The following is a 55,691-nucleotide window of genomic DNA, read 5'->3' as shown; positions in this document are numbered from 1 at the left end:
CAGCAGCCCGTGGTTGCGCAGGATCATCGCCTGGCGGTCGCCGAGGTCGTGCACCAGCCGCTCGCGCTCGTCGAGATCGAGGGCGATGCCCTCATAGCCGTGATAGGCGAGGCGGCCGTAGAACTTCAGCGCGTGCTGGCTGATCGGCAGCAGCCCGTGCTTCTGCGCCGAGACGGCGATGCCGGCGGCGGTGTGGGTGTGGACGACGCAGGTCAGGTCGTGACGGGCGGCGTGGATCGCCGAATGGATGGTGAAGCCTGCGGCGTTCACCTCCTGGTCCATTGCCGCGCCGACGCCGCCGACCACCCGGCCATCGAGGTCGATCTTGACCAGGTCGCTGGCGCGCATGCAGTCGAACAGCACGCCGTAGCGGTTGATCAGGAAATGGTCCTCCGGCCCCGGCACCCGCGCGCTGATATGGGTGTAGATCAGGTCCGTCATCCGGAAATGCGCGACCAGCCGGTACAGCGCCGCGAGATCGCAGCGCGTCTTCCACTCCGCCTCGCTCATGCCGGCCGGCACCGTGCCCATGCGTCCGTCCATCCGGGCCTCCTCTCAATAGCCTCGTTCGCGTTCGACCAGCCCGATCAGCGGCTGCTGACCGATGGCGCGGCGCCAGTTCTCCGCCGCCTGGCGGGCGATGTCGCACCGGCCGGTGCGCGACGCCATGTGCGGCGTCACCACCACCGCCGGATGCCGCCAGGCGGGATGGTCCGGCGGCAGCGGCTCGATCTCGAAGACATCGAGCACGGCGCCGCGCAGATGCCCCTCGTCGAGCAGGCCGAGCAGGTCGTCCAGCACCAGCTGCTCGCCACGGCCGACATTGACGAAGGCGGCGCCGGGCTTCATCCGAGCCAGCACTCTGCGGTCGAACAGGCGCCGCGTCTCCGCCGTCAGCGGCAGGATCGACACCACCACGTCGCAGGCCTCGATGCAGGGCACCAGCCCGTCCGGGCCGGCGAAGCACTCCACGCCCTCGACCTGCTTCGGGCCGCGCGACCAGCCGCGCACGCGGTAGCCGAGATCGCGCAGCGCCGCGGCGACGCCGAGGCCGATGGCGCCGAGCCCGAGCACCCCAACGGTCCAGTCGCCGGCCGGGATCGGCGCCCGCGCCTCCCACAACCGCTGCTCGCGCTGGCGGGCGGCGAAGTCGAAGTCGCGATGGAAATACAGCACCGACCACAGGACGTATTCGCGGATCCCGGCGGCCATGGCGCCATCGATCATCCGGCACAGCGGCCGGTCGGGCAGGTCCGGGTCGGCGGTGATGTGGTCGACCCCGGCGCCGATCGAATGGATCAGCCTGAGGCGCGGCATGCCGGCCAGCACGCCGGCCGGCGGCCGCCAGCAGATCGCCATCTCCACCGCCTGCGGATCGACATCCGGCCACAGCCGGACATCGGCGCCCGGCAGGGCGGCCTGCATCGGCTCGACCAGATAGCCGAGGTCGAGGGTGGTGGAGAGCAAGAGGACCGTGGGCGCGCTCATGCCGCCGGCTCCATCGCCAAAGCCGGCGGCGTCCAGTGCCGGCCCGGGATGCTGTCCAGCAGCTCGCGCGTGTAGTCATGGGCCGGGGCGGCGAAGACCGCGGCGGTTTCGCCCTGCTCCACGATCTCGCCGCGGCGCATCACCGCGATTTGGTCGCAGATCTGCGCCGCGACCCGCAGGTCGTGGGTGATGAACAGCATCGACAGGCCGAGGCGCCGGCGCAGGTCGCGCAGCAGATCCAGCACCTGCGCCTGGACCGAGACGTCGAGGGCCGAGACCGGCTCGTCCGCGATCAGCAGCTCCGGCTTCATCGCCAGCGCCCGGGCGATGCCGATGCGCTGGCGCTGGCCACCCGAGAATTCGTGCGGATAGCGGCCGGCAGCGGCGCGATCCAGCCGCACGAGGTCGAGCAGCTCCAGCGCCTCCGCCTCGGCCTGGGCCCGCGGGACGCCATGGGCGATCGGCCCCTCGGTGATGATCTCACCCACCCGTCGCCGCGGGTTGAGCGAGGCGAAGGGGTCCTGGAACACCATCTGGATGCGCTTGCGGTAGGGCCGCCAGCCGGACCGCGACAGGGGCCGCAGGTTGGCGCCGTCGAAGACGATGCTGCCGTCGTCCGGGCGCACCAGGCGGACCAACGTCCGGGCCAGGGTCGACTTGCCCGACCCGCTCTCGCCGACCAGCCCCAGCGTTTCGCCGCGCCGGATCTCGATCGTGGCGCTGTCGATCGCCGTCGTCGCCGGCCGCCGGAACAGGCCGTGCGAGCGGTAGGTCTTGCGGATGTCCCGCGCCGCGACCAGCACCTGCCGCCCGTCGGCCATCCCGTCGCCCTGCGCCCTTCCCTCGAAGCGGGGCACGGCGCGGATCAGGGCGCGGGTGTAGGGGTGGGCGGGTGCGTTCAGCACCTCCTGCGCCGGCCCGGTCTCGACGATGCGGCCGTGCTGCATCACCGCGACGCGATCGGCGATCTCGGCGACCACGCCGAAATCATGGGTGATGAAGATCACCCCCATGCCGCGCCGGCGCTGGATCGACCGGATCAGGCGCAGGATCTGCATCTGGGTGGTGACGTCAAGCGCCGTCGTCGGCTCGTCCGCGATCAGCATCGCCGGCTCCAGCGCCAGGGCCATGGCGATCATCACGCGCTGGCGCTGCCCGCCGGACAGCTGGTGCGGGTAGGACCGGGCGATCCGCGCCGGGTCGGGCAGCCCCACCGCCTCGATCAGCTCGGCCACCCGATTGCCGGGGCGCACGCCATGGACCTGCATCACCTCGGCGATCTGGTCGGCGACCCGCATCAGCGGGTTCAGCGCGGTCATCGGCTCCTGGAAGATCATGCCGATGCGGGCGCCGCGCAGGGCGCGCAGCTGCTCCGGTTTCATCGCCAGCAGGTCGCGGCCCTCGAACAGGATGCGGCCGGACCGGACCGGCAGCTGCTTCGGCAGCAGGCCGGTAACCGCGGCGGTGGCGACCGACTTGCCCGACCCGCTCTCGCCGACGATGCACAGGATCTCGCCGGCCTCCAAAGTCAGCGACACGTCGGAGACGGCGTTCGGCCGGTCGCCGCCGGGCGGCAGGGCGACGGTGAGGCCGGAGATCTCGAGCAGGCTCATCGCTGGGTCCTCGCCAGGCGCGGGTTCAGGGCGTCGCTGAGCCCCTCGCCAACCAGGTTGAGCGACAGCACCGTCAGGAAGATCGCGACGCCGGGGAAGACGCTCATCCACCAGGCCAGGCGGATGACGCTGCGGCCGCTGCCGATCATGAAGCCCCAGGACATCAGGTTCGGGTCGCCGAGGCCGAGAAAGGACAGCGAGGATTCGAGCAGGATCGCGGTCGCCACCATCAGGCTGGCCAGCACCACCACCGAGGAGGCGACGTTGGGCAGGATCTCGCGCAGGATGATGGCGGCGTGCGACCGGCCCAGCACCTCCGCCGCCTGGACGAATTCGCGGCTGCGCAGCGACAGGCATTCGGCCCTGACGACGCGCGCCACCGGCGGCCAGGAGACGATGGCGATCGCGGCCACGATCGACCCCAGGCTGGGCGTCAGGATCGCGACCACCACGACGGCCAGGACGAAGCCGGGCACGGTCTGGAAGATCTCGGTGAAGCGCATGATCAGGTCGTCGACCCGCCCGCCGGCATAGCCGGCCAGCGCGCCGAGCAGCACGCCGATGCCGACCGCGGCCAGGGTCGAGACCACGCCGATCAGCATCGAGACCGAGGCGCCGTAGGCGATGCCGGCGGCGACGTCGCGCCCGAGCGAGTCGGTGCCGAGCAGGAACTGCTCCTCGCCCGGCGGGGTGAAGGGCGCACCCTGCATGTCCCAGGGCGAGAACGGGAACAGCACCGGCGCCAGCGCGGCGAGGAGGCCGAGCGCGAGGAGGAAGAGGAGGCCGATGACGGCGCCCTTGTTGCGCAGGAAGGCCCGGGCGAACGCCATCACACCGCCTCCACCCGCGGATCGATCACGAGGTACAAGAGGTCGGTCACGAGGTTGAACAGCACCACCAGCACCGAGGTGCAGAGAAAGACACCGAGCAGCAGCTGGTAGTCGCGCGCCATCAGCGCGTCGAAGGCCAAGCGGCCGATGCCGGGCCAGGCGAAGACGGTCTCGACCAGCACGGCGCCGCCGACCAGCTGCCCGGCCTGGATGCCGGCCAGGGTGACGATCGGCAGCAGCGCGTTGCGCAGCACGTGCCGACGCAAGATCCGCCCTTCCGGCACGCCTTTGGCCCGGGCGGTGCGGATATGGTCCTGGTCCGCCACCTCCAGCATCGAGGCGCGGGTCATGCGGGCATAGACCGCCATGTAGAACAGGCCGAGCGTCACCGCCGGCAGGGTCAGATACCACAGCGTGTCGAGCACCGCGGCGAGGCCGGTGAGGTCGGCGCCGACGGTGGAGCTGCCGAAGCTGGGCAGCCAGTTCAGCCAGACGCTGAACACCAGCACCAGCATCAGCCCGACCCAGAAGATCGGGGTGGCGTAGAAGCACAGGGCGACGACCGTGACCACGCTGTCGAGCCAGCGCCCGGCATGCCGCGCCGCGACCACGCCCGCGATCACCCCGGCCAGCAGCGCCAGGAGGAAGGCGGTGCCGGTCAGCAGCAGGGTCGCCGGCAGCCGCTCCAGGATCAGCGAGGCGACGCTGCGCTGCTGCGGATAGGAAAAGCCGAGGTCGAACTGCGCCACATGGCCGAGATAGATGCCGAGCTGGGTGATCAGCGGCTTGTCGAGGCCGAATTGCTGCCGCAACTGGTCGACCAGCTGCTGGTCCGCCGCTCCGGACTGGCCGGCGATGACGCTGGCCGGGTCGCCGGGGGCGGCATGGATCAGGAGGAAGCTGACGATCGCGACCGCCAGCACGACCAGCACCATCTTGACGAGGCGCCGGCCGAGCAGGATCAGGATCCGCGCCATGCTCAGGCGATGAACACGTCGTCGAAACAGGCGTGGACGCCGGTTCCGGTGGTGATCAGGTTGGTCACCCGGCGGTCATGGATGGTCGGAAAACTCATCTCCATCAGCCAGACGACCGGCACCTCCTCGGTCAGGATCTTCTGCACCTCGTAGCAGGCCTTCTTCCGCTTCTCGGGGTCGCCGGACAGGCGGGCGGTCTCGAACAGCTTGTCGACCGCCGGGTTGGAGTAGCCTTCGGTGTTGGCGAAGGTCACCTTCTTGATGTTGCTGCTGACATAGGTGCGCTCGACCCCCAGCGTCGGGTCGCCGTATTGGTAGACGAAGTTGATCGCGGTCTCATAGTCCCAGTCGCCGACCCGCTTGGCCCAGCTGCCGGCGTCGGTCGTCTCCAGCACCACCTGGATGCCGACCTTGCCGAGCGAGGCGCGGATGTATTCCGACAGGCGCGACCAGATCTCGCCATAGGGAATGGCGAGATGCTTGATGGTGAAGCGGACGCCGTTGGCGTCGGGCTTCAGCCCGGCGTCGTCGAGCAGCTTCGCCGCCGCCTCGAGATCGTAAGCCTGCAGCTTCGCGTCCGGGTCATGGTAGCGAGTGGCCGAGGCGACCGGGCTGGTCGCCGGCTTGCCGACGCCGAACCACAGCCGCTTGACGATGAAGTCGCGATCGATCGCATGGCTGATCGCCTGGCGCACGCGGACATCATCGAGCGGCTTCACCCGGTTGTTGAGCTCGAGCCACATCAGCGGCGCGAAGTATTCCCAGCCCTTGGTCTCGACCATGACGTTGGGGTTCTGCTGGAACCGCGGCACGTCGAACGGCTCGATGTCGTTGAACTGGGTCATCTGGACCTGGCCGGTTTCCAGCGCCAGCGCCCGGCTCTGGCTGTCCGGCACGATCCGGTAGATCAGTTGGTCGAGATAGGGCTGCCCGGATTTCCAGTAATCGGCGAACTTCTTCAGCCGGATGAAGCTGCCGCGCTGCCAGGCGTCGAAGGCGAAGGGCCCGGTGCCGACCGGTTTCTGGTTCGCCGGGTTGTTGCGGTAATCCGTGCCGTCATAGAGGTGCTTCGGCACGATCGCGCAGGTGGTCACGTCGAACATCAGGAGGAACGGCTCGAAGGGCGAGTCGAGCGTCAGCTTCACGGTGTTCGGGTCCGGCGCCTCCGCCGCCTTGATCTTCGAGAACACGCCGCGGGCGCGCGGCGCCAGCTCCATGTGGAACTTCATGATCGAGAAGATCACGTCGTCGGCCGTCATCGGCTTGCCGTCGTGGAACTTCACGTTCGGCTGCAGGTGGAAGGTGTAGGTCAGCTTGTCGTCCGACAGCTCCCAGCTCTTCGCCAGGGCCGGCTGGGGAGTCAGGTCGGGGGCGTAGCCGATCAGCCCCTGATAGATCTTGCTGGTGACGATCAGGGTCGGCCCCTGATTGTTCACGCCCGGAATCAGGATCGGCGGCTCCGGCGTGATCACGGTCGTGAGCGTGCCGCCGGATTTCGGCGCCACGCCCTGGGCCCGGGCCTCGGCGAGGCTCAGGAGCGAGAACGCCCCGGCGGTGGCGAGCAGATCCCGCCGCGTCAGGCCATGGATGTCCATTCTTCGATCGCCTCCCCTGCTGCTGGCTGGCCGGCCGGTCAGTCTCCGCCGTCCCGATCCGGCTTCTGCAAAACCCGTGCCATTTGGCGCATCATGTTTGATGCATCATAATTGGACGGTCAAGGGCCGTGGAGGGCGGATGCGGACCGGGGCCGGCTGGATCGATCCGGGGCGGTCTGCCCAGGATTTGATCAGGCCGGCCCCGGCCGGGACTGCGTGCGCGCTACTCCAGATCCACCGCGTAGCGCCGATGGAACAGCCCGGTGAGGAAGGCGAAGGCGGCGACCGCAGCGAGGTACAGCCCGGGCGACGCCGGGTCGCCGGTGGCCGACAGGAGCCAGGTGGTGATCAGCGCGGACAGGCCGGCGAAGACCGCGGCGGCGATGTTGTAGGCCAGGGCGACGCCGCTGAACCGGACCTCGGTCGGGAACAGATCGGTCAGCAGGGCGCCGAAGGTGCCGTTGGCGAAGGCGCCGGCCAGCCCGACCGCGGCCAGCAGCAGGACGATATCGACGCTGTGCCCGATCATCGCCTGATAGGCCGGATAGGCGCCCAGCATGATGGCGGCGGCGCCGATGCGGTGGAGATAGCGCCGGGGCATCGTATCGCCGGCGAAGCCGATGACCGGGATGGCGAGGGATAGCAGGCCCACCGCGACATTCACCGCCAGCGAGGCGGTCGCCGGATCGTAGCCCGCGACCTTGGACAGATACGGCGCCAGCGCCACCATCACCAGGCCGTTATAGGCCTGGACCAGCGCGGCGATGCCGACGCCGACGACAAGCGGCCCGGGGAAGCGGCGGAAGATCTCCAGCGCCGGCAGCCGGGCCGGCCTCTGGCGCATGCTGCGAAAGGCCGGGGTCTCCTCCAGCGCCCGGCGCAGCAGGACGCTGATCGCGCCGAGCAGGCCGCCGATGCCGAAGGCGATGCGCCAGCCGTAGTCCTCCATCGCGGCTGGCGTCAGCATCCCGTGCAGCGCCGCGCTGATCGAGGTGCCGAGAAAGACGCCGGTGTTGGCGCAGAAGATGACGATGCCGCAGGCCAGGCCGGCCCGGCGCGGCGCCGTCTCGACGACATAGGTCAGGGCGCCGGGCAGCTCGCCGCCGACGCACAGCCCCTGGACGAAGCGCAGGGCGGTGAAGAGCAGCGGCGCCGCGAGGCCGATCGCGGCGTAGCCGGGCACCATCGCCATGGCGAGCGTGACGCCGGTCATGATCAGGAGCGACGCCATGAACGACCGGCGCCGGCCGGTGCGGTCGCCGACATGGCTGAACACCAGACCGCCCAGCGGGCGCGACAGGTAGCCGATGGCGAAGACGGCGAAGGCGCTGATCAGCGACACCAGCGGGTCGTGCGACGGGAAGAAGGTCGCGGCGATGTACTGGGCGAAGATGCCGTAGATGATGAAGTCGTAGAATTCGAGCCCGGCACCCAGGCTGGCCAGGACCACCACTCGCCAGTTGATCGCGCCCGCCTGCGGCGGCGCGACGGCTCGTCCCTGCACGTCCGATTGCAGCGTCATCTGCCCCTCCCTGGTGTCGTTGGTTGCCGCGCCTGCGGATCAGGCCGGCGGCCTGCGGGCGCGTTCGATGGCGGCGATCACCGCATCCGGGTCGCCGGCCAGATTGGCCAGGATCAGCACCAGCCGGGCGTTCAGCGCCGCGCTCTCGGCGAAGCCCAGCCTCTCATGCGCCCGCATCAGCGCGGCGTAGATGTCGTCGCCGCGCCCCGCCAGGCGGTCACGGCCGGGATCCTGCGTGGTCATGGCGTCTCTCCTTTGGCCCGGGCCAGCGCCGCCTGCACCTCCCCTGCTGAGGCGCCGGTCAGCCGGGCCGCGACATGCTGGTCCGGCCGGATCAGATACAGGCCCTCGCCGTAGCGCGCGGCGGCGAAGCCGTGCGGATCGCGGTCGGCGCCGACCCGCAGCATCGGCAGGCCGGTGCCCTCCGGCACCGCCGCCCCGCCCACCGCCAGCAGGCCGAAGCCTCCGCCCAGCCGGTTCAGCAGAAAATCGCCGCCATCCAGCAGGGCATCCGGGCACACCGCGCCCGGCGCCAGCAGACCCTCGGCGGCCTCCGCCGGCGTCTGCAGCGAGAGCCCGTCCAGCGCGCAGGGCAGCGACAGCCGCCCGGAATTGACCAGCCGGCGGGCGAAGTCGTGCTCCACGGCCAGGTCCAGCACCGCGGCGCGGAACACGCGCTCCATCTCGCTCTTCGGCGTCATGAAACGGGTCGCGCGCGCCGAATGCAGGATGTTCTCGTCCGCCGCCCGGATCCGCTCCTCGTCATAGGTGGCGAGCAGAGTGGCTGACGCCCCGCCCTGCAGCACCAGCGCCAGCTTCCAGGCCAGGTTGTCGGCATCCTGGATGCCCCCATTGCCGCCACGGGCGCCGAAGGGCGAGACCACGTGCGCGGCGTCGCCCAGGAAGATCACGCGGCCGTGTACGAAGCTTTCCAGCCGCCGGCACTGGAAGCTGTAGACCGACACCCAGTCGAGCTCGAAGGGCCGGTCGCCGACCATCGCCCGGATGCGCGGGATCACCCGTTCGGGCCTGCGCTCCTCCTCCGGGTCCGCCTCGGGGCCGAGCTGCAGGTCGATGCGATAGGTGTCGTCCGGCTGCTTGTGCAGCAGCGCCGACTGGCCTGGATGAAAGGGCGGCTCGAACCAGAACCAGCGTTCGGACGGGAACTCCGCCTTCATCTCGACATCGGCGATCAGGAAGCGCTCCTCGAAGGCCTGGCCGAGGAAGTCGAGCCCCAATTCGCGGCGCACGGTCGAGCGCGCCCCGTCGCAGGCCAGCAGGTAGTCTGCATCGATCGAATAGCCGCCGTCCGGCGCCTCCACCCGGACCCGGATGTGGTCGCCGCCCGGCTCGACAGCGGTGACGCGGTTCTTCCAGCGCAGGTCGATCAGCTTCGGGAATTCGGCGCAGCGCTCCACCAGATACTGCTCGACATAGTACTGCTGCAGGTTGATGAAGGCCGGCATCTTGTGCCCGGGCTCCGGCAGCAGGTCGAAGGCGTAGACCTCCCGGTCGCGGTGGAACAGCCGGCCGACCTTCCAGGTCACGCCCTTGGCGAGCATGCGGTCGCCGACGCCCAGCCGGTCGAAGATCTCCAGCGTGCGCTTGGACCAGCAGATGGCGCGGGAGCCGACGGAGACGACGTCGTTGTCGTCCAGCACCACGCTCGGCACGCCGTGCAGCGCCAGGTCGATCGCCGCCGCCAGCCCGACCGGGCCGGCACCGACGATGGCGACGGGGTAGCGCCCTGGGCCGCCGCCGGACAGCTCCGGCGGGGTGCGCGTCGCGAAGCGCTGAGTGGCGTATCGGGCCATAAGCCCCTCCCCTGCTCCGGCTCTCCTCGGCCGTTCGCCCAGGATGGTCCGGAGATCGAACCCCGTCTGTCCTCAGATCTGAGGACAGCGGAGACGGCGCCGCCGGCCTATGCTGACCGGAACAACGCGGGAGGACCGCCCATGACCAAGACCTTCGCCTCGGCCGGCGACCTCGCCGAGAAGTCGATCTCCTTCACCCAGCTCGGCGACGGGCTCTACGCCTTCACCGCCGAGGGCGATCCGAACACCGGCGTGATCATCGGCGACGACAGCGTCATGGTGGTCGACGCCCAGGCGACGCCGGTGATGGCGCGGAAGGTGATCGAGCGGATCCGCGGCGTCACCGACAAACCGATCAAATACGTCGTGCTGAGCCACTACCACGCGGTGCGGGTGCTCGGCGCCTCGGCCTACGGCGCCAGCGAGATCGTCGCCTCGGAGACCTGCCGGGCGATGATCCATGAGCGCGGCCAGGAGGACTGGGACTCCGAGTTCGGCCGCTTCCCGCGCCTGTTCCAGGCGGCGGAGTCGATCCCCGGCCTGACCTGGCCGACGGTGACCTTCAAGGACCGCATGACCATTCATCTCGGCCGCCGCCGGGTCGACCTGCTGCATCTCGGCCGCGCCCACACCGCCGGCGACATCGTCGCCTGGGTGCCGGATGCCGGGGTGATGTTCTCCGGCGACATCGTCGAATACCGCTCCGCCTGCTATTGCGGCGACGCCCACTTCAACGACTGGCCTGGGACGCTGGACGCCATCGCGGCCCTCGGGCCTGAGGCGCTGTCGCCCGGCCGCGGCGACGCCCTGGTCGGCACTGCCAAGGTGGCCGAGGCGCTGGAGCTGACCCGCGACTTCATCCTCAGCACCTACCGTCCCGTGGCCCGGGTGGCGGCACGCGGCGGCTCGCTGAAGGAGGCGTGGGAGGCCTGCCGGGCCGCCTGCGACCCGAAATTCGCCAGCTATGCCATCTACGAGCACTGCCTGCCCTTCAACGTCGCCCGCGCCTATGACGAGGCGCTGGGCATCGACACGCCGCGGATCTGGACCGCCGCGCGCGACCGGGAGATGTGGGCCGCCCTGCAGGGCTAGGCGCGATGTGCTAGGCTCCCACCCGGGATCGGGTGAAGTCACCCGCGAGGGAGGAGAGATGCAGCGGATCGAGGCCGAAGCGCCCGACGGGCTGTGGGATGTCGAACTCTACGCCGGCATCGTCGACGCTCTGGGCACGCCGGATTTCGGGCCGGTCGTGCTGGACGCCCTCGGTGCCGTGGCGGGGGTGGAGGAGATCTTCGCCTTCCATCGGGCGGAGGGCGGCGCGATGCCCTCGGTCATCCTCTCCGCCGGGGCCGAGCGCCAGGCCGGCGGACGGGCCGAAGCCTATCGCCGCCACTATTTCCGCTTGGATCCGCTGAACAGCGTGTTCCGGGCCGGCGGCGAGCGCGGCGGGCTGTGCCTGCGGGTGCGGCCGGACGACATCGCCGACCGCGACTACCGGCGCGACTGCTACGCCCGGCCCGGCTTCGCCGAGAAGCTGTCGATCCTGCGTCCCGGCCGCGGCGGCTGGATCACGCTCAGCCTGTTCCGCCATGGCGGAACAGGCGCCTTTTCCGACGGCGAGGCGCAGCATCTCCGCGCCCTCGGGCGGGTCCTGCTGCCGCTGATCGAGGCCCATGGCCGGACCTTGGGCGCCGACCGGCCGGGGCCGGGCTCAGCTGCCGCGGTCGAGGCACGGCTGCGCAGCCTCTGCCCGGCCCTGACCGAGCGCGAGCGCGCGGTCTGCGCCCGCACGGTGATCGGCATGACCGCCGAGGGCATCGGCCTCGACCTCGGCATCCGGCCGACCAGCGTGCTGACCTATCGCCGCCGGGCCTATGAACGCCTGGGCATCAGCACCGCCCTGCAGCTCGCCGCCCGGCTGTTCCACTGAGGCGTCCAGGCAGGGCGGCTACAGCACGAAATCCGCCGCGGTGAGGGCGTGGTCGGAGATGACGTTGATGGCAAAGTCCGGGACCTTGTCGCCGTTGACGTCGGCATAGACCACCTGCACTGATCCGGCGGTGACGATGCGGATCTCGCCGGCCTGGCGGGTGAAGTCGCCGGTGCCGAAGGTGAAGGCGGTGTCGCCATTGGCAGCGTTGCCGTCAGCGTCGATCGCCGACAGATCGATCCTGTCGCCAGCCGTGAAGTCGGCGATCGTGTCCTTGCCGAGGCCGGAGATCGCGCTGTCGGATACCGCCGCGTAGACGAAGCGGTCGCTGCCGGCGCCGCCCTTCAGCGCGTCGCCGCCGCCACCGCCGGTGAGCACGTCGTCGCCGGCCATGCCCCACAGGGTATTGGCGTTGGCATCGCCGGTCAGTGTGTCGGCGAAGCCCGAGCCCATGACTTGCTCGATGCCGCTGAACGTATCGCCCTGGGCGTCCCCGCCTGCGAGCGCTCCGGCCGCCAGGTTGACCGTCACCCCGGCGGCCGAGCTGGCATAGCTCGCCGTGTCGATCCCAGCCCCGCCGGCCAGCGCGTCGGCCCCGCCATTTCCTTCGAGCGTGTCGTTGCCGTCGCCGCCGTCGATCTCGTCGTCGCCGACGCCGCCATAAACGGCATCATGGCCGGTCCCGCCGAAGACCTGGTCGTTCTCGCTGCCGGCGTCGACCGAGTCGTTGCCGGTGCCACCATGGATGGTGTCGACCCCGGCGCCGCCGACGAGGCGATCGGCACCGTCACCACCATCGAGGCTGTCGTTGCCGCCCTCGCCTGACAGGGAATCATCGCCGCCGTTGCCCGCGATGCTGTCGTTGCCGTTCCCGCCGCCGATGATGTTGCGGACGTCGCTGCCGGTGAGCTGATCGTCGAGGCTCGACCCATACAGGTTCTCGATGCCGGTCAGGGTGTCGCCCTGGGCGTCGCCGCCGGAGGCGGTGCCGGCCAGCAAGTTGACCGTGACCGCCGCGACCGAACCCCGGTAGCTGGCGAAGTCCGACCCGGCCCCGCCGTCGAGAGCGTCGGCCCCGGCACCGCCATGCAGGGAGTCATCGCCCGCCGCGCCACTCAGCGCATTGGCGCCGCCATTGCCGAACAGCCGGTCGGCCAAGGCCGACCCGACGAGGTTCTCGATGCCGGACAGCGTGTCGCCCTCGGCGTCTCCGCCGGAGGCGGTGTTGGCGGCTAGGTCGATCGTGACGCCGACGGCCGAGGCATCGTAATAGACCGTGTCGACGCCCGCGCCGCCGTTGATGGCGTCGGCGCCGCTATAGGCGTTGATCAGGTCGTTGCCGTTGCCACCGCTGACGACGTCGTTCCCCGCGCCGGAACGGAGCGTGTCGTCGCCGTCGCCGCCGGTGAGCGAATTGGCGCCGTCGTCGCCGATGAGCATGTCGTTGAAGGCCGAGCCGACGAGGTTCTCGATGCCCGACAGCGTGTCGCCCTGGGCGTCACCGCCCGCGCCGGTGCCGCTGGCCAGATTGACGGTCACCCCGACGGTCGAGTTGTTGTACCAGGCCGTGTCGATGCCGGCGCCGCCGATCAGGGCGTCCGCACCGGCTTCCCCGGCCATAGCATCATTGCCGGCGCCGCCGTCGATCCTGTTGGCGCCGGCATTGCCGATCAGGTTGTCGGCAAGGCCGGAGCCGACGACGTTCTCGATCCCGCTCAGCGTGTCGCCCTGGGCGTCGCCGCCCGCGCCGGTGCCGCTCCGGAGGTCGATCGAGACGGCGACAGTCGAGTTGTTGTACCAGGCCGTGTCGACGCCGTCGCCGCCGATCAGGGCATCAGCACCGGCCTCTCCGGCCATGGCGTCGTTCCCGGCGCCGCCCTCGATTCGGTTCTTGTCGGCATTGCCGATCAGGTTGTCGGCGAGGTCGGAGCCGATGACATTCTCGATGCTGGTCAGCGTGTCGCCCTGGGCGTCGCCGCCGGAGGCGCCGCCATTGCGCAGGTCGATCGAGACGGCGGCGGCGGACCCGGCATAGCTCGCTGTGTCATTGCCGGCGCCGCCGTTGAGGGCGTCGGCCCCGGCGCCACCGCGGAGCGTGTCGTCGCCACCGCCGCCGGCAAGCGAATTGGCGCCGCCGTCCCCGATCAGGGTGTCGTTGAAGGCCGAGCCGATGAGGTTCTCGACGCCCGACAGCGTGTCGCCCTGGGCATCGCCGCCCGCGCCGGTGCCGGTGGCCAGGTTGATGAGCACCCCGACGGTCGAGCTGTCGTAATAGACCGTATCGATGCCCGCGCCGCCGTTGATGGCGTCGGTGCCGCTATAAGCGTTGATCGCGTCGTTGCCATTGCCGCCGCTGATGACGTCGTTCCCCGCGCCGGAGCGGATCGTGTCGTTACCGTCGCCGCCGCTGAGCGAGTTGGCGCCGGCGTCACCGATCAGGGTATCGTTGAAGGCCGAGCCGACGACGTTCTCGATGTTCTGGAAGGTGTCGCCCTGGGCGTCGCCGCCGAAGCCCTGGCCGGTGGCCAGGTCAACGGTCACCGCCGCGGTGTCGTAATAGACCGTATCGATGCCCGCGCCGCCATTGATGACATCGGCACCGCCATAGCTGGCGATCTGGTCGTCGCCGGCGCCGCCGTCGATGGCGTTGGCCCCGGCATCGCCGCGGAGGGTGTCGGCGAAGGCCGAGCCGATCAGGTTCTCGATGCCGGTCAGCGTATCGCCCTGGGCGTCGCCACCCGAATTCCCGCCGAAGGTGAGGTCGGCGGTGATCCCGGCGTTCGACTGGGCATAGCTCGCCGTGTCGGTGCCGGCGCCGCCGTTCAGCGTGTCTGCCCCGGCGCCGCCATCGAGCAGATCGTTGCCGTTGCCGCCGTCCAGCACGTTGACCACGCCGTTGCCGAACAGGATGTCGTTGAAGGCCGAGCCGGTGGCGTTCTCGATATTGGTCAGCGTGTCGCCCTGGGCGATGTTGCCCAGGCCGCTGCCGAGGGCCAGGTTGACGGCGACCCCGCCGGTCGCCTGGGCATAGGTCACTTGGTCGGTGCCGTTGCCGCCGTCCAGGCTATCGGCCCCGGCGCCGCCGTCGAGCAGGTCGTTGCCCTCATAGCCGAAGAGGCTGTTGACCACGGCGCTGCCGGTCAGAACGTCGGCGAAGCCCGAGCCGTTGACGTTCTCGATGTCGATCAGCGTGTCGCCCTGGGCCTCGCCGCCGGATGCGGCCCCGGTGGCCAGGTTGATGGCCACTGCGGCGCCGGAACCGTAGTAGTTGATGCTGTCGACCCCGGCACCGCCGTTCAGCACATCGCCGAACTGGCCGCCTTCGAGAACGTCGCTGCCGGCCCCGCCGTTCAGCGTGTCGGCGCCGCCGGTGACGACCATGCCGGCGAAGTTGTCGCCGTACAGGGCATCGTCGCCATTGGCGCCGTTGAGCGTGTCGGCGCCGTCGAACCCAGCCAGGCCGGTGCCGATGTTCAGGTTGGCGGTCTGGATGTCGTTGAAGCCGGTGCCCAGGACCAGCTCGAAGCCGGAGAAGGTGCAGCCCGCGGTCCCGCCCTGCCCGACCCCGGTGGTCAGGTTGACGTCGATAGCCGCACCGTAGACGCGGCCATCGAGGATGTCGTAGCCGTCGCCGGCGATCATCGTGTCGGCACCGCCGCTGAGCTGGATGTAGTCGTTGCCGCCGGCGGTATCGATCACGTTGTTTCCGCCGTCGCCGGCGATCTGGTCGCCGAAGGCGGTGCCGATCACATTCTCGAAGCCGCTCATGATGTCGCCCACGGCTTCGCCCGCGGCGCCGAAGGCGTTCAAGGCCAGCCCGACGCCCGCGGTGGCATTGGCGAAGCTGAGCGTGTCGATGCCGTCGCCGCCATTCATGGTGTCGGCGCCCAGGCCGCCCTGGATGGTGTCGTTGCCGCCGAGGCCGTTCAGCGTGTCATCGCCGGCGCTGCCATTGATGATGTCGATGCCGTCCGGGTTGGCCGCATTGCCCGGGTCGGTCCCGGTGAGGGTGTCGTTGCCGGGGGTGCCGTTGAGGGTCTGGGTCACGGAACGTCCTCCACTGTCGGGTCGGAGCCGCCCTTCTTGCGGGAGCGGCCGAGCGTCGAATGCGCCCCTCGGGACCGGGGCAGATCGCAGTGGACGGGATTTATCAGACGTTGCGCATACCTGGTTAGGTCCAGATCGGGCAAACCGATGGGGCCAGATGCGGCGGCGATGGGTCCAGATGCCCTCTATCGATGAGTCCAGATTGCACCAGGGGGCGAAATACGATCTTATTCAGGACCACGGATGATGCTGTGGGGGACGCGTGGCGGCCGACGATATCCTGTGGCGGCAGTTGCTGACGCTGTCGCGCCGGCCGGACCTGACCTTGCAGGCGCAGCTGCGCGGTGCCATCGCCCAGGCGGTGCTGGACCGGCGGCTGCCGCCGGGCACCGAGCTGCCGTCGTCGCGCCGGCTGTCCGAGATCCTGGACATCAGCCGCAACACGGTGATCCTGGCCTATGACCAGCTGACCCAGGAAGGCTTCATCACCGCGCACAGCCGGTCGCGGCACATGGTCCATCCGGCGGCGCTGGACAATGCGGCGCGGGCGGCGGGGGTGCGGCCCGACCCGCCGGTGCGGCGGCCGGACTGGACCGGGCGGCTGGTGAGCCGCCCGTCCCGCACCCGGCACGTGATGAAGCCGGTCGACTGGTTCAACTACCGCTTCCCCTTCGTCTACGGCCAGCCGGACCCGACCCTGTTCCCGATCGCGGAATGGCGCGAGGTGGTGCAGCTGACGCTGCGCTCCGTCACCATCCGCGAATGGGCCGGCGACCATGTCGACGCCGACGACCCGCTGCTGATCGAGCAGCTGCAGAAGCGGGTGCTGCCGCGCCGCGGCATCTGGGTGTCGCCGGAGCAGATCCTGGTCACGATGGGGGCGCAGCAGGCGCTGTTTCTCGCCGCCGCACTGCTGCTGGGGCCGGAGAAGACGGCCGGGATCGAGCAGCCCGGCTATCCCGATATCCGCAACCTGTGCCGGCAGTTCGGCGCGCGGGTCGTCGGCCTGCCGATGGACCATCACGGGCTGAAGCCGAGCGGCAACCTGGCCGGATGCGACATGCTGTTCGTACAGCCGAGCCATCAGAACCCGACCACCGTGACCATGCCGCTAGCCCGCCGGCAGGAACTGCTGCAGGCGGCGGCGGCGCATGATCTGGTGATCGTGGAGGACGACTACGACAGCGAGCTGACCTTCGTCGGCGAGGCTACCCCGGCGCTCAAGGCGCTCGACCGCGACGAGCGGGTGATCTATGTCGGCAGCGTGTCGAAGACCCTGGCCCCCGGGCTGCGGCTGGGCTTCGTGGTGGCGGCGCCGGAATTCATCGCCGAAGCCCGGGCGATGCGGCGGCTGATGGCACGGCACCCACCGGCCAACAATCAGCGCGCGGTGGCGCTGTTCCTGCAGCTCGGCCACCATGACGCTGCGATCAAGCGGCTGATCGCCGCCTATCGCGAGCGCGTCGCGGCGATCGGGGACGGGCTGCGCACCCATCTGCCCGAATTCGAGTTCCGGTTGCCGGCCGGCGGCTCCGCCCTCTGGGCCGAGGGGCCGGCCGACGTGTCGATGAACGCCGTCGCCGCTGCGGCCGCGCCACAGGGCCTGCTGTTCGACCCCGGCGCCGTGTTCTTCGACCACCCGGTGCCGCCGGAGAACGTCGTGCGGCTCGGCTATTCCGCCATCCCGGTCGACCGCATCGAGCCCGGCATCCAGCTGATGGCGCGGTTGGTCCGGGCCCAGCGGCACGGCGGCCGACAGGCGGGGTGAGCGGCTCCGCTAGGCCAGGAACAGCTCCGGCATCATCGCCCGTGCGATCGGACGGAGGCGTTCGGCCTCGGCTTCGGCGATCCAGCGATAGGGGCGCCGCAGCCGGGTGCCGACCGGGCCCCAGCCGCCGATCGCGGCCAGCAGCTTGTCGAGCGCAGCATTGGAGTAGCCGTGCCGGGTCCGGAACGGCACGACATGCTCGTCCATGAAGCGGCAGATCCGGCGCTCCAGGTCGAGGGCGGCGCCGATGTCGGTCGCCATCCGGTCGGTCCAGGCCTGGGCCCCCGCCGGGCTGAGGCAGGCGACGTTGGAGAAAGCGCCGGCGGCGACGCCGTGCTTCACGCCGGTCGCGAGGTGATGGCCGGGCACGAAGAGCGCAGTGCCGGACAGGTGCTGCTTCGCCGCCGCGTACCAGGCTGCATCCCCGTCGGCCAGCTTGATGCCGGCCACCGCCGGCACGGCCCGTACCAGCCGCCCGAGCTCCTCCGGCGCCAGCACACGCTTGGCGTGCGGCGGGTTGTAGAGGATCAGCGGCACCGGGCCGGCCGCCTCCGCCATCAGTTGCAGGAAGTCGGCCGCCTCCGGCTCGGTCACCGGCCACCAGTCCGGCAGCACCACCTGGATGGCCGCCGGCCCGAGGTCCCGCGCCAGCCGCACCCGCTCCCGCGCCAGGCTGGGGTCCGGCTGGCAGGCGCCGATCACGAAGGGCATGCCGCGGGCGCCGCACGTCTCGGCGAGCAGCGCCTGGATCTCGGCGTATTCCCGTTCGGTCTGGTTGTGGAACTCGCCCGCCGTGCCGTTGGAGTAGATGCCGTCGACCCGGGCCGCGATCAGCAGGTCGATCTCCTCGGCCAGCCGGCCGAAATCGATGCTGTCGTCATCCGCGATCGGCAGCAGCAGCGTCGCCCAGTTGCCGCGCAGTACGTCGCTCATCAAGGCCCCTCAGAATTTCCAACACCGTCATTGCGACCCCGGCCTTGAGCCGGGGGAAGCAATCCAGGGCCAGCGCGAGCCGCCCTGGATTGCTTCGTCGGCTTCGCCTCCTTGCAATGACGGGGAGGTCGGTTCATCGGCTGACGTCCTGTCTGATGCACGCCTTGAAATGCCCCGGCTCCACCTCCTCCAGTGGCGGGACCACCCGGGTGCAGGCGTCGACCGCGTGGGGACAGCGGGTGCGGAACACGCAGCCCGAGGGCGGGTTGGCCGGGCTGGGGATGTCGCCCTTCAGGATCTGACGCTGGCGCGGCCGGTCCGGGTCCGGCTCCGGGATCGCCGACAAGAGCGCCCTGGTATAGGGGTGCTTCGGCGCGGCGTAGAGCCGTTCGCTCGGAGCGATCTCCATGATCCGGCCGAGATAGAGCACGATCACCCGGTCGCAGATGAACTCCACGACCGCGAGGTCGTGGGAGATGAACAGCATGGTGAGGCCGAGCCGCAGCTGCAGGTCGCGCAGCAGGTTGACGATCTGCGCCTGCACCGAGACGTCGAGCGCCGACACCGGCTCGTCCGCTACCAGGAACTCCGGCTCCAGCGCCAGGGCCCGGGCGATGCCGATGCGCTGGCGCTGACCGCCGGAGAACTCATGGGCGTAGCGCTCGACCGCGTCGGCCGGCAGCTCGACCGCCTGCAGCGCCGCGCGCGCCTTGTCCAGCCGCTCGCGCCTTGTTCCGATACCCTGGATGGCGAGGCCCTCGGTCAGGATCTCGCCGATCGTCATCCGCGGCGACAGGCTGGCGAAGGGGTCCTGGAAGATGTACTGCATCCGCCGCCGCTGTCGGCGCATCTCGCCGCGCGACAGCCTGGTCAGGTCCCGGCCGTCGAACACGACCTCCCCGGCGGTCGGCTCGATCAGCCGCAGCACCGACCGGCCGATCGTGGTCTTGCCCGAGCCGGATTCGCCGACCAGGCCGACCACCTCGCCGCGGCCGACATCGAAATTGATGTCGTCGAGCGCGCGCACCACCGGGCCGCGGCCGAAGGCGCCGGGGCCGAAATGCTTGGCCAGGCCGCGCACGGCGAGAAGCGGATCGGCCATGGTCAGAGCTCCTGCCAACGGATGCAGCGGCTGAAGTGGCCCGGGGCGACCTCGGCCGGCGCCGGCACGGCGGCGCGGCAGGCCTCGACCGCATGTGGGCAGCGCCCGGCGAAGGCGCAGCCGGGCGGCATGGCGGCGAGGCTCGGCACCGTGCCCGGGATGGTAGCCAGCTTGGCGCCCGCCGCCTTCAGCCGCGTCGCCTCGCCCAGCTTCGGCACCGAGGCCAGGAGGCCGATGGTGTAGGGGTGGCGTGGATGGCGGAACACCTCGCGCACCGGCCCGGTCTCGACGATCCGGCCGGCATACATCACCGCCACGCGATGGGCGATCTCGGCGACCACGCCGAGATTGTGGGTCACGAACAGCACCCCCATGCCGCGCTGGTCCTGCAGGCGGCGCAGCAGGTCGAGGATCTGCGCCTGGATGGTGACGTCGAGGGCCGTCGTCGGCTCGTCGGCCAGCAGCAGAGTCGGGTCGCAGGCCAGCGCCATAGCGATGGTGGCGCGCTGGCGCATGCCGCCCGACAGCTCGTGCGGGTACTGTGCCGCCCGGCGCTTCGGGTCGGGGATGCCGACGCTGTCGAGGAGGTCGACCGCCGCGGCCCAGGCCGATTTGCGGTCGCGGCCGAGGTGGATCCGGATCGGCTCGGCGATCTGGTCGCCGATGGTGTAGACCGGGTTCAGGCTCGTCATCGGCTCCTGGAACACCATGCCGATGTCGTTGCCCCGGATCCGCCGCCGCGCCTCCCCGTCAAGCGTCGTGAGGTCCCGCTCCCGCCCGTCCTTGCCGCGGAAGCGGATCGACCCTTCGGCCACGCGCCCAACCTTGGCCGGCAGCAGCCCCATGATGGAGAGGCTCGTCACCGACTTGCCGGAGCCGGACTCGCCGACCAGCGCGACGGTCTCCGCCGCACCGATGGCGAGGTCGAGATCCGCCACCGCGGTCACCTCGTGCCCGCGGATGCGGAACACGGTCCGCAGCCCGCTGATATCGAGGATCGGGTGCTGAGCCTCCACCATCTTTCCTCTCAGGCCAGCAGGCCGGTCGCCTTCAGGATCGCCTCGACCTTCGCGGCCTCGGCGTCGTTCAGCGCCCGCTGCGGCCGGGCCATGACGTTGGTGTCGATGATGCCGAGGCGCCGCATGGCGGTCTTGAAGCCGCCGACGCCGGCCGAGCCGGCGCTGGTGCGCGGCAGGCTGACCCAGACGATCTCGAACAGACGGCACAGCCGCTCCTGCTCCTGCCGCGCCGCCGCCCAGTCGCCCTTGCGGCATAGGTCGTAGAGGCGGACATAGCCGTGCGGGTCGACATTGGCGAGACCGGGCACGATGCCGTGGGCCCCGGCGGCCAGGGCGGAATCGCAGACGATCTCCGACCCCGTCATCATCGCGATCTCGGGCTTGTCGGTCAGGTCCATCAGGGCGAAGCGGAAATTGCCGTCGTCGCCGCTCGAATCCTTGAGGCCGGCGATGGTGCCCTCGCGGGCCAGCGTCACCACGCTGGCGCGGTCGAGCTTCACATGGACGCAGACCGGGATGTCGTAAGCGATGATCGGGAGGTTGATGCCGTCGCGGACATAGCGGAAATGGTCGACGATCTCCGGCGCGCTGGTGCGGGCGTAGAACGGCGCCGTCACCACCACCGCGTCGACGCCGATTGACTGCGCCACCTTGGCGTGGCCGATGACGCGGTCGGTGGTCGGGTCGATCACGCCGGCGAGCACGGGCACGCGGCCGTTCGCGACCTTGACCGCATGCTCCAGGATCTGCCGCCGCGTCGCCTCGTCGTGGAACACCACCTCGCTGGTGGAGCCGAGCACGAACAGGCCGTGCACGCCGCCGTCGATCAGGTGCTCGAGCACGCGGGTGAAAGACGGGTAGTCGACCTGGAAATCCGCGGTCAGCGGGGTAACGACGGGCGGGACGACGCCCTGGAAGGCTGGGGCTGATGCCATGATCAAGAACTTTTCGGTCAGTTGAGTTCGGAACGGGGGTCGAAGGCGTCGCGCAGGCCGTCGCCGACGAAGTTGATGGCGAGCACGGTGATCACCAGGGCGGCGCCCGGGAACAGCCATTGCCAGGGGTACTGCTCCAGCACCACGGTGCTGCGGGCGGCGTTCAGCATGTTGCCCCAGCTCGCCTCCGGCGGCGGCACGCCGAGGCCAAGGAAGGACAGGCCGGCCTCGAGCAGGATGGCGGCGGCGATCTGCAGCGTGGCGTAGACCACCAGGATGTCGATCGAGTTCGGCAGGCCGTGCCGCCACAGCAGGTGGCCGAGACCCGCGCCCATGCCGCGCGACGCGACCACGAAGTCGCGCTCGCGCAGCTCCATCAGCCTTGCCCGCACCATGCGCGCCAGCACCGGCCAGGACAGCAGCGAGATGACGATGATGGTCGGCACGATGCCGGCGCCGGTGATCGAAGCCAGCACCAGCAGCGAGATCACCGGCGGCAGGGTCATGGCGAGGTCGACGAAGCGCATGATCGCGGCGTCGGCAAAGCGGCCGGCCATGGCCGAGACCGAGCCGATCAGGAAGCCGATCACCACCGAGATCGCGACCGAGACCACGGCGACCAGCAGCGAGATGCGCCCGCCCTGCAGCACCCGGGCCAGGATGTCGCGGCCGACGCCGTCGGTGCCGAGCCAATGCGCGGCGCTGGGGCCCTTGTTGAGGGCCAGGAGGTCGATGTCGTTGGGCTTGTGGCCGAGGATCAGCGGATAGGCCGCGATCAGCACCAGCATCGGCACCAGGATGGCGATGCCGGCCAGCGCCGCGCGGTTGGCCGCGAAACGGCGGAAGGCACGGGCCAAAGGACCATTGCCGCCGCGGCGATGTGAGATTTCCGCGACCGCCATGTCAGGCCACCTGGATCCGCGGGTCGATCGCCGCGTAGGCGATGTCGGTGAGGAGGTTGGCGACGATCACGCAGGCGCCGACCACCAGTGTCGCCCCCATGATCACCGGGTAGTCGCGGGTCTCCACCGCGTTGACGAGCAGCAGGCCCATGCCCGGCCAGTTGAAGACGCTCTCGAGGAAGATGGCGCCGCCGACCGCGATGCCGATGGTCGACCCGATCAGGGTGACGACCGGCAGCAGCGCGTTGCGCAGCGCGTGCTTCACGATCACCCAGAACTCCTTGACCCCCTTGGCGCGGGCCGAGCGGACATAGTCCTGATTCAGCACCTCCAAGAGCGAGGCGCGCATGTAGCGCATGATCAGCGCGGTATGGCCGATGGACAGCAGCAGCGCCGGCAGGATCAGGTGGCTGACGAGGTCGCCCAGGGAGAACGGCGCGCCCGGGGTCAGCATGCCGCCGGATGGCGCCCAGCGCAGCAGCACGGAGAAGACGTAGAGGCCGACCAGCGCGGTCAGGAACGCCGGGCTGGAGATGCCGAGGAAGGCGGCGACCGACAGGCCGACATCGGTCGCCGAGTTGCGCCGGACGGCGCCGATGATGCCGGCGCCGATGCCGACCACGATGGCGATCGCGAGGCCGGTGCCCATCAGCAGCAGGGTCGGGCCGATCCGCTCCGCCACCAGGTCCAGCACGGTCTCGCCGTTACGCTGGAGGGAGAAGCCGAGATCGCCGCGCAGCGCCCCGCCGAGCCAGGCCAGGTACTGCACCGGCAGCGGCTGGTCGAGGCCGAGACGGGCGCGCACCGCCGCCATCTCCTCCTGCGACATCGCCACATTCGGGTTGATGTAGGCGTCGATCGGGTCGCCGGGCGCGAGCCGGAGCAGGATGAAGATCAGCAGGCTGAGGGCGACCAGCATGCCGATCCCGACCGCGAGGCGACGAAGGCAGTAGTTCAGCATGGCGTTCCCAGACGGGGCGGCGCAGCCTGGCCGGCCACACCGCCCTGCCCCATGGAAGGAGTCAGTTGCCGATCGCCCATTTTTCCGGACGGGACTCGAAGGGGCCGCCCGCCGGCGCCGGGGTCCAGACGAAGTCCTTCAGCTTGCTGGAGGCGACGCCGTAGCGCTTGGCCACCCACATGGTGGCCCAGGGCAGGTTGGCGTTCATCGCCTTGCAGACCGCCTGGTAGCGTTCCGCCCGCTTGGCGTCGTCGGTCTCGTTCATCGCGGCATCGAAGGCGGATGTGAGCTCCGGCATGCGGATGCGCAGGAAGTTGGCGCCGGCGGGCGGGATCTGCTTCTCGTTCAGGCCGATGTTGATGGCGCTCGGGTCCGGGCCGTTCTGCAGCCCGGCATAGACCATCGGGAACTGCGACCAGTCCGGGTTCTGGGCGTAGATGGTGGCGTTGTAGGTCGGCGTGTCGACCGCCCGCGGCACCACGTTGATGCCGACCTGGGCCAGCATCGCCTGAACCGCCGCCAGCACGTTCGCGGCCAACGGGTTGTTGTAGTAGGTCAGAAGCGTGATCGGCTTGCTGCCGTTGATCTGATCCCAGCCCGCCTCCGCCAGCAGCTGCTTCGCCTTCTCCGGGTCATAGGCATAGCTGTCGATGCCCGAAGGCAGCAGCCGGTCGGCGACATAGCCGCAATTGGCGATCTCGGCGGCGCCCTTGTACAGGCTCTGCACGATCGCCTCGCGGTTGATCGCGTGCATCACCGCCTGGCGCACGCGGACGTCCTTCCACAGCGGCACCTCCTGGTTGAAGCCCAGGTAGTTGACCACGAAGGAGTTGCCCTCGATCACCTGGAAGGCGTCGTTGCCCTGGAAGGTGGCGACGTCGTCGGCCTCGACATAGCTGAAGCTGATCTCGCCGGAGCGCAGCGCCGCCACTGCCGCCGCGGTGTTGGCGAAGTAGCGGTTGATGATCCGGTCGGTCACCGGCTTGCCGCCGCGGTAGTCCGGGTTGGCAACCAGCTCGACATACTGGTCGGTGACGTAGCGCGAGAACTTGTAGGGGCCGGTGCCGATCGGCGATTTCGACCACCATTCATGCTTGGCCAGAGCGTTCGCCGGGATGTCCTTCAGCGCGTGCTGCGGCAGCATCATCAGCTGGGTCAGCGTCGCCAGCAGGCCGGCATTGGGTGCCGACAGCTTCAGCACCGCTGTCTTCGCGTCCGGCGTCTCGACCGAGGCGATGGCGCCGAGGCGGGCGGCGAAGACCGTGCCGGTGGCGCCGTTCTTCGCCGTGTCGATGGTGAACTTCACATCCGCCGAGGTGAAGGGCTGTCCGTCATGCCACTTCGTGTCGGCCAGCTTGAAGGTGTATTGCAGCTTGTCGGCGCTGACCTCGTAGCTGGAAGCCAGATCGCCGACGATGTTTTCGAGCTTGGCGTCGTAGATCACCAGCGGCTCGAAATAGAGGCTGAGCCAGGTGAAGCCGCCGGTCGCGGCCAGCGGGTTGAAGTTGCCCTGGAAGCCGCCCGGGCCGACATCGAAGCCGCCGGTGATCGTCGAGGGCTCCTGCGCCAGGGCGGGCGCGGTGCCGCCCGGCGTTCCCGCCAGCATCGCGGCGGCGAGCGCCAGCGCGGATGCCACCATCCCGAATCTCATCGTTTCCTCCCTGTTTGGATTCAGCTTTGCGCTTTCGCGTCCTTGCGGGTCGCGAGGAGACGGGCGATGCCGTCATAATGCTGGTCGAGCCGGCTGCGGGCGGCCGCCACGTCGCGCGCCGCGATCGCGGCATAGATCTCCTGGTGGTCCCGCCAAGTGGCCATGGGGTCGAGATTGGCCAGGTTCACGAAGTCGGAGGCCTTGTAGAAGGCCTGCCAGAACACATCGATCAGGCTGGTCAGCATGCGGTTGTTCTGGCAGCGGAACAGCAGGTGGTGGAACTGCTGGTCCTCCTCGGCGAAGCTCTCGTTCCGCTCGGCCCTCTGCCGCATGCGCTCGACCGTGTCCTTCAGCTCCGCCAGGTCCTCCTCGCCGATCAGCTGGATGGTCTTGCCAATCAGCCCGACCTCCAGCACGCGCCGGATCTCCAGCACCTCCTCGACCTCGCGCAGCGCGCCACCCAGGCCATAGGCCAGGTTGGCGAGCAGCGGCTCGAACGAGAAGGCCTTCACGAACACGCCGATGCCGCGCCGCGTCTCCAGGATGCCGAGGGATTCGAGCGCTTTGATCGCCTCGCGCACGGAGTTGCGGCTGACCCCGAGCTGCTGCGCCAGGAAGGTCTCCGGCGGCAGCGGCGCGCCGGGGGCGAGGCTGTTGTCGTCGATGTAGCTCTTCAGGCTCTCCTGCACCGAGACGTGGAGCAGGGGCGGCCGGGCGAGCGGCTTGATCTCCTTCATCGTCGACACCTTCCACCCCATCGCGGGATCAGCATGGCTTGATGGTTGCTGACTTGTAGGATATCTGTCAAGGCCATAAGCCGAGAGGGAGGACGGGATGGCCCGGGTAGCCTTGGCGGGCGTGGGGCATTGGCATGCGGGAATGCATCTGGAGGCGGCCCGTTCGGCGGGCGCGGAGGTGGTCGCCGCCTGGGATCCGGACCCCGCGGTCGCGGCCGGCTTCGCCGCGAAGCACGGGGGGCCTCGTCAACCCTCGGTCGAGGCGCTGATCGCAGCGAAGCCGGACCTGACCGTCGTGATGGGCCGGCCGGATCAGGTGCCGGCGCTGGCCCTGGCCTGCATCGAGGCGGGCCTGCCGATCGTACTGGAGAAGCCGGCCGCGGTGTCGACCGCCGCCCTTGAACCGCTGGCCGAGGCAGCGCGGCGCCGCGACCTGTTCGTCGCCGTCCCCCTGCCAAACCGCTGCGGCCCGATCTGGGTAGAGATCGAGGCATTGAAGACTGCTGGCCGCCTCGGCCTAGTGTCGCACGCCCAGTTCCGGATCGTGAACGGCCCGCCGGAGCGCTACCGGCTGGACGGGGTGCCTTGGGTGCTCGACCCGGCCATCGGCGGCGGCGGGGCGCTGCGCAATCTCGGCATTCACGGCATCGACGCCGCGCTGGCTCTGGCCGGCGGCGCCGGCCTCGCCGTCGTCTCGGCCTCGGTCGACCGGCGCCTCTACGGCGAGGCGGTCGAGGAATACGCGATCGTCACCCTGCGGGCGCCGGACGGCATGATCGCGACGGTCGAGGCCGGCTACACCTATGCCTCGATGGCGCCGGGCGGCGACTTCGAGTGGCGCGTCTCGGCCCGCAACGCCACTCTGATCGACCGCGGCGACAGCTGCCATGTCGCCACGCTCGACGACGGTCGGGTGCGAGATCTCGCTCCGATCCTGCCGGCGGACCGGTACAAGGCCTTCATGGCCGACACGCTGGACCGCTTGGCGCGGGGCGCGGCCCCGTCTGTCGGGATCGCGGATTATCTGCAGGCCATGCGCCTGATCGACCGGGCCTATGAGGAGGCCGCAGAATGATCGGCATCGGCATCATCGGCGCCGGCTATTTCGGCGCGATCCATGCGCGGGCCATCGCCGCCGTGCCGGGCGTGCGCGTCGCGGCGGTCTGCCGCCAGGACATCGACGCCGCCCGGGCCTTCGCGCGGGAGCACGGCGGCAACGCTTATAACCATTGGCAGGCGCTGCTGGACGACCCGGCCGTCGACACGGTGCTGATCGCCACGCCGCATCACCTGCACGCCGGGATGGCGATCGCCGCGGCGCAGGCGGGCAAGCACGTCCTGCTGGAGAAGCCGATGGCGCCGACCGTCGCCGAATGCGACGCGATCAACGCCGCGGTGGCCGAGGCCGGCGTCCATCTGATGGTCGGCCACGTCATGCATTTCGCCCTGCCCTGCCTCGCCGCAAGGGAGATCGTCGCGGGCGGCGGCATCGGCCGCCCGGTGCTCGGCAGCAGTTGGCTGATCAAGCTGTGGATGGAAGCGAACCGCCAGCCCTGGCACTTGTCGTCGAAGACGGGCGGCGGCATGCTGCTGACCGCCGGGATCCACGCGCTCGACCGGCTGGTCTGGCTGATGGACGGCCCGGTGGCTTCGGTCTCGGCCATGGCCGGCACCCATTTCCACGACCAGGAGGCCGACGACGCCGCGCTGATGCTGCTGCGCTTCGCCGACGGCCGGATCGGCCAGGTGGCGAGCATCGGCTATCGCGACGGCGGCGTCGGCTTCGCCATGGACCTGGTCTGCGAGGCCGGAACCCTGCGCATCGATTTCGACCAGGGAGTCGCGATCGGCCGGGGCGGCGCCTGGACCCCGGTCCCGAATTCGATCGAGCCGGACTGGATGCAGCGCGCGGTCGAGCGTGAATGGCGGGCGATCCTCGCCCTGATCGAGGGCGATGCGCCGAACCCGGCGGATGGGCGCTACGCCCGCCATCTCATCGCCTGCATCGAGGCAGCCATGCAGGCCGAACGGTCGCGCCGCGAGGTCACGCTGATGCCGGCGGCCGCCTGAGGCGGGTTCCGACGGCCTCGCCGTCACTGCCGCCGGCCGGCGCGCCACGCATCCAGCGAGACGCGCCCGGCGCCGCGGGCCGAGAGGATCAGGAACGCGCCGGCCAGGGCCATGTCCTTCTCGAAATGGATCAGCTGGCTGTGGTCGCCGAACCGGGTATGGAAGACCACGGCGGCGACGGTGCAGAACGCCGCCAGGGCGACGGCGGCAATGCGGGTGTGCCAGCCGATGATCACCAGCAACCCGGCGCCGAGCTCCACGACGATGGCCGCCGGCAGCAGCAGAGGCGGCATGCCAAAGACGGCCATGTAGCCCGCCGCGGCGTCGTAGGCGCCGAGCTTGCCGAGCCCCTCCAGCACGAACAGCAGCCCCAGCAGCACACGGCCGGCGAGCTCGCCGCCGTCCTCCAGGCCTCGCCGGCTCGTCACCGCGACTTCGCCGCTGCCTGTTCTATCGCCTGCTGCAGGTCGGCGAGTTCCTCGCAGCCCTGCGGGCACAGTGCTTTCAGTTTGGCCTCATTCTCGCGAGCCTTGGCCACGTCGCCGAGCTGCAGGTAGAGCTCGCCGGAATATTCGAGCGCACCCTTGTGGTCGGGATCGTATTCCAGGGCCTTCTGATAGAAGCTCATCGCTGCTTTGGTGTCGCCGCTCTTGCGCAGGCTGAACCCCATCAGGTTGTAGACGTCGGCGTGCTGGACGCCGTCGTCGATCAGGGCGTTTAGGTCGGCGATGGCACCACGAAAATCGGCCGCCTCGATCTTGTCGCGGATGCCGTCGAGGTCCGGCGCGTCGGTCGAAAAGTTTCTGTCGACCGCCAGCGCCGGCGACGCGGCGGCGAGTAGCGCGGCCAGCACGAGCGAGCGCAAGGTTTTCATCGTCGGCTCCTTTCAGGCGACCGTGTCCGGGACGAAAGCATAGACGGCGCCGTCCCTGGCGAAGCGGCCGGAGCCGGGAAACGGGAAATGCGCGCCGCAGACCCGCATCCTGTCGGCGATCGCGCGGTCGAGCAACGTCCGGCGGGTCTGGACCGCCAGCGGCCCGTCCTGGTCGTAGGCGCCCTGCCACTCCGGATGCGGCGCCAGCAGCGCCGGCACATAGGCCATGTCGTTCGAGATCAGAAGCTGCTCACCGCCCGAGGACAGCAGGAAAGCGGAGTGGCCGGGCGTGTGGCCCGGCGCCTTCACCAGACGGACGCCCGGCGCGACCTCCGTCTCCTCCTCCACCAGGGTGAAGTTCTTCCAGGCCGGGAAGACGGCGTTGATGCGCTGGCCCAGCGGCCGGCGCGCTTCCGGCAGCTTCTCGACCCGCCCGGGCTCGGTCCACCATCTGTATTCGGCGGCGTTCACCACCAGCTCGGCGTCCGGAAAGACCGGCTTGTTGGTGCCCTTCTCCATCAGCCCCGAGATGTGGTCGGGATGGAAATGCGAGATCAGGATGGTGCCGATCCTGGCGGGATCGATGCCCGCCGCCGCCATGGGGCCGAGCACGCCCTGCGCGGTCGGCTGCCATTGGCCGCCCGAGCCGGCATCGACCATGACGTGCCGGCCATCGATGGTGAGCACGACCACGGTCAGGGGGATGGGGACGTGGTCGGTCGGCAGCCCGGCCTTGCCCAGCGCCTCTTTCGTCTCCTCGACCGAGGCGTTCTTGATGAAGGCGCGGTCATGCGGCTTCGCCCACATCCCGTCATAGAGGGCCGTCACCTCGACCGAGCCGACCCTGTATCTGTGGAAGGGTGCGTCGGGCGCCTGCGCGAAGGCAGCGGGGACGGCGAGCCTGGTGCCGAACCCGAAGGCCGCGGCGAAGGCTGACGACAGGACGAAGTCACGGCGGGACGGACCGGGCATCGGATCTCTCCATCGATGAGGGGAGCACCTGCCGAGGAGATCCGGCCGGGGTCGCGTTTATTCCCGACGCGCGGCGGGAATAAACCGGCGCCGATCGGGATCGATACCCGAGGAGCCAATTCGCTTAGGCTGACCGCATGGCCGCGCCCCGGGATTTCGAACGGCTGTCGCTCGCGCATCTGGATGCCGCCTACAACCTCGCCTACTGGCTGCTGCGGGACCGCGACGACGCCCAGGACGTGGTGCAGGACGCCTATCTCCGCGCCTTTCGGGCCTATGACGGGCTGGCCGGCGAGGACATCAGGCCGTGGCTGCTGACGATCGTGCGCAACGTCGCCTATCGCTGGCTGTCGGCGCGGAAGCGGACCGCCAATGTGATCTCCTTCGACAGTGCGCTGCCGCACCGGGACGACGAGGACGACCGCGTGCTGGAGGTGGCGAGCGAACATCCGTCCGCCGAGGAGCAGCTGCTGAGCCGGGCCGATCAGAGGCTGGTGCGCAGCGCCCTGGCGGAGCTGCCGCCGATCTTCCGGGAGGTGATCGTCCTCAGGGAATTCGAAGGCATGACCTATCAGCAGATCGCCGACGTGACGGGCGTTCCGATCGGAACCGTGATGTCGCGCCTGGCCCGTGCGCGCGACCAGCTGCGGGACCGGCTGCGGCCGCTGCTCGCGCAGGAGAGCCGGAATGCGCTGTGACCAGGCCCGCGACCGCATCGCCCTTCTGGTCGACGGCGAGCTGCCGCCGGACGAGCGGGAGGCGGTCTCGGCTCATGCCGCCGGCTGCCCGGACTGCGGCCGCACCCGCGACGAGCTGCTGCGGCTGCGCCGCCACCTGCAGCAGGCTCGCGAGCCGGCGCCGCCGAAGCTGCTGGACCGGGTGTCGGCGCGGCTGGCGATGGAAATGGAGGAGGCCCGGCCCGACCTGCGCGGCACCGTTGTCGACCGCGTCGTGCGGAGCCTGTCCCCTTACCTGCGCCGCGCCGCGGTCATCTTGCTCGCCTGCATGCTTTCGGTCGCGGGCACCGCCTGGTGGATGCAGCGGAGCGAGGGAGAGGCCGCCGTGTCGCGCGACGTGCTGGCCGCCCATGTCCGGTCGCTGCTGCAGGATGATCCGGTCCAGGTCGCGTCGGCCGACACCCATACGGTCAAGCCGTGGTATGCCGGGCGTCTGGACTATTCGCCCGTGGTCAAGGACCTGTCGGGCGAAGGCTTCCAGTTGGTCGGCGGGCGGCTCGACTATGTCGACGGCCGGCGTGTCGCCGCCCTCGTCTACCGGCGGCGCCTGCACCAGATCACGGTGTTCCTCTGGCCGTCGGACGACCGCCCGGCCGCGCCCGTTTCGGCCAGGGTCGACGGTTTCAACCTGCTGGGCTGGAGCCGGGCCGGCATGTCGTACTGGGCTGTGTCCGACCTCAACGAGGGCGAGCTGCGAGAGCTCCAGGCCCTGCTCTGACCCCAGGGAGGCGTGCCATGCCCATCCTTCGGCCCGTGCCCGTTCTCGTCGCGCTGAATGTGGCCACGATCTGCGCGCTGGCCTGGACCGGCGCCCGGTCGCAGGCTCGGCCCGAGGTGCAGGACCACATCCGGGCGCGGGTGATCGACATCGTCGACGAGCGCGGCGAAATGCGGCTGCAGCTCTATGTCCAGGAGAATGGCGGCGGCGGAATCCGCCTCTACAGCGGCCAGGGCGAGATCCGGTCGAAATACGGCGCCTCGAACGAGGGCGGAACCGGTCTCCTGCTGATGGACGCAGGCTCGAACCCGACGGTCGAGTTGAGGAGCACCGCGAATGCGGCGGAATTGAAGCTCACCGGCCCGGCCGGCGCACGCGTCCTCACCCCCTAGAGGCGGCGCGCCGGCACCGCCCCCCGAGTCCCGTCATTTGATGTCGCCGTGGTCGAGGCCGGGCCAGTTCGAATTGGCCTTCTCGATATACCCCTTGGTGTCCTTCAGCCACATCTCGCGGACGCCGAGGTCGTAGTTGAGATAGAGCCGCCCGTCGACGATCGACCAGGCCTCGGGCTCGACCTTCACCAGATAGCCCTGGGACGTGCCATAGGCGCAGAAGCCGCCGAAGGCCGGCAGGTATTTCTGAGGATCGCTCTCGAACTGCGCCTTGTTCTCGGCGCTGGCGAACCACCAGGTGGCGCTGTCGTGCTGGACCGCGAACTCAGGCTTGCCCTGCCGCGGCGCGCCCTCGCGGAAATAGGCGACCGGATCGTAGCCGCGGATCGCGACGGAGTCGGTCGAGCCCAGGGTGTTGACCGGGCGCGGCGCCTCAGCCCGGGCGGCCGGGATCGCCGGCGCGATGCAGGCCAGGGCGGCCAGCGCCAGCACGGTTCGACGGATCATGACAAGCTCCTTTCGTGGTTGCGGATCGGGGGGTCACTGGGCCAGCAGCGCGGTCGCGCGCTGCCGGGCCAGCTCCTGCTCCATGTCGCGGATGCGCCGGTCCTGGCGGGCCGGGTCGGGACCGGTCCCGCCCTTGAACCAGGCGACGGCATAGGCGACCGCGACCAGCGCGGCGAAACCGGCGATGTTCGCGGCGGCGACGGCGAGGCCGCTGCGGCCGGTATGGTCCAGCGCCATGCCCAGCAGCTGGGCCACGACCATGCCGGTGACGAAGACCGCGAGCGTCTGCTGCCCGACCTTGGAGACGACGGCGACCAGCGGCCCCTTCAACCGCCGGCCGCCGGGACCTGCCAACTGCATCGCCAGGACGGCCAGCGCCAGGAAATGCACCAGGCGCAGCAGGCCGAAACGGGTCTTGTCGGTCAGCGGCGCCAGCGCATGGGCCCAGCTGCCGAAGAAGGGCGAGGCCTCGAGGATCCGATAATAGGCGAAGGGCACGGTCGCCAGGACGAAAGCGATGGCCACGACGATCAGGGTCCAGCTGAAGCCCGGCGCCGGCAGCGTGCCGCGCATCAGGAAGAAGCCGAGATAGAACAGCAGCTGCCAGCCGAAGGGGTTGAAGAACCAGACGCGGTCCGACCAGGGCTCGGCCGGCAGGTCCAGAAGATGCGCCTGGGCCAAGCCCCAGATCGCGGCCATCAGCACGAAGGGGAGCGCCTTGTGCAGCCGCTCGGCCAGGATCATCGCCGGCATCAGCGCCAGGATGACCAGGTACATCGGCAGGATGTCGAAATAGTTCGGCACATAGGCCAGGATCAGGAACCGCGGCAGCAGGCCGACGGGGTCGGCGAAGAAGTGCGGCAGGTTCAGCTCGACGATGTAGCTCTCGCCGCCCGGGCGGGTGCCGGCCGCCGCCGCCAGCGCGGCGATGACGACGAAGACCGCGACATGGATCCAATAGATCTGCCAGACCCGGCGGGCGACCCGGCCGGTGCCGCGGGCGAAGCCGTCGCGATCGAACACCCGGCCGAAGGCGATGGCCGAGGCCATGCCGGACAGGAACACGAATATCTCGGTCGCGTCGGAGAAGCCGAAACGCGCCGGGATCCACAGGATCCAGGAGTTCTCCGGGATATGCGCGGTCAGGATGATCAGCATCCCGAGGCCGCGGAAGACGTCCAGCCGCGGGTCGCGCCCGGGCTTGGCCGCAGCGACGCTGGACAGCGCTTCGCGCGCCGCCGGCTCAGAAGGCCTGGTGATATGCATCGGCGTCGAACCTGCAGGCGATCAGGGTGAAGCGGTCGCGGTCCCGGGCGGCGGCCAGCTCGGCCTCCAGCTCGGCGGTGCTCTCGACCGTGCGGCCATGGCCGCCGAAGCCGGCGGCGACCGCGGCGAAATCCGTGAGGCCGAGGGCGACCCCGTGGGACGCCAGCCCGGCCGAATTCTGCTTCAGCGCGATCAGCGCCAGGCTCTCATCCTGGAACAGCACGATGGTGACCGGCAGGCCGAGGTCGCGCAGGGTGGCGAGCTCGCCGATCCCCATCTCCAGCCCGCCGTCGCCCATCACCGCGACGACGCGGCGCGACGGGTCGGCGACCTTGGCGCCGATCGCCAGCGGCAGCGCCGCGGCCATGGTGCAGAAGCCGGCCGATTGCAGCAGCGACAGCGGCCGCCGCGCGATCCATTTCTGGGAGAGGAGGATGCGGTGGGCGCCGGCGTCGACGGTGACCAGATCGCCGTCATCCAGCGACCGGTTCAGGGTCTCGATGATGGCGTGCGGGCTCCACCCAGCCCGGGCGGCGAAGCGTTCGGCCAGCGCTGCCCGGGCCCCGGCGGGTTCCCCGTCGGTCCAGGTCTCGCCGGGACCAACCGCCTCGGCCAGGGCGGCGACGGCAGCCGCGGGATCGGCCAGCAGGCGCGTGCCGGCATGATGCATGGCGTGGTCGGCCGGGACGGCGGTGATCTCGACGATCCGGTCGGGGTCCGAGACGGGGTCGAGCCAGCCGAGCCGCATCTCGATCGGGTCGTAGCCGACGAACAGCAGCAGATCGGTCTGATGGAACAGGCGCAGCAGGATCGCATCCGCCGTCGGCGACAGGCCGGCTCCGCCGAGCGCGAGAGCATGATCCTCGGGCACCAGCCCCTTGGCCTTGTAGGTGGTGACCACAGGCGCGCCGAGCCGTTCTGCCAAGCGCAGCAGCGCCGGCCCGGCGCCGGCCCGCACCGCTTCGAAGCCGGCCAGGATCAGCGGCCGCCGCGCCTGCGAGATGCGGCCGGCCAGTTCGGCGATCGCCGGATCATGCGGGCCGATCGCCGGGCGCAGCACCGCCGGCGGCGCGACCACGCGCGGCGCTGGGTCGGGCATCGCCGCGACCGCCGGCGACAGGTCGAGATGCACCGGTCCCATGGGTTCGGCCGATGCGACGGCGAGGGCCCGGGCGACGGTCGGGCCGGCGCTCTCGGGCTCGACCTCGAAGCTGGCCTTGACCAGCGGCCGCAGCAGGGCCGCGTGGTCGATCACCTGGTGGGTGTAGCGGGCGCGGGTCGGCCGGTCGACGATGCCGGAGATCACCACCAGCGGCACGTGCTCCTGCGCCGCGTCGGCGATGCCGTTGACCGCATTCGCCAGCCCGGGACCGACGGTGGCGACCAGCAGGCCCGGCGTGGCGGTGGTCAACGCGGCGCCGGCGGCCATGATTGCCGCCGCCGTCTCGTGCCGCGCCAGGTGGAAGCGGATTCCCGCCACCTCCAGCCCGTCGATCAGGGTCACGACCTCGCCGCCCGGCATGCCGAAGGCGTGACGGACTCCATGGGCCTGCAGGGTGGCGGCGATCGTGTCGGCGATGCGGGTCATCAGAGGGCGCTTTCGGCGGGTTGGGACTCGCGGAAGCGTACGACGTAGGCGACGGCCAGGCCGAACAGGACGTGGCCGACCAGCGAGGCCCAGGCCAGCGGGATGAAGTCGAGGAAGGCCGGCAGCCCGGCGAAGACATGCGCCATGACGTAGAGGGCGAAGACCCACAGCCCGATGCCGAAGCCGATGCCGGTCAGCACCAGGGGCAGCTTCGGCAGGATCGCGCGCTGCAGCGGCCGGGCGATGAACAGGTAGCCGATCGGATAGAACACGATGCCGACGATGGCGTGGATCAGCTCCGCCGCCGTCCAGCTCTGGAACCCGAAGACGGACTGCACCAGGGCGGCGGGCTCCAGCGGGCCGCCGACCAGGAACGGGGTGATGCCGCGGGCCCAGACCTCCCAGGTCAGATCGGCCGCGATGCCGGCCAGAAGGATGGTCGGGACGAGGCGGCCGCTTAGCGCCGGGAACAGCGGCGCGGTGGCGGCCTGGGTCTGAGTCATGGTCATGATGGGATCTCCAGGACTGTTCAGCGATGGGCCCGGAGGCGGGCCGTGGGAGACAGGGCGCGGCCGTCGACCGCCGCGATCAGGCGGTCCTCAGCCTTCAGGCGGCGGCGGGCATCGCGGATCGCCCGCAGCGCAGGCGCGTCGCCGCGCCGGGTGGCGGCCTCGGCCAAGGCGAGGACGAAGAGGTCGCGTTGCGCGCGGCTGCCGCCGAGTTGCGGCAGGGCGGCGGCCAGGCGGTCGAGCGCCCCCTGCTCCGCCCCCATTCCGGTGATGGCCCGGGCCAGGGGCAAGCCGATCCCGGCCGCGACCCCGGCCTGGTCGCCATTGCCCTGGGCCCGGACCTGCAGCGCCATCACCAGTTCCGCCGCCGCCGGCCGGTCGCCGAGCGCCAGCAGCGCGATCAGCGTGTGCAGCGTCGCGAAGACCAGGGTGGTGTCGGCCCGGCGCCGGCGGGCGATCTCGGCCAGGTCGGCCCAGCGGCCGCCGACATCGACGCCGAGGCGCTCCAGCCGCCACAGCAGCGACACGGCATTGGCCATGTCGCGGAAATCATCGGTTTGCTCCGGCCGCACCTCCTCATCGTAGAGGCACAGTACCCGGTCGTGGTCGCCGCGCTCGAGATGCAGCAGCGCCAGGTGCCAGGCCAGGTGGAAGCTGAAGTTGTTGCAGCGGGACCAGCGGTCACGGCTGCCCTCCAGCCAGGCGATGCCGGCCCTGGTGTCGCCGCGCATCTCATGGACATGGGAGACGGCGTGCAGGCCCCAGGCGTCGTCCGGCTCCAGCGCCACGGCCTGCCGGCCATAGGCCTCGGCGGCGGCATAGGCGCCGTGCTCCTCGACCGCGAAGGCATGGCAGCCGAGGAGGAAGCCGGCGGCGGGCAGGTGAGCCGACCACACCGCCATCATCCGGTGCGATGCGGCCAGCATGCCTTCGGCGTCGCCGAGCATGAAACGCAGCGCATGCGCGATCTTGAACGGCAGGAAGGTCGCCGGCCGGTCGGCGAAGCTGCGGTCGAGGCTGTCGGCGGCCTGGGCGAAGCGGTCCTCCACGGCGAGGCCGAGGGCCTCGACCAGCGCCCGCTCGTCGGCGGTGCCGCCGTCCTTCGCTGCCAACGCCCGCCGGGCCGCGCCCAGCGCCTCCCGCGCCGGGCCGGCCAGTTCCTCACGCGCCAGGATCAGATTGGCGAAGCCCTTCAGCGCCAGCGCCGGGACATGGTCCGGGTCGGCATCGAGCGCCTGCCCGATCGCGGTGCCGGTCGAAGGCCGGTGCGCCGCGAGACCGTGCACCGCCTCTTCGAAAGCGGCCGTGGCCGCGGCGCTGGCGGAGCTCGTCGACAGGTCGTAGGCATCTCTCGGCATGGCGGATCCTTTGGGCAAGGCTCGGCCGTGGCGTCGATCAGGCGACGCGGCGGCGGTCCGAATTGTGAGAGGCCGGCTGGTGCGCTCCGGCCGCGCAGGCTCAGCCGTTCGTGACGGCGGTGCCCGGCGGGGCGAACAGGAGCAGAGGATAAATCATGGCGGGTTCCGCAGAAGAGGCTCGCCGCAATGGGCTTGTGACGACTTCTTCGGCGCCGGGGCGGCTGCTATTACACCGGCGGCAGAAATTTTTCCGATCTCCCCAGAACCGGCCGGCCCGCTGTAACGAATCCGAACGCGGGGCCGTATGAGGTGATGACGCGTGACTGACCCGTCGCGGGAGGAAGAGTGGGCGACATGGATGCGGGCCGCGATCTCGGGCGACGCCGGGGCCTACCGCCTGTTCCTGCAGGCGGTGACGCCGCATCTGCGCGCCATGGCCCGGCGGCGCGGCGCCCTGTTCGGCGCCTCCGGCAGCGATGCGGAGGACGTCGTCCAGGAAGTGCTGCTGGCGATCCATCTGAAGCGCGCTTCCTGGGATCCGGCGCGGCCGATCGGCCCCTGGATCTCGACCATCGTGCGCAACAAGATGATCGACGCGCTGCGCCGGCGCGGCCGGCATGCCGACGTGCCGATCGAGGACGTGATCGACACGCTGGAGGCGGAGCCGGCGGCGGACGGGCTGGAGCGGCGCGACGTCGCCCGCCTGCTGTCGCGGCTGCAGGACCGGCAGCGCGAGATCGTGCGGTCTATTTCGGTCGAGGGCGGCAGCGTGCGCGAGACCGCCGGCCGGCTCGGCATGACCGAAGGCGCGGTGCGCGTGGCGCTGCACCGCGCCCTGAAAGTGCTGGCTGTTTTGTATCGGAGTGACCCGGAGTGAGGACCGACGATCTGATCACCGCCTTGGCACAGGACGCCCCCGTCCGCTGGCCGCTCGGCCGCGCAGTGGCGGCGGCGATGGCCGGCGGCGCGGTCGTGGCCGGTGCCATCTTCTTCGTCGGCGTCGGCATCCGGCCCGATGTGATGCAGGCGGTGGAGACGGTCCGCTACCTGTTCAAGTTCGTTGTCACCCTGGCGCTCGCCGTCACCGCCACCGGGCTGATCCTGCATCTGGTGCGGCCGGGCGTGCCCTTGGGCGCCTGGCGCTGGGCGCTGCTGGCCGCGCCGGTCCTGCTGGCTGTCTCGGTCGCGGCGGAGATGATGGCGATGCCGGTGTCGAGCTGGGGCGCGCGGTGGATCGGCGAGAACGCGCGCTACTGCATGATCACCATCCCGCTGATGGCGCTCGGGCCGCTGGCCCTGCTGCTGCTCGCCCTGCGCCAGGGCGCGCCGCGGCGGCCCGGCGTCGCGGGCGCGGTCGCCGGGCTGGTGGCCAGCGGCATCGCCGCGACCTTCTACGCCGCGCACTGCCCGGACGACAGCCCGCTCTTCGTCGCCACCTGGTACACGCTGGCGACCGGGATCGTGGTGCTGATCGGCACCCTGGCCGGCCGGCGCTGGCTGCGCTGGTAGGCCGGGCGCGGCATCCCCATCCTCGCGTTCAGAATTCGATCAGCACGCTCTTCTGGCGCAGATTGGCCTCGACCGCCTGGCGGCCGAGATCCTTGCCGATGCCGGAGCGCTTGTAACCGCCGGTCGGCAGGATGAAGTCCGCCGTGCGGCCGTAGCGGTTGACCCAGACGGTGCCGGCCTGCAGCCGGCGCACCGCCCGCATTGCCCGGCCGAGATCCGCCGTGTGGACGCCGGCGGCGAGGCCGTAATCGGGATGGTCGGCCAGCGCCAACCCCTCCTCCTCGTCGTCGAAGGCCTGGACCGTCAGCACCGGGCCGAAGATCTCCTCCCGCACCGCCGGCATGTCGGGGGTGACGTCGGCCAGGATCGTCGGTTCGTAGAAGGCGCCGTCCTGGATCGCCGCCATGCGCCGGCCGCCGACCACGGCCTGCGCGCCGTGGGCGAAGGAGCGGCGGACGATGCCGTCGATCCGGTCGGCCTGCGGCGTGGAGATGATCGGCGAGAAGCTGGTGTCCTCGCGCCACGTCGGGCCCGGCCGCACCTCGGCGAACAGAGCCGAGAGGCGCTCCACCAACTCGTCCCGCAGCCGGCGCTGCACGATCAGGCGCGAGCCGGCGACGCAGACCTGGCCGGCATTGCCGAGGATCGAGGCGGCGACCTGCCGGGCCGTCCGGTCCGGGCTGGGCGTGTCGGCGAAGACCAGCTGCGGGCTCTTGCCGCCGAGCTCCAGCGTCACCGGCTTCGCCCCGCTGGCGGCGCTGGCCGCCATGATCGCGGCGCCGGTGCGGGTCGAGCCGGTGAAGGAGATCTTGCCGACCAGCGGATGGCGGCAGAGCGCGTCGCCGGTGACGGCGCCGGTGCCCTGGACCACGTTGAAGATGCCGGGCGGCACGCCGGCCTCGACCGCCAGCTGCGCCAGAAGAACGGTGGAAAAGGGCGTCAGCTCCGACGGCTTGAGCACCACGGCGTTGCCGGCGGCGAGCGCCGGCCCGGCCTTCCACGACGCCATGCTGAGGGGGAAGTTCCAGGGCGTGATCGCAGCGACGACGCCATAGGGCTCGGAGATGACGAGGCCGAGATTGTCGCTGCGCGTGGCCGCAACCTCCCCGCCCAGCTTGTCGGCATATTCCGCGAAGAAGCGGAAGCCCTCGGCGGTGGACGCCACGTCGAAGGACAGCGCCTGCGCGATGGGCCGGGTGGAGCCGAGCGCCTCGAGCCGCCCCAGCTCCTCCGCCCTTGCGTCGATCAGATCGGCGAAGCGGCGCAGCACCCGGGCCCGCTCGCGCGGCGGGCGGGTGGCCCAGTCGGTCCGGCGCTGAGCCTCGGCCGCGTTCGTCACCGCCCGGTCGACCAGATCGACCGAGGCGACGGGCAGATCGGCATAGAGGGCGCTGTCGGACGGCCGACGGACGCCGATCGCCTCGCCCTCTCCCATGACGAGCGCCCCGTCGATGAAGTGCCCGGCGGGGATGGCGACGGGGGCGGGATCGAAATCGAGCATGCTCAGTATCCCGCGGCCCAGCGGGCGAGGTCGGATGCGCTCTCCGCGCCGTCGAACATGGCCATGATGCGCTCGCCCAGCAGCGGGCCGAACTTGAACATCTGCCCGTCGCAATTGGTGACGACCAGGCCTCGACCGGCCTTGTCGAGCCTGAAGCGGCGCGACGGGTCGAGGACGTAGTAGCCGACCTGGATCCGGGTCGGACGATAGGCTTCCGCATCCCGGAGATAGGGCCGGAACGGCGCCAGAATCGCTTCGCCTTCGGCGGCAAGATCCGAGCCGAAGCCGTCGACCTCCGGCCGGGCGCGGCGGCGATGCGGGCCATGGCCGAATTTGAGGCCGGCGCCGCGCCGGTCCGGCAGGGTGTAGCCGGCATGGTCGCCGAGGGTGACGATGGCCGGAGCGTCGCGCCAGGACTGCGTGAAGCGCGCCGGCGGCTCGATGTAGCAGAGGCCCTGCCGCCAGGTGGCCGCCTCGCCGTAATGCTGCGGCATCAGCGCCGGCAGCCAGGCGCCGGCGGCGATCACCAGCATGTCGCCTTCGACCGCGCTGCCGTCGGCGCGGACGGCGACGCCGCGCTCCTGGTCCACCCGGGCGATGCGGCAGCCGCCTTCGAGCACGGCCCCGTGCTCCGTCACCCAGCGCGCCAGCCCGGTGACGATGCGGCCGGCGAAGAGCGGCCCGCCCGGCGAGGCGGTGACGCCCCAGGCGCCCTCCGGAAGTTGCAGATGCGGGCAGAGCCGCTCCACCCCGTCGCGGTCCAGCACCTCATGCCGGATGCGGATCTCACGGAAGGCCTCCAGCGTCTTGGCGGCGTAGTCGCCGGCCTCCAGCGAGATCGAGATCGCCCCCGTGTCCTCGAATTCTTCGCTGCCGATGTCCTCCCAGACGCGCGACCAGGCCTCGAACGCCGGCGCCACCATGCGGGTGTAGCCGAGTGCCGCGCCGTAATGGTAGCGGATCATCCGGTGCCGGTCGTAGGAGGCGCTGTGCGGGTTCGGCACCTCGCCCTGCTCCAACAGATGGACGGCATGTCCGCGCTTCAGCGCCGCCCGCGCCACGGACAGACCGACGATACCGGCACCGATGATGACGACACGAGCCATGGGGATGCGCCCTGTTTCCGCTGAGACTGCGACCGAGGCTAGACCGGCCGTGGTGGCAGATGCTGCCATGGATGCGGTCCGCTTTGGCGCATCCGCATGGTCCGCCGCCGGCTTTTCGGGCGATCGTGCCGGGCCGGGCGGGGCAAGCTGCCGGCAAGCGGCCCGGCCGTTCCGACGAGAGATTCCGGCATGATCCACGACACCCCTCCCCCGACCCTGCGCCCGATGACGGAGCACGACCTGCCGGCGCTGCACGCTTTGACCGTGGAGGTCGGCTGGGCGCACCGGCCGGAGGATTGGCGCTTCGTCACCGAGGTCGGCGAGGGCGTCGTGGCCTGCGACGGCGCCGGCCGGGTGATTGGCTCGGCCATGTGGTGGCCATTCGGGACGGATTTCGGCACGGTCGGCATGATCATCGTCTCGCCGCGGCTGCAGGCGAAAGGCACCGGGCGGCGGATGATGCGCTGGCTGTTCGACCGGGCCGGCGACCGCGCGCTGCAGCTCAACGCCACGCCGGCGGGGCTGCGGCTCTATCGTTCCGAAGGCTTCCGGGAGACCGGCCGGATCCACCAGCACCAGGGCACGGTGCAACCGGTGCCGGCCGCCTCTGTCGCCGGACTGGTCCGGCCGCTCGCGGCCGAGGACTGGCCGCGGGTCCGGATGCTCGACCGCGAGGCCTTCGGCGCCGACCGGTCGGCCACGCTGGACGCGCTCGCCGCCCGGTCGGTCGGCACCGCCTACGAGGCGGATGGTGAGCTGGTCGGCTTCAGCCTGTGCCGTCCCTTCGGCCGCGGCCATGTCGTCGGCCCGATCGTCGCGCCGGACGAGGCGGCCGCCATCGCCCTGCTGCAACCGCATCTGGAGGAGCATGCCGGCCGGTTCCTGCGGGTGGACACGCCGGATGACGGCGCCTTCGCCGACCGCCTCGCGGCCGCCGGCCTGGCCCGGGTCGACACGGTCGCGACCATGCGGCGCGGCGACCGGCCGGCGCGGCAGCCCGCGGTCCGAACCTTCGGGCTGATCAACCAGGCCCTGGGCTGACCATGGGTGACGGGACTGCGCGGCCGACGCTGCTGTACAAATCCGACCCGATCCGCGGCGCGGTCTGGAACCGGGTGTTCCGGGAGGAGGCGCCGGACATCGCGCTCCAGGTCTGGTCGCCCGACGCGCCGCCCTCGGACGCCGCCTATCTGGTGGCCTGGATCCCGCCCGAGGATCTGGAGCGGTCGGTGCCGAGGCTGGAGGTGCTGTTCGGCTTGGGCGCCGGAGTGGACCATCTGGACCTTGACCGCCTGCCGCCGCGGGTCCAGCTGGTCCGCATGGTCGATCCCGACCTCACCCGCTCCATGATCGAATACGTGCTCTACGCCGTTCTGGCGCTGCACCGGGACATTCCGGCCTATTTCGCCGACCAGCGCGAGGGCCGCTGGTCCCCGCGCCCGGTGCGGCGCGCCGCCGACCGCACCGTCGGGGTGATGGGGCTGGGCGTGCTCGGCCGGGCTGCGGCGGAGGCGCTGCGCGACCTCGGCTTCGCTGTGCGCGGCTGGAGCGCGTCGGAGAAGGAGATCCCGGGCGTCGCTTGCTTTGCCGGGCCGGCGGCGCTGCAGGACTTCCTGAGGAGTTGCGAGGTCCTGGTCTGTCTGCTGCCGCTGACCGACGCGACCCGCGGCATCCTGAACGCGGCGGCCTTCTCGGCCCTGCCGGCCGGGGCCGGGCTGGTCAATGTCGGCCGCGGCGGGCATGTGGTCGAAGCCGACCTGCTGGCCGCGCTGGAGAGCGGGCAGGTCTCGGCCGCGATGCTCGACGTGCTGGCGACCGAGCCGCCCGCCCCCGACCATCCGCTGCTGTGCCACCCGAAGGTGATGCTGACGCCGCACGTGGCAAGCGCCACCCATCCGGAATCCGCCGCCCGCCAGGTGATCCGCGCGATCCGCCGGCACCGGGACGGTCTGCCGCTGGAGAACGTCGTCGACCGCCGGCAGGCGTATTGAACTCCCAAACCGTCATTGCGAGGAGGCGAAGCCGACGAAGCAATCCAGGGGCCCGTGCGAGCCGCCCTGGATTGCTTCGCTGCGCTCGCAATGACGTTCTTTTTCTGACTTGCCGGCTCTTCACCCGAACAGGCTCATCAGCGGCTGTTCCGTCTTCCGGATCGGCGTCTTGATCACGATGTAGCTGAAGTATTTCGAGATCCCGACCGGGCGCTCCAACAGCCCCTCCATCACCTCCTGGTAATGCGACAGGCTGCGGGTGACGAACTTGACCAGATAATCGTAGCCGCCGCTGACGAGGTGGCATTCCATCACCTCGTCCAGGCCGCGCATCGCCGCTTCGAAGCGGGTGAAATAGGGCAGCGTCTGGTCGGCGAGCGTGATCTCGGTGAAGACGGTGACGGTCTCGCCCAGCTTGGCGAGGTTGAGATGGGCGCCGTAGCCGGTGATGTAGCCCGCCTGCTCCAGCCGCTTGACCCGCAGGAGGCACGGGCTGGTGGACAGCCCGACCGCATCCGCCAGGTTGACGTTGGTCATCCGCCCCTGGCGCTGCAGCTGCACCAGGATCTTCATGTCGATCTGATCGAGCCTGTTGCCTGATGGATGCACGCCCTGCTCCTCGACTCCTAGGCGGCCGCGTCGGTCTTGCCTTGCCGCACCGCGTTGGCCTTGTGCAGCGTCCTGACCGGGTCGCCGAAATGGCGGTCCAGCTCCTTCAGCGCCGCCTCGGCATCCTCGCCGCCGACGAGGTCGGCCAGCAGCTGATGCTCCTCGATCAGCGCCTTGTTGCCGCGATAGCCGCCCATCAGCTTGTGCAGGCACAGCTTGGTCTCGGCCTGCAGCGTGGCGTAGCCGCGGGACAGGCGGTGGCTGCCGGCGGCATCGACCATCTCGCGGTGGAACTCCAGGTCCAGCTCGGCCGTGCGCGGCCAGTCCCCGCGCCGCACGGCGGCCTCCATCTGCCGGGCGATGGCCTTCAGCCTCTTCGCCAGGGCGGCCCGGCCGGGCAGGCCCATCACCCGCCGGAGCGCGGCGAGCTCCAGCGACCGGCGGACGAAATAGATGTCCTGCAGGTCTTCCTCGCTCAGCTCCGGCACGAAGACGCCGCGATGCGGCTCGCTGCGCAGCAGCCCCTCCTGAATCAGCCGCTGCAGCGCCTCGCGCACCGGCCCGCGGCTGACGTCGAAGCTGGCCGCGAGCTCCATCTCGTTGAGCTGGGAGCCCAACGGGAAGGTGCCGTCGAGGATCGAGGCGCGGATCTGCTCACTGATCTGGCCGGACAAGGTCGTCCGCGCCAGCCGCTTCACCTTCCCACCGTTCGCCTGTGCCATGCGCTGCCCCACCCTCCGTGACACCCCGCTCAATGCAGGACGTCCTGCAGCCGATAGTAGGCGCCGACCAGGGGCAGGAACCAGGGGGGGCCGAAATGGCCGGGGACCGCCGGCCAGTCGAGATCCCGGAAGACGTTCGTCTCCGGCCGGCCGCCCATCACCTCCGCCATCACCGCCCCCATATGGGTCGCCATCTGGGTGCCGTGGCCGCTGTAGCCCATCGAGTAGTAGAGCCCGTCATGGACACCGGCGCGGGGCAGCCGGTCGGCGGTCATGTCGACGATGCCGCCCCAGCAATAGTCGATCCGCACGTCGCCCAGCTGCGGGAAAACCCGGTGCAGAGTCCGCCGCAGGATCTTGCCGCTCTTGGCGTCGGACAGCGGGCTGGACACGGCGAAGCGAGCCCGGCCGCCGAACAGCAGGCGGTTGTCGCCGAGGATGCGGAAATAGGTGCCGACATTCTTCGAATCCGTCGCCATCCGGCGCGTCGGCATCAGCTCGTCCACCACCGCCTGCGGCAGCGTCTCGGTGACGATCACGAAGCTGCCGATCGGGACGATGCGGCGCCGGAACCAGGCGAAAGGGCCGGCGCGCGACGGGCCGGTCGCCAGCAGCACCTGGGACGCGGTGAGGCGGCCGCGCGCCGTCGCCACCTCATGGGCGTGGCCATTGAGGCGCTTCAGCGCCGAGACCGGCGCGTCCTCGAAGATCACGGCCCCCCGCGCCACCGCCGCCTCGGCCAGGCCCTTGGAGAACCGGCCCATATGCATGCCGGCGCTCTTCCTGTAGACGAGCCCGCCGTGGAAGCGGTCCGAGCCGATCTCGGCCCGCAGATCGCCGGCCGTGACCAGGGCGGTGTCGGCGTCGACCTCGCGCGCCAGCACCTCCTGCGCCCGCTTCAGCTTGTCGAAATGCTCCGGTTTGGCGGCGAGCTTGATCTTGCCGGTGCGGCGGAAGTCGCAGTCGATCCCCTCCTCCCGCACCAGGCGCTCGACCGTGTCCACCGCGGCGTCATAAGCCCGGTACAGCAGCCGGGCCCGATCGAGCCCGTGGCGGGCCGCCACACCCTGGAAATCGACCGCGAGGCCGTTGTTGCACTGGCCGCCGTTGCGGCCGGAGGCGCCGGCGCCGACCTTGCCGGCCTCCAGCACCGCCACGCGGGCGCCGCGCCGGGCCAGCGCCAGCGCCGCCGAGAGCCCGGTGAAGCCGGCGCCGATCACGGCCACGTCCACCTTGCCTTCGACCGGCCCGGCGGCCGCGCCCTGGAAGGGCGTGACGGAATCCATCCAGTAGGAAGCCAGCTTCATGATCGATCCTGATCGCGCGCTCGGGTCAGCGCCTGTCGCGGCGGCGACCCTCTAGCTTGATCATGTTCGTCGTAGGATTGTCAACAATCATAACGACAGACGAACGACCAGCCGCTCGACCATGGCGACGCCCGAGGCCAGCTCGGCCCGGGTGATGAACTCATCCGGCTTGTGCGCGCGGTCGATGTCGCCCGGCCCGCAGACCACGGCCGGCACGCCCGCTTGCTGGTACAGGCCGGCTTCGGTGCCGAAGCTGACCGCGGCCTGCCGCTTCTTGCCCGACACCGCCTCCGCCAGAGCCGCGAGCGGATGATCGTCGGCCAGGTCGAGCGCCGGATAGAGGCTGAGAGTCTCGCTCTCCACCGCGACCGGCCGCCCTTCCGCCTGCAGCGCTGCGATCCGGGACTCGGCGCACTCCGCAATCGGCCGCCAGAGATCGGCCGGGTCGGTCCCCGGGATGGCGCGGGCTTCCAGGTCGAAGACGCATTCGGCCGGGACGATGTTGACGCCGGTGCCGCCGTTCACGACGCCCACCTGCAGGGTCGAGACCGGGGGCGCGAAGCGGTCGTCGAACGGGCCTTCGGCTTCGATCCGCCGGGCTTCGTCCCGCACCTTCAGCATCAGCTCCGCCGCCAGATGGATGGCGTTGTCGGCCAGGTCAGGGCGCGAGGAATGGCCGGCGCGGCCGCGGACGCGCACCCGCCGGGCGATCTTGCCCTTGTGCCGCAGCACCGGACTCAGCCCGGTCGGCTCGCCGACGATGCAGCCGAGCGGCGGAGCGCAGAGCTGCGGCAGCCGGCCGATCATGTGCCGCACCCCGACGCAGCCGACCTCCTCGTCATAGGACAGGGCAATGTGCACCGGCCGCGGCAGCCGGGCGGCGATGATCGCCGGCACGGCGGCCAGGACGCAGGCGACGAAGCCCTTCATGTCCACCGCCCCGCGGCCGAACAGCCGGTCGCCGTCGCGGCGCAGGGCGAAGGGATGGCCGGTCCAGCCCTCCGGCGCCGCCGGCACCACGTCGAGATGCGCCGACAGGACCATGCCCGGCACCTCCGCCGGCCCGATGGTGGCGAACAGGTTGGCCCGGTCGCCCTCCGGCCCCGGCAGCACCGTGACCGCCACCCCATGTTCGGCGAGATGCGCGCGGACATAGTCGACGATCGCGCCGTTCGGGGTGCGGCAGACGGAGGGAATCGCCACCAGATCCGCCAGAATCTCCTCGACAGACTTCATCCCGCTCCTCCTGTCATGGCCCTGCCATCCTGCCCCGCCGCGGCCCGGCGGTCGCGCCGAAGGTCGGCGGCGGATCGGCATGCCGTGCCATCGAAGCCGCCGCAAACGGCATGATCGCCCTGCCTTGCGGCGCACAGACGGCTGGCCGTGCGGCCCGCCCCTTCTAGGATGGTCCGATCGCAGACCTGGGAACGACCGAGGCACGGCATGGCCCTGAGACCGAAATACGTCACCTTCGACTGCTACGGCACCCTGATCTACTTCGAGATGGCGCCCGCCGCCCGCCGGATCTACGCCGACCGGGTCGATGCGTCGCAGATGGACGCCTTCTGCGCCGACTTCTCTTCCTATCGGTTGGACGAGGTGCTGGGCGCCTGGAAGCCCTATGTCGAGGTGGTGCGCAACGCCCTCGAACGCTGCTGCAAGCTGTGGCGGGTGGAGTTCCGGGAGACGGATGCGGAGGCGATCTACGCTGCGATCCCAAGCTGGGGCCCGCACCCCGACGTGCCGGAAGCGCTGGCCAAGGTCGCGGCCCATGTTCCGCTGGTCATTCTGTCCAATTCGATGACCGACCTGATCCCGCACAGCGTGGCGAAGCTGGACGCGCCGTTCCACGCCGTTTTCACGGCGCAGGAGGCGCAGGCCTACAAGCCGCGCATGCGGGCCTTCGAATACATGTTCGACCAGCTCGGCTGCGGGCCGGAGGACGTGCTGCACTGCTCCTCCAGCTTCCGCTACGACCTGATGACCGCGCATGACCTGCGGATCACCCACAAGGCCTTCGTGAACCGCGGGCACGAGCCGCCGACCCCCTATTACGGCTGTCACGAGATCAAGGACATCCGCGGCCTGCCCGGCCTGCTCGGGCTGTAGCCGACGCCGTCGGCGGCATCGTCTTCATTAAGATTGTTGACAATCATACGACTGCCGCCATCATGTTCCGAACAGCGACAAGGCCCGGCGGCCCAACCGGCCGCCGGGCGACGCGGAACACCGCGCGCCGAGACGGTCGGCCATCAAACCAGGGGGCTCGGGATCTCTGATCCCGCACAACAGAGGGACGGCGGCATGACGACAATCCACGATTTCGAAACGATGCGCCCCGCCGAGCGCCGGCGGATTCTCGAGGCGCTGCGCGGCGGCGCCACGCGGCGCGAGGTGCTGGGCATGCTCGGCATGGCCGGGATGAGCCTCGCCGCCGGCGGGGCGGTGTTCGCCCAGGCCGGCCAGGCGCTGGCGGACACGCCGAAGCGCGGCGGCAGCATCCGCGTCGCCGGCTACACCAGCTCGACCGCCGACACCCTGGACCCGGCCAAGCAGACGGCGTCGACCGACTATGTCCGCTGCAACCTGTTCTACAACAAGCTGACCCGGATCGACGAAGCCGGCGAGCCGCAGATGGAGCTGGCCGAAGCGATCGACAGCGACAAGGCGACGGTCTGGACCATCAAGCTGCGGAAGGGCGTGACCTTCCACGACGGCAAGACCCTGACCGCCGACGACGTCGTCTATTCCCTGAAGCGCCATCTCGACCCGGAGGTCGGCAGCAAGGCCAAGGCCCTGGCCTCGGCGATGGAGGAGATCGCGGCCACCGGCCCGGACGAGATCCGCATCAGGCTGTCGGGCCCGAACGCCGACTTCCCGGTCATCCTGGGCACCGCCCATTTCCACATCGTCAAGGACGGCACCAAGGACTTCACGACCGCGGTCGGCACCGGCCCGTTCAAGTGCCAGGAGTTCTCGCCCGGCGTCCGCTCGGTCGCCGCGCGCAACGACGGCTATTGGCGCGAGGGGCCCTGGCTCGACCAGATCGAGTTCTTCGGCCTGGCCGATGAAAGCGCCCGGGTCAACGCGCTGCTCTCCGGCGACGTGCAGCTGGCCTCGACCATCAACCCGCGCTCGGTCAAGCAGCTGCAGGACACCGGCGCCTTCGGCATCCTGGACACACGCGCCGGCAACTACACCAACCTGATCATGCGGCTGGACCAGGCGCCGGGCAGCAGCCCGGATTTCGTCCTGGGCATGAAGGGCCTGATCAACCGCGAGCAGATCCGCTCCGCGATCTATCGCGGCTATGCCGAGATCGCCAACGACCACCCGATCCCGTCCTCGAACCGCTTCTACGCCAAGGACATCCCGCAGCGCGCCTTCGACCCTGACCAAGCGAAGTTCCACTTCCAGAAGGCCGGGGTGCTGGGCTCGACCATTCCCGTCGTCGCCTCCCCCGCCGCCGACAATTCGGTGGAGATGGCGGTGCTGCTGCAGCAGGAGGCGCAGAAGATCGGGCTGACGCTCGACATCCAGCGCGTGCCGTCGGACGGTTACTGGTCGAACTACTGGATGAAGTCGCCGGTCGGCTTCGGCAACATCAACCCGCGGCCGACGGCCGACCTGCTGCTGACGCTGTTCTACAAATCCGACGCCGCCTGGAACGAATCCGGCTGGAAGGACGGCAAGTTCGACCAGCTGCTGGTCGCCGCCCGGGCCGAGACCGACGAGGACAAGCGCCGGCAGATGTATCACGACCTGCAGGTGATGGTGCGCGACGGGTCCGGCGTGGCGATCCCCACCTTCATCAGCAACATCGACGCCTACACCAGCAGCCTGAAGGGGCTGAAGCCGATGCCCACGGGCGCCCTGATGGGCTACGGCTTCGGCGAGTATGTCTGGCTGGACAGCTGATCCCAGTCTCGTGAAAGCCGCTTCTTGCCTTTCTCACAATCGTCATCGCGAGGCGCGGAGCGCCGCGGCGATCCAGGGGCCGGTGCCGCTGGATGGCCACGCCCCTTCGGGGTTCGCCATGACGATGAGGACCGTGAATTCCGGTCGGCGATGTTTGGAATGATCCGATGAACGCGCAGATCGCGAAGCTGATCGGAGGACGGCTGGTCGTCGCGGCGCTGACCCTGCTGTTCGTCGCCGTGGTGGTGTTCGTCGCCACCCAGCTGCTGCCGGGCGACGTGGCGCAGGCGATCCTGGGCCAGAGCGCGACGCCGGAGGCGGTGGCGGGCTTGCGCACAGCGCTGGGCCTCGATCAGCCGGCGACGCAGCGCTTCCTGCACTGGCTCGGCGGGATGCTGACCGGCGATCCCGGCGTGTCGCTGGTCAGCCGCCAGCCGATCGGGCCCCTGATCGGCACCCGCCTCGCCAGCTCGCTGCTGCTGGCCGCCATCGTCGCGGCCGTCGCCGTGCCGCTGGCGCTCGCCATCGGCATCACCTCCGCCGTCTGGCGCGGCTCGCTCTACGACCGGGCGGTGGCCACCGCCACCATCTCGGTCGTGGCGGTGCCGGAGTTCCTGGTCGCCACCCTGGCGGTGCTGGTCTTCGCGGTCCATCTGCACTGGCTGCCGGCGCTGTCCTTCGTCCCGGCCCATGCCTCGCCGCTGCAGTTCCTGCGCGCCGTGGCCATGCCGGTGCTGAGCCTGACCTTCGTGGTGACGGCGCAGATGGCGCGGATGACCCGCGCCGCGGTGATCGAGACGCTGCGGTCGCCCTATGTCGAGATGGCGGCGCTGAAAGGCGCCAGCCCGGCGCGCATCGTGCTGCGTCACGCCCTGCCCAACGCGGTCGGCGCGATCGCCAACGCCGTGGCGCTCAGCCTGTCGTACCTGCTGGGCGGCGTGATCATCGTCGAGACCATCTTCAACTATCCGGGCATCGCCAAGCTGATGGTCGACAGCGTCGCCATGCGCGACATGCCGGTGGTGCAGTCCTGCGCCATGGTGTTCTGCGCCGTCTACCTGCTGCTGGTCACCGCGGCCGACATCGCGGCGATCCTGTCCAACCCGAAGCTGCGCCGCCGATGACCCAGCCCGCCATCGACGATATCGACCTCCCCCGGCGCAAGCCGTGCCGGCTGCGGCTGTCCGCTTCCGGCGCGATCGGCGCCGCGATCGTGCTGGCCTGCATCGCCGTCGCCGCCTTCGGCTCGGTCTTCGCGCCCTACGATGCCGGGACGGTGGTCGACTACGAGGTGTTCAAGCCGATCAGCACCGCCTTCCCGCTGGGCACCGACTATCTCGGCCGCGACATGCTGAGCCGCGTGCTGCTCGGCGCCCGCTACACCGTCGGTATCGCCGGTCTCGCCACCCTCCTGGCCTGCGGCGCCGGCGTGTGCCTGGGTCTGTTCGCCGCCGCCGTCGGCGGCTGGCCCGACGCCATTCTCAGCCGGACGCTCGACGCCCTGACCTCGATCCCGAGCAAGATGCTGGCGCTGGTGCTGGTGGCCGGGCTCGGCTCCTCCACCCCGATCCTGGTGCTGACGCTGGCCTTCATCTACCTGCCAGGCTGCTTCCGCATCACCCGGGCGCTCGGCGTCAACATCGCGGCGGAGGATTTCGTGCTGGCCGCCCGCGCCCGCGGCGAGCGCACCGGATACATCATGCTGCAGGAGGTGCTGCCGAACATGGTCGGGCCGATCCTGGCGGATTTCGGCCTGCGCTTCGTCTTCGTCGTGCTGCTGCTGAGCAGCCTCAGCTTCCTGGGCCTCGGCGTGCAGCCGCCGAACGCCGATTGGGGGTCGCTGGTGCGCGAGAACATCTCGGGGCTGAGCGAGGGCGCGCCCGCCGTGATCATGCCTGCGCTGGCCATCGCCATGCTGACCATCGGCGTCAACCTGCTGATCGACAGCCTGCCCGGCCGCCGCCGGGACGCGGGAGGGCATTGAGATGACCGCGACGGTCGAGGTCTCCGGGCTGCGCGTCACGGCCCGCACCGAGGAGGGCGGCGAGGCGGTGATCGTCGACGATATCGGCTTCACCATCCGCCAGGGCGAGGTGATGGCGCTGATCGGCGAGTCCGGATCCGGCAAGACCACGATCGCGCTGGCGACGATGGGCTATTGCCGGGCCGGCTGCCGCATCGTCGGCGGCTCGGTCAACGTCTTCGGCCGCGAGATCCTGGCGCTCGACCGCAAGACCCTGCGCGGCCTGCGAGGCCGCCAGATCGCCTATATCGCCCAGAGCGCGGCGGCGGCGTTCAACCCGTCGCGCCGCATCATGGCGCAGGTGATCGAGAGCGTGCTGATCCACGGCACCATGACCGCCGAGGCGGCGCGCCGGAAGGCCTGCCAGCTGTTCCGTGAGCTGGCCCTGCCCGACCCCGACGGCATCGGCGACTGCTATCCGCACCAGGTCTCGGGCGGGCAGCTGCAGCGCCTGATGGCCGCCATGGCGCTGATCAACGACCCCGAGCTGGTGATCTTCGACGAGCCGACCACGGCGCTGGACGTCACCACCCAGATCGAGGTGCTGCGCGCCTTCAAATCCGTGGTCCGCACCCGGAAGACGACCGGCATCTACGTCTCGCACGACCTCGCCGTCGTCGCCCAGATCGCCGACCGGATCGCGGTGCTGCGCCAAGGCCGGCTGCAGGAGACGGGACCGACCGAGCGGCTGGTGACGGCGCCGGAGGACGGCTACACCCGCCAGCTGATCGCCGCCGCCACGCCGGCGCGGCGAACCATCGGCGAGGCGGCACAGGCCGAGGCGGCCCCGCTGCTGCGGGTCGAAGGGCTGCTCGCCGGCTTCGGCGCGGTGCGGCCCGGCGCCCTGCCGCCGGTCACGGCTCTGCAGGACATCGACCTCTCGATCCGGCGCGGCCGCACCTTGGGCGTGATCGGCGAATCCGGCAGCGGCAAGAGCACCCTGGCGCGGGTGATCGCGGGCATCCTGCCGGCGGCGCGCGGCCGCATCCTGCTGGACGGCGAAGAGCTGCCGGCGGCGCTGGGCGGCCGCAGCCGCGACCAGCTTCGCCGCATCCAGATCGTGTTCCAGAACGCCGACACGGCGCTGAACCCGGCCCGGACCGTCGAGCAGATCATCGCCCGGCCGCTGGCCTTCTATCACGGCCAGGGCGACCGGCAGCGCCGGCAGCGGCTGTACCGCCTGCTCGACCTCGTGCGCCTGCCCGCCGCGGTCGCCGACCGCCTGCCGGGCGAGCTGTCCGGCGGGCAGAAGCAGCGCGTGAACTTGGCCCGGGCGCTGGCGGCCGACCCCGAGCTGATCCTGTGCGACGAGGTCACCTCCGCCCTCGACACCGTGGTCGGCGAGGCGGTGCTGGACCTGCTGACGGAGCTGCAACGGGAGCTCGGCGTGGCCCTGATGTTCATCAGCCACGATCTCGGCGTGGTCCGCTCGATCAGCCACGAGGTGCTGGTGCTGCGCCAGGGCCGGACCGTCGAGGCGGGGCCGACGGAGCAGCTGCTGCGCGCTCCGCAGGCGGCCTATACCCGCCTCCTGCTCGCCTCCGTGCCCGAGCTGCGCACCGGCTGGCTGGACGAGGTCGACACCCGCGCCGTCTCCGCGGCCTGACCGCGCCGACAAGACATCGGCCGATATCTCGGCCGTGTAACCGACGGTTCTGCTCGGAACGAACGTGAGGGGCGGTATCGCCGCGTCCGGAGTCGCGGCTTGCACGGAGAGGAGCGCCCCATGACCCGTCTCACGGCCAAGGACTTCCAGCCCGAGCTGCTCGAACTCTACGACTATTACGTCCACGGCAGGATCACGAAGCGCGAGTTCCTCGACCGCGCCGGCACATTCGCCGTCGCCGGGCTGAGCGCCGCGGCCATCCTGGCGTCGCTGAGCCCGAACTACGCGCTGGCGCAGCAGGTCGAGTTCACCGACCCCGACATCGTCCCGGAATACATCACCTATCCGTCGCCCAAGGGCAACGGCGAGGTCCGCGGCTATCTGGTCCGCCCCGCCAAGGCCGCCGGCCGGGTGCCCGGCGTGGTCGTCGTCCACGAGAACCGGGGTCTGAACCCCTATATCGAGGATGTGGCGCGGCGCGTGGCCAAGGCCGGCTTCGTCGCCCTCGCCCCCGACGGCCTGACCTCGGTCGGCGGATATCCCGGCAACGACGACAAGGGCCGCGAGCTGCAGCAGAAGGTCGATCCGACCAAGCTGATGAACGACTTCTTCGCCGCGGTCGAGTTCCTGATGCAGAGCGAGCTGACGACCGGAAAGGTCGGCATCACCGGCTTCTGCTATGGCGGCGGCGTCGCCAATGCCGCGGCCGTCGCCTATCCGGAGCTGGCCGCCGCCGTGCCCTTCTACGGCCGGCAGGCGAAGCCGGAGGACGTGCCGCGCATCAAGGCGCCGCTGCTGCTGCACTATGCCGAGACGGATCCCAACATCAATGCAGGCTGGCCCGCCTACGAGGCCGCGCTCAAGGCGGCGAACAAGACCTACGAGGCCTACATCTATCCCGGCACCAGTCACGGCTTCCACAACGACTCGACGCCCCGCTACGACGAGGCTGCCGCCAAGCTGGCCTGGGACCGGACGATCGGCTGGTTCAAGCGCTACCTCGCTTAGGGCTTCGCGCCCGCCGACATCGGCTTACCCGTCGCGGGCCGCCGGCCGGCGGCCCGCTTTGCCGCGTCCGCTCCATATCCCCGGCCGTGTCGCCTGCCGTCGAATTGACAGCTCGCGACGACCAGACCAGAAAGTCGCCCTAAATTGAGCGCATCGTCATAAGGTCACAGGCCGGCCGGGATTCCGTGGGACTGGAGAAGAGCCCGTCAGAGAGTCCGGCGCGCGTTTCGGAGGGGGAAGTTCATGTTCGGGCGCATAGTCAATCTGTTCAAAGCCTTCCTGAATGTCTTCATCGGCAGCGTCGAGCGTCAGAATCCCGAGGCCCTGCTGGAGCTGGAGAAGGAGAACCTGCGCGAGCAGATCGGCAACTTCAACCAGGGGCTGGCATCCCATGCCGGCCTTGCCGAGCGGCTCATGGGCCAGGTGCGGAAGCTCGAGGCCGATGAACGCGAGCTGCGCGCGAAGGCGTCCGCCCATCTGAAGGCCGGCAACCGGTCGGCGGCCGGCCAGTACGCCCTGCGCCTGCAGACGGTCGAGCGCGAGCTGGAGGAGAACCGGCGGCAGCTCGCCCAGGCCGAGGAGACCTATCAGAACATGCTGAAGGCGCGCGACGTCGCGGTCGCGAATGCCCGCGCCAAGATCGAGGGCCTGCGCGGCGCCATCGCCGACATGCGCATGAACAAGGCGATGGCCGAGATGCACGAGATGGCCGCCGGCATGATCAGCGAGATCGGCGGCAGCGGCGATACCCTGAACCGGCTGCACGAGATGGTGGAGGAGGAGCGCCAGAAGGCCGCCGGCCGCGCGCGCGTGGCCAAGGACGCCATCGACATGACCGAGGTCAACGTCAAGGAAGCGGAGATGAACGCCCTGGCCGAGCAGGCGCTGGCGGATTTCACCGCGCGGGAAGGCATCACGCTCGACACCGACCGAGCGGCGGCGGCACCGGCCGGCACGCGCACCATGGGAGTGGCGACGCCGGAGAAGGGCTCGGCGGAGCAGGCCTGATGCCGCTGTCGCCCGAAGCGCCCGACTGGGCCGCCGAGATCGCCCTGGCCTACGAAAGCGGCGCCCAGGGCCAGTTCATCCTCTACGGCAATGTGCACGACCGGATCCCGGTGAAGGGCGGGCTGGTCAACCTGGCGCGCTATCTCGAGACGGAGCTGCTTTCCGGCTTCCAGGTGGTCTTCTCCTACGACCTCGGCAACGGGCTGCGGGTGGAGCGCGGCACGGAGCACCTGGAGGGCTGGGGCGGCGCCAAGCGGCTCACGCCGACCATCCGCCAGCCCTTGCCCGCGGTGGAGCTGGTCGGCAATTATGTGCGCTACCTCGCCAATCTCCGGACGCTGCGCCAGGGAGAGCCGCTGCACGTCGCCTGCATCCTGCGCGGCGCGGACGAGATCCTGCCGGCATCGGGCCTGTGGGGGCACGATCTCGGCGGGCTCGCCAGCCTGCTGCGCGACTGGGCCGGCGAGGCGCCGTTCTGCGACCTGCCCTTCACCAGCCTGCTCATCGCCGACAATCTCAACGACCTGCACCCCTCGGTGACATTCAACCCGCGGGCGGCCTCCATCCG

52 protein-coding genes (2 of these 52 running past the window's edge) are annotated in these 55,691 nt (G+C 70.3%); 20 read left to right on the top strand and 32 right to left on the bottom strand.

Going from position 1 to position 55,691, the window contains the following annotated elements:
* From G537_RS0110475 to G537_RS0110435, 9 genes are all read right to left on the bottom strand, one after another.
* Nucleotides 1-543, bottom strand: partial view of a class II aldolase/adducin family protein gene (locus G537_RS0110475; protein ID WP_155888569.1) — the 5' portion only. Its footprint begins 234 nt before the window's first position; the window shows 543 of its 777 coding nt (coding positions 1-543); it begins with the start codon at nt 541-543; its stop codon lies off the left edge, out of view.
* Nucleotides 544-555: 12 nt separating this feature from the next.
* The gene (locus G537_RS0110470; RefSeq protein WP_051248271.1) at nt 556-1,488 is read right to left on the bottom strand and encodes a 2-hydroxyacid dehydrogenase; all 933 of its coding nucleotides are present in this window, start codon (nt 1,486-1,488) and stop codon (nt 556-558) included.
* Complete coding sequence (locus G537_RS0110465; protein ID WP_026870085.1) at nt 1,485-3,101, bottom strand: ABC transporter ATP-binding protein; 1,617 nt, start codon at nt 3,099-3,101, stop codon at nt 1,485-1,487. The genes G537_RS0110470 and G537_RS0110465 overlap by 4 nt, the downstream gene beginning before the upstream one ends.
* Nucleotides 3,098-3,931 (bottom strand): ABC transporter permease, encoded by an 834-nt coding sequence (locus G537_RS0110460; RefSeq protein WP_034851242.1) that lies wholly within the window; start codon nt 3,929-3,931, stop codon nt 3,098-3,100. The genes G537_RS0110465 and G537_RS0110460 overlap by 4 nt, the downstream gene beginning before the upstream one ends.
* Nucleotides 3,931-4,908 carry an ABC transporter permease gene (locus tag G537_RS0110455; RefSeq protein ID WP_026870083.1) on the bottom strand — a complete coding sequence of 326 codons (978 nt, stop codon included), beginning with the start codon at nt 4,906-4,908 and terminating at the stop codon, nt 3,931-3,933. Before G537_RS0110455 ends, G537_RS0110460 begins: the two co-directional genes overlap by 1 nt.
* 2 nt (nt 4,909-4,910) lie before the next feature.
* Nucleotides 4,911-6,503, bottom strand: coding sequence for an ABC transporter substrate-binding protein (locus tag G537_RS0110450; RefSeq protein ID WP_034851240.1), 1,593 nt, complete (start codon nt 6,501-6,503; stop codon nt 4,911-4,913).
* A gap of 223 nt (nt 6,504-6,726) precedes the next feature.
* Nucleotides 6,727-8,025, bottom strand: coding sequence for an MFS transporter (locus tag G537_RS37310; RefSeq protein WP_034851238.1), 1,299 nt, complete (start codon nt 8,023-8,025; stop codon nt 6,727-6,729).
* 39 nt (nt 8,026-8,064) lie between these two features.
* The gene (locus tag G537_RS37305) at nt 8,065-8,268 is read right to left on the bottom strand and encodes a DUF2783 domain-containing protein (protein WP_034851236.1); all 204 of its coding nucleotides are present in this window, start codon (nt 8,266-8,268) and stop codon (nt 8,065-8,067) included.
* Nucleotides 8,265-9,839 carry an FAD-dependent oxidoreductase gene (locus G537_RS0110435; RefSeq protein WP_026870081.1) on the bottom strand — a complete coding sequence of 525 codons (1,575 nt, stop codon included), beginning with the start codon at nt 9,837-9,839 and terminating at the stop codon, nt 8,265-8,267. The genes G537_RS37305 and G537_RS0110435 overlap by 4 nt, the downstream gene beginning before the upstream one ends.
* A 141-nt stretch (nt 9,840-9,980) precedes the next feature.
* Between G537_RS0110435 and G537_RS0110430 the strand changes: the two genes are divergently transcribed.
* Entirely contained in the window at nt 9,981-10,931 is a 951-nt protein-coding gene (locus G537_RS0110430) for an MBL fold metallo-hydrolase (protein WP_026870080.1), read from the top strand.
* Nucleotides 10,932-10,989: 58 nt separating this feature from the next.
* Nucleotides 10,990-11,769: a helix-turn-helix transcriptional regulator gene (locus tag G537_RS0110425; RefSeq protein WP_026870079.1), complete on the top strand. Its 780-nt coding sequence runs from the start codon at nt 10,990-10,992 to the stop codon at nt 11,767-11,769.
* 18 nt (nt 11,770-11,787) lie between these two features.
* Here the strand turns inward: G537_RS0110425 and G537_RS37300 are convergent, their stop codons facing one another.
* A complete protein-coding gene (locus tag G537_RS37300) occupies nt 11,788-15,816 on the bottom strand; it encodes a beta strand repeat-containing protein (protein WP_051248270.1) in 4,029 nt (1,342 codons plus the stop codon).
* Nucleotides 15,817-16,078: 262 nt separating this feature from the next.
* Here G537_RS37300 and pdxR point away from each other — a divergent pair, with 262 nt between their 5' ends.
* Nucleotides 16,079-17,584 carry a MocR-like pyridoxine biosynthesis transcription factor PdxR gene (gene pdxR, locus G537_RS0110415; protein ID WP_034851234.1) on the top strand — a complete coding sequence of 502 codons (1,506 nt, stop codon included), beginning with the start codon at nt 16,079-16,081 and terminating at the stop codon, nt 17,582-17,584.
* A 9-nt stretch (nt 17,585-17,593) separates the two neighbouring features.
* Here the strand turns inward: pdxR and G537_RS0110410 are convergent, their stop codons facing one another.
* The 8 genes from G537_RS0110410 to G537_RS0110375 all read right to left on the bottom strand — a co-directional run bounded on the left by G537_RS0110410 (nt 17,594) and on the right by G537_RS0110375 (nt 25,824).
* A complete protein-coding gene (locus G537_RS0110410) occupies nt 17,594-18,517 on the bottom strand; it encodes a dihydrodipicolinate synthase family protein (protein WP_026870077.1) in 924 nt (307 codons plus the stop codon).
* A gap of 133 nt (nt 18,518-18,650) precedes the next feature.
* The gene (locus G537_RS0110405; RefSeq protein ID WP_034851232.1) at nt 18,651-19,619 is read right to left on the bottom strand and encodes an ABC transporter ATP-binding protein; all 969 of its coding nucleotides are present in this window, start codon (nt 19,617-19,619) and stop codon (nt 18,651-18,653) included.
* A 2-nt stretch (nt 19,620-19,621) separates the two neighbouring features.
* Nucleotides 19,622-20,638, bottom strand: a complete 1,017-nt coding sequence (locus tag G537_RS0110400) for an ABC transporter ATP-binding protein (RefSeq protein WP_026870075.1) — start codon at nt 20,636-20,638, stop codon at nt 19,622-19,624.
* A gap of 8 nt (nt 20,639-20,646) precedes the next feature.
* On the bottom strand, nt 20,647-21,573 hold the full coding sequence (locus G537_RS0110395; protein ID WP_034851338.1) for a dihydrodipicolinate synthase family protein: 927 nt from the start codon (nt 21,571-21,573) through the stop codon (nt 20,647-20,649).
* 17 nt (nt 21,574-21,590) lie between these two features.
* Nucleotides 21,591-22,475, bottom strand: coding sequence for an ABC transporter permease (locus G537_RS0110390; RefSeq protein WP_051248269.1), 885 nt, complete (start codon nt 22,473-22,475; stop codon nt 21,591-21,593).
* 1 nt (nt 22,476) lies between these two features.
* Nucleotides 22,477-23,436 carry an ABC transporter permease gene (locus G537_RS0110385; protein ID WP_026870072.1) on the bottom strand — a complete coding sequence of 320 codons (960 nt, stop codon included), beginning with the start codon at nt 23,434-23,436 and terminating at the stop codon, nt 22,477-22,479.
* Nucleotides 23,437-23,497: 61 nt separating this feature from the next.
* A complete protein-coding gene (locus G537_RS0110380) occupies nt 23,498-25,075 on the bottom strand; it encodes an ABC transporter substrate-binding protein (protein WP_211230350.1) in 1,578 nt (525 codons plus the stop codon).
* A gap of 32 nt (nt 25,076-25,107) precedes the next feature.
* Nucleotides 25,108-25,824: a FadR/GntR family transcriptional regulator gene (locus G537_RS0110375; protein WP_155888568.1), complete on the bottom strand. Its 717-nt coding sequence runs from the start codon at nt 25,822-25,824 to the stop codon at nt 25,108-25,110.
* A gap of 97 nt (nt 25,825-25,921) precedes the next feature.
* On the opposite strand from G537_RS0110375, the gene G537_RS0110370 reads away from it, so the two are divergent.
* Both G537_RS0110370 and G537_RS0110365 read left to right on the top strand, forming a co-directional pair.
* A complete protein-coding gene (locus tag G537_RS0110370) occupies nt 25,922-26,899 on the top strand; it encodes a Gfo/Idh/MocA family protein (RefSeq protein ID WP_034851229.1) in 978 nt (325 codons plus the stop codon).
* Complete coding sequence (locus G537_RS0110365) at nt 26,896-27,894, top strand: Gfo/Idh/MocA family protein (RefSeq protein ID WP_026870068.1); 999 nt, start codon at nt 26,896-26,898, stop codon at nt 27,892-27,894. Before G537_RS0110370 ends, G537_RS0110365 begins: the two co-directional genes overlap by 4 nt.
* Nucleotides 27,895-27,917: 23 nt before the next feature.
* On the opposite strand, the gene G537_RS0110360 is transcribed toward G537_RS0110365, so the two are convergent.
* Genes G537_RS0110360 through G537_RS0110350 form a run of 3 tightly spaced genes read right to left on the bottom strand, consistent with a single transcriptional unit; the run spans nt 27,918 to nt 29,740 of the window.
* Entirely contained in the window at nt 27,918-28,322 is a 405-nt protein-coding gene (locus G537_RS0110360) for a DoxX family protein (RefSeq protein WP_034851228.1), read from the bottom strand.
* Entirely contained in the window at nt 28,319-28,768 is a 450-nt protein-coding gene (locus tag G537_RS0110355; protein ID WP_026870066.1) for a tetratricopeptide repeat protein, read from the bottom strand. Before G537_RS0110355 ends, G537_RS0110360 begins: the two co-directional genes overlap by 4 nt.
* A gap of 12 nt (nt 28,769-28,780) precedes the next feature.
* A complete protein-coding gene (locus G537_RS0110350; RefSeq protein WP_026870065.1) occupies nt 28,781-29,740 on the bottom strand; it encodes an MBL fold metallo-hydrolase in 960 nt (319 codons plus the stop codon).
* Nucleotides 29,741-29,877: 137 nt separating this feature from the next.
* Between G537_RS0110350 and G537_RS0110345 the strand changes: the two genes are divergently transcribed.
* Genes G537_RS0110345 through G537_RS0110335 form a run of 3 tightly spaced genes read left to right on the top strand, consistent with a single transcriptional unit; the run spans nt 29,878 to nt 31,587 of the window.
* A complete protein-coding gene (locus G537_RS0110345; RefSeq protein ID WP_026870064.1) occupies nt 29,878-30,438 on the top strand; it encodes a sigma-70 family RNA polymerase sigma factor in 561 nt (186 codons plus the stop codon).
* Nucleotides 30,428-31,195: an anti-sigma factor family protein gene (locus tag G537_RS0110340; RefSeq protein WP_026870063.1), complete on the top strand. Its 768-nt coding sequence runs from the start codon at nt 30,428-30,430 to the stop codon at nt 31,193-31,195. Before G537_RS0110345 ends, G537_RS0110340 begins: the two co-directional genes overlap by 11 nt.
* Before the next feature lie 17 nt (nt 31,196-31,212).
* Entirely contained in the window at nt 31,213-31,587 is a 375-nt protein-coding gene (locus G537_RS0110335; protein WP_026870062.1) for a hypothetical protein, read from the top strand.
* 33 nt (nt 31,588-31,620) lie between these two features.
* Here G537_RS0110335 and G537_RS37295 read toward each other — a convergent pair whose 3' ends face one another.
* From G537_RS37295 to G537_RS0110310, 5 genes are read right to left on the bottom strand one after another with little or no spacing between them, the layout of a single operon-like run.
* Nucleotides 31,621-32,094: a YHS domain-containing (seleno)protein gene (locus G537_RS37295; protein WP_034851226.1), complete on the bottom strand. Its 474-nt coding sequence runs from the start codon at nt 32,092-32,094 to the stop codon at nt 31,621-31,623.
* A 33-nt stretch (nt 32,095-32,127) separates the two neighbouring features.
* A complete protein-coding gene (locus G537_RS37290; protein WP_064742103.1) occupies nt 32,128-33,360 on the bottom strand; it encodes an OpgC family protein in 1,233 nt (410 codons plus the stop codon).
* Complete coding sequence (locus G537_RS0110320) at nt 33,338-34,948, bottom strand: thiamine pyrophosphate-binding protein (protein WP_026870061.1); 1,611 nt, start codon at nt 34,946-34,948, stop codon at nt 33,338-33,340. The genes G537_RS37290 and G537_RS0110320 overlap by 23 nt, the downstream gene beginning before the upstream one ends.
* Entirely contained in the window at nt 34,948-35,457 is a 510-nt protein-coding gene (locus tag G537_RS0110315) for a YqhR family membrane protein (protein ID WP_026870060.1), read from the bottom strand. Before G537_RS0110315 ends, G537_RS0110320 begins: the two co-directional genes overlap by 1 nt.
* A 20-nt stretch (nt 35,458-35,477) precedes the next feature.
* Nucleotides 35,478-36,815 carry a tetratricopeptide repeat protein gene (locus G537_RS0110310; protein ID WP_026870059.1) on the bottom strand — a complete coding sequence of 446 codons (1,338 nt, stop codon included), beginning with the start codon at nt 36,813-36,815 and terminating at the stop codon, nt 35,478-35,480.
* A 319-nt stretch (nt 36,816-37,134) separates the two neighbouring features.
* Between G537_RS0110310 and G537_RS0110305 the strand changes: the two genes are divergently transcribed.
* Nucleotides 37,135-37,692, top strand: a complete 558-nt coding sequence (locus G537_RS0110305; protein WP_026870058.1) for a sigma-70 family RNA polymerase sigma factor — start codon at nt 37,135-37,137, stop codon at nt 37,690-37,692.
* A complete protein-coding gene (locus tag G537_RS0110300) occupies nt 37,689-38,324 on the top strand; it encodes an NrsF family protein (protein WP_026870057.1) in 636 nt (211 codons plus the stop codon). Before G537_RS0110305 ends, G537_RS0110300 begins: the two co-directional genes overlap by 4 nt.
* A gap of 28 nt (nt 38,325-38,352) precedes the next feature.
* On the opposite strand, the gene G537_RS0110295 is transcribed toward G537_RS0110300, so the two are convergent.
* Both G537_RS0110295 and G537_RS0110290 read right to left on the bottom strand, forming a co-directional pair.
* Nucleotides 38,353-39,825: an aldehyde dehydrogenase family protein gene (locus tag G537_RS0110295; RefSeq protein WP_026870056.1), complete on the bottom strand. Its 1,473-nt coding sequence runs from the start codon at nt 39,823-39,825 to the stop codon at nt 38,353-38,355.
* A gap of 2 nt (nt 39,826-39,827) precedes the next feature.
* Nucleotides 39,828-40,931 (bottom strand): NAD(P)/FAD-dependent oxidoreductase, encoded by a 1,104-nt coding sequence (locus G537_RS0110290; protein ID WP_026870055.1) that lies wholly within the window; start codon nt 40,929-40,931, stop codon nt 39,828-39,830.
* A gap of 189 nt (nt 40,932-41,120) precedes the next feature.
* Here G537_RS0110290 and G537_RS0110285 point away from each other — a divergent pair, with 189 nt between their 5' ends.
* Nucleotides 41,121-41,972, top strand: coding sequence for a GNAT family N-acetyltransferase (locus G537_RS0110285; RefSeq protein ID WP_026870054.1), 852 nt, complete (start codon nt 41,121-41,123; stop codon nt 41,970-41,972).
* Nucleotides 41,973-41,974: 2 nt separating this feature from the next.
* Nucleotides 41,975-42,922 (top strand): 2-hydroxyacid dehydrogenase, encoded by a 948-nt coding sequence (locus G537_RS0110280; RefSeq protein ID WP_034851223.1) that lies wholly within the window; start codon nt 41,975-41,977, stop codon nt 42,920-42,922.
* 120 nt (nt 42,923-43,042) lie between these two features.
* Here G537_RS0110280 and G537_RS0110275 read toward each other — a convergent pair whose 3' ends face one another.
* From G537_RS0110275 to argE, 4 genes are all read right to left on the bottom strand, one after another.
* Complete coding sequence (locus tag G537_RS0110275) at nt 43,043-43,531, bottom strand: Lrp/AsnC family transcriptional regulator (protein WP_026870052.1); 489 nt, start codon at nt 43,529-43,531, stop codon at nt 43,043-43,045.
* Between the two features lie 17 nt (nt 43,532-43,548).
* Nucleotides 43,549-44,253, bottom strand: coding sequence for a GntR family transcriptional regulator (locus tag G537_RS0110270; RefSeq protein ID WP_026870051.1), 705 nt, complete (start codon nt 44,251-44,253; stop codon nt 43,549-43,551).
* Between the two features lie 29 nt (nt 44,254-44,282).
* A complete protein-coding gene (locus G537_RS0110265) occupies nt 44,283-45,560 on the bottom strand; it encodes an NAD(P)/FAD-dependent oxidoreductase (RefSeq protein ID WP_026870050.1) in 1,278 nt (425 codons plus the stop codon).
* 87 nt (nt 45,561-45,647) lie between these two features.
* Complete coding sequence (gene argE, locus G537_RS0110260; RefSeq protein WP_026870049.1) at nt 45,648-46,796, bottom strand: acetylornithine deacetylase; 1,149 nt, start codon at nt 46,794-46,796, stop codon at nt 45,648-45,650.
* Nucleotides 46,797-47,003: 207 nt separating this feature from the next.
* Between argE and G537_RS0110255 the strand changes: the two genes are divergently transcribed.
* From G537_RS0110255 to G537_RS0110220, 8 genes are all read left to right on the top strand, one after another.
* On the top strand, nt 47,004-47,669 hold the full coding sequence (locus tag G537_RS0110255; protein WP_026870048.1) for a haloacid dehalogenase type II: 666 nt from the start codon (nt 47,004-47,006) through the stop codon (nt 47,667-47,669).
* Nucleotides 47,670-47,864: 195 nt separating this feature from the next.
* Nucleotides 47,865-49,478 carry an ABC transporter substrate-binding protein gene (locus G537_RS0110250; protein ID WP_034851221.1) on the top strand — a complete coding sequence of 538 codons (1,614 nt, stop codon included), beginning with the start codon at nt 47,865-47,867 and terminating at the stop codon, nt 49,476-49,478.
* A 167-nt stretch (nt 49,479-49,645) separates the two neighbouring features.
* Nucleotides 49,646-50,602, top strand: coding sequence for an ABC transporter permease (locus G537_RS0110245; RefSeq protein WP_026870046.1), 957 nt, complete (start codon nt 49,646-49,648; stop codon nt 50,600-50,602).
* Nucleotides 50,599-51,462: an ABC transporter permease gene (locus tag G537_RS0110240; protein ID WP_051248267.1), complete on the top strand. Its 864-nt coding sequence runs from the start codon at nt 50,599-50,601 to the stop codon at nt 51,460-51,462. Before G537_RS0110245 ends, G537_RS0110240 begins: the two co-directional genes overlap by 4 nt.
* Before the next feature lies 1 nt (nt 51,463).
* Complete coding sequence (locus G537_RS37285) at nt 51,464-53,107, top strand: ABC transporter ATP-binding protein (RefSeq protein WP_051248266.1); 1,644 nt, start codon at nt 51,464-51,466, stop codon at nt 53,105-53,107.
* A gap of 120 nt (nt 53,108-53,227) precedes the next feature.
* Nucleotides 53,228-54,115 (top strand): YghX family hydrolase, encoded by an 888-nt coding sequence (gene yghX / locus G537_RS0110230; protein ID WP_026870044.1) that lies wholly within the window; start codon nt 53,228-53,230, stop codon nt 54,113-54,115.
* A gap of 243 nt (nt 54,116-54,358) precedes the next feature.
* Nucleotides 54,359-55,123 carry a PspA/IM30 family protein gene (locus tag G537_RS0110225; RefSeq protein ID WP_026870043.1) on the top strand — a complete coding sequence of 255 codons (765 nt, stop codon included), beginning with the start codon at nt 54,359-54,361 and terminating at the stop codon, nt 55,121-55,123.
* Nucleotides 55,123-55,691: the 5' portion of an ATP-binding protein gene (locus tag G537_RS0110220; protein WP_026870042.1), read on the top strand. It continues 1,099 nt past the right edge of the window; only the first 569 of its 1,668 coding nucleotides appear in the window; the start codon lies at nt 55,123-55,125; its stop codon lies beyond the right edge, outside the window. Before G537_RS0110225 ends, G537_RS0110220 begins: the two co-directional genes overlap by 1 nt.

Source organism: Inquilinus limosus DSM 16000, assembly GCF_000423185.1.
Classification (GTDB): Bacteria; Pseudomonadota; Alphaproteobacteria; order DSM-16000; family Inquilinaceae; genus Inquilinus; species Inquilinus limosus.
The sequence above is the reverse complement of the archived record's forward strand: the minus strand, read 5'-3'. Positions and strand labels throughout refer to the sequence as shown.

What these genes read in the sequence shown, in the direction of transcription:
- G537_RS0110395 (WP_034851338.1), bottom strand. Translation starts at nt 21,573, where the DNA reads ATGGCATCAGCCCCAGCCTTCCAGGGCGTCGTCCCGCCCGTCGTTACC.
- G537_RS0110315 (WP_026870060.1), bottom strand. Translation starts at nt 35,457, where the DNA reads ATGACCATGACTCAGACCCAGGCCGCCACCGCGCCGCTGTTCCCGGCG.
- G537_RS0110380 (WP_211230350.1), bottom strand. Translation starts at nt 25,075, where the DNA reads ATGGTGGCATCCGCGCTGGCGCTCGCCGCCGCGATGCTGGCGGGAACG.
- G537_RS0110425 (WP_026870079.1), top strand. Translation starts at nt 10,990, where the DNA reads ATGCAGCGGATCGAGGCCGAAGCGCCCGACGGGCTGTGGGATGTCGAA.
- G537_RS0110295 (WP_026870056.1), bottom strand. Translation starts at nt 39,825, where the DNA reads ATGCTCGATTTCGATCCCGCCCCCGTCGCCATCCCCGCCGGGCACTTC.
- G537_RS0110390 (WP_051248269.1), bottom strand. Translation starts at nt 22,475, where the DNA reads ATGGCGGTCGCGGAAATCTCACATCGCCGCGGCGGCAATGGTCCTTTG.
- argE (WP_026870049.1), bottom strand. Translation starts at nt 46,796, where the DNA reads ATGAAGTCTGTCGAGGAGATTCTGGCGGATCTGGTGGCGATTCCCTCC.
- G537_RS0110465 (WP_026870085.1), bottom strand. Translation starts at nt 3,101, where the DNA reads ATGAGCCTGCTCGAGATCTCCGGCCTCACCGTCGCCCTGCCGCCCGGC.
- G537_RS0110280 (WP_034851223.1), top strand. Translation starts at nt 41,975, where the DNA reads ATGGGTGACGGGACTGCGCGGCCGACGCTGCTGTACAAATCCGACCCG.
- G537_RS0110225 (WP_026870043.1), top strand. Translation starts at nt 54,359, where the DNA reads ATGTTCGGGCGCATAGTCAATCTGTTCAAAGCCTTCCTGAATGTCTTC.
- G537_RS0110355 (WP_026870066.1), bottom strand. Translation starts at nt 28,768, where the DNA reads ATGAAAACCTTGCGCTCGCTCGTGCTGGCCGCGCTACTCGCCGCCGCG.
- G537_RS0110310 (WP_026870059.1), bottom strand. Translation starts at nt 36,815, where the DNA reads ATGCCGAGAGATGCCTACGACCTGTCGACGAGCTCCGCCAGCGCCGCG.
- G537_RS0110435 (WP_026870081.1), bottom strand. Translation starts at nt 9,839, where the DNA reads ATGGCCCGATACGCCACTCAGCGCTTCGCGACGCGCACCCCGCCGGAG.
- G537_RS0110370 (WP_034851229.1), top strand. Translation starts at nt 25,922, where the DNA reads ATGGCCCGGGTAGCCTTGGCGGGCGTGGGGCATTGGCATGCGGGAATG.
- G537_RS37295 (WP_034851226.1), bottom strand. Translation starts at nt 32,094, where the DNA reads ATGATCCGTCGAACCGTGCTGGCGCTGGCCGCCCTGGCCTGCATCGCG.
- G537_RS0110470 (WP_051248271.1), bottom strand. Translation starts at nt 1,488, where the DNA reads ATGAGCGCGCCCACGGTCCTCTTGCTCTCCACCACCCTCGACCTCGGC.
- G537_RS37305 (WP_034851236.1), bottom strand. Translation starts at nt 8,268, where the DNA reads ATGACCACGCAGGATCCCGGCCGTGACCGCCTGGCGGGGCGCGGCGAC.
- G537_RS37310 (WP_034851238.1), bottom strand. Translation starts at nt 8,025, where the DNA reads ATGACGCTGCAATCGGACGTGCAGGGACGAGCCGTCGCGCCGCCGCAG.
- G537_RS37290 (WP_064742103.1), bottom strand. Translation starts at nt 33,360, where the DNA reads ATGCATATCACCAGGCCTTCTGAGCCGGCGGCGCGCGAAGCGCTGTCC.
- G537_RS0110365 (WP_026870068.1), top strand. Translation starts at nt 26,896, where the DNA reads ATGATCGGCATCGGCATCATCGGCGCCGGCTATTTCGGCGCGATCCAT.
- G537_RS0110240 (WP_051248267.1), top strand. Translation starts at nt 50,599, where the DNA reads ATGACCCAGCCCGCCATCGACGATATCGACCTCCCCCGGCGCAAGCCG.
- G537_RS0110320 (WP_026870061.1), bottom strand. Translation starts at nt 34,948, where the DNA reads ATGACCCGCATCGCCGACACGATCGCCGCCACCCTGCAGGCCCATGGA.
- G537_RS0110285 (WP_026870054.1), top strand. Translation starts at nt 41,121, where the DNA reads ATGATCCACGACACCCCTCCCCCGACCCTGCGCCCGATGACGGAGCAC.
- G537_RS0110450 (WP_034851240.1), bottom strand. Translation starts at nt 6,503, where the DNA reads ATGGACATCCATGGCCTGACGCGGCGGGATCTGCTCGCCACCGCCGGG.
- G537_RS0110460 (WP_034851242.1), bottom strand. Translation starts at nt 3,931, where the DNA reads ATGGCGTTCGCCCGGGCCTTCCTGCGCAACAAGGGCGCCGTCATCGGC.
- G537_RS0110255 (WP_026870048.1), top strand. Translation starts at nt 47,004, where the DNA reads ATGGCCCTGAGACCGAAATACGTCACCTTCGACTGCTACGGCACCCTG.
- G537_RS0110405 (WP_034851232.1), bottom strand. Translation starts at nt 19,619, where the DNA reads ATGGCCGATCCGCTTCTCGCCGTGCGCGGCCTGGCCAAGCATTTCGGC.
- G537_RS0110455 (WP_026870083.1), bottom strand. Translation starts at nt 4,908, where the DNA reads ATGGCGCGGATCCTGATCCTGCTCGGCCGGCGCCTCGTCAAGATGGTG.
- G537_RS0110385 (WP_026870072.1), bottom strand. Translation starts at nt 23,436, where the DNA reads ATGCTGAACTACTGCCTTCGTCGCCTCGCGGTCGGGATCGGCATGCTG.
- G537_RS0110350 (WP_026870065.1), bottom strand. Translation starts at nt 29,740, where the DNA reads ATGCCCGGTCCGTCCCGCCGTGACTTCGTCCTGTCGTCAGCCTTCGCC.
- G537_RS0110430 (WP_026870080.1), top strand. Translation starts at nt 9,981, where the DNA reads ATGACCAAGACCTTCGCCTCGGCCGGCGACCTCGCCGAGAAGTCGATC.
- yghX (WP_026870044.1), top strand. Translation starts at nt 53,228, where the DNA reads ATGACCCGTCTCACGGCCAAGGACTTCCAGCCCGAGCTGCTCGAACTC.
- G537_RS0110265 (WP_026870050.1), bottom strand. Translation starts at nt 45,560, where the DNA reads ATGAAGCTGGCTTCCTACTGGATGGATTCCGTCACGCCCTTCCAGGGC.
- G537_RS0110245 (WP_026870046.1), top strand. Translation starts at nt 49,646, where the DNA reads ATGAACGCGCAGATCGCGAAGCTGATCGGAGGACGGCTGGTCGTCGCG.
- G537_RS0110345 (WP_026870064.1), top strand. Translation starts at nt 29,878, where the DNA reads ATGGCCGCGCCCCGGGATTTCGAACGGCTGTCGCTCGCGCATCTGGAT.
- G537_RS0110340 (WP_026870063.1), top strand. Translation starts at nt 30,428, where the DNA reads ATGCGCTGTGACCAGGCCCGCGACCGCATCGCCCTTCTGGTCGACGGC.
- G537_RS0110375 (WP_155888568.1), bottom strand. Translation starts at nt 25,824, where the DNA reads ATGAAGGAGATCAAGCCGCTCGCCCGGCCGCCCCTGCTCCACGTCTCG.
- G537_RS0110270 (WP_026870051.1), bottom strand. Translation starts at nt 44,253, where the DNA reads ATGGCACAGGCGAACGGTGGGAAGGTGAAGCGGCTGGCGCGGACGACC.
- G537_RS0110400 (WP_026870075.1), bottom strand. Translation starts at nt 20,638, where the DNA reads ATGGTGGAGGCTCAGCACCCGATCCTCGATATCAGCGGGCTGCGGACC.
- G537_RS37285 (WP_051248266.1), top strand. Translation starts at nt 51,464, where the DNA reads ATGACCGCGACGGTCGAGGTCTCCGGGCTGCGCGTCACGGCCCGCACC.
- G537_RS0110290 (WP_026870055.1), bottom strand. Translation starts at nt 40,931, where the DNA reads ATGGCTCGTGTCGTCATCATCGGTGCCGGTATCGTCGGTCTGTCCGTG.
- G537_RS0110250 (WP_034851221.1), top strand. Translation starts at nt 47,865, where the DNA reads ATGACGACAATCCACGATTTCGAAACGATGCGCCCCGCCGAGCGCCGG.
- G537_RS0110410 (WP_026870077.1), bottom strand. Translation starts at nt 18,517, where the DNA reads ATGAGCGACGTACTGCGCGGCAACTGGGCGACGCTGCTGCTGCCGATC.
- G537_RS0110335 (WP_026870062.1), top strand. Translation starts at nt 31,213, where the DNA reads ATGCCCATCCTTCGGCCCGTGCCCGTTCTCGTCGCGCTGAATGTGGCC.